At 68.4% G+C, this 46,983-nt stretch carries 34 protein-coding genes; 22 read left to right on the top strand and 12 right to left on the bottom strand.

The genetic code is table 11. The annotated features are described in order from the left end of the window. Window positions 1–53: 53 nt before the first annotated feature. The 3 genes from AB0912_RS29385 to AB0912_RS29375 form a co-directional block, all read right to left on the bottom strand. Window positions 54–929: a hypothetical protein gene (locus AB0912_RS29385; RefSeq protein WP_366705080.1), complete on the bottom strand. Its 876-nt coding sequence runs from the start codon at window positions 927–929 to the stop codon at window positions 54–56. A gap of 105 nt (window positions 930–1,034) precedes the next feature. Continuing rightward, the gene (locus AB0912_RS29380) at window positions 1,035–2,933 is read right to left on the bottom strand and encodes a hypothetical protein (RefSeq protein WP_366705078.1); all 1,899 of its coding nucleotides are present in this window, start codon (window positions 2,931–2,933) and stop codon (window positions 1,035–1,037) included. Next, window positions 2,933–6,388: a helicase-related protein gene (locus AB0912_RS29375; RefSeq protein WP_366705076.1), complete on the bottom strand. Its 3,456-nt coding sequence runs from the start codon at window positions 6,386–6,388 to the stop codon at window positions 2,933–2,935. Before AB0912_RS29375 ends, AB0912_RS29380 begins: the two co-directional genes overlap by 1 nt. A gap of 445 nt (window positions 6,389–6,833) precedes the next feature. Between AB0912_RS29375 and AB0912_RS29370 the strand changes: the two genes are divergently transcribed. After that, complete coding sequence (locus AB0912_RS29370) at window positions 6,834–7,847, top strand: HNH endonuclease (RefSeq protein ID WP_366705074.1); 1,014 nt, start codon at window positions 6,834–6,836, stop codon at window positions 7,845–7,847. Between the two features lie 48 nt (window positions 7,848–7,895). Here AB0912_RS29370 and AB0912_RS29365 read toward each other — a convergent pair whose 3' ends face one another. Continuing rightward, window positions 7,896–8,771 carry a NaeI family type II restriction endonuclease gene (locus AB0912_RS29365; RefSeq protein ID WP_366705072.1) on the bottom strand — a complete coding sequence of 292 codons (876 nt, stop codon included), beginning with the start codon at window positions 8,769–8,771 and terminating at the stop codon, window positions 7,896–7,898. 53 nt (window positions 8,772–8,824) lie between these two features. Between AB0912_RS29365 and AB0912_RS29360 the strand changes: the two genes are divergently transcribed. The 5 genes from AB0912_RS29360 to AB0912_RS29340 all read left to right on the top strand — a co-directional run bounded on the left by AB0912_RS29360 (window position 8,825) and on the right by AB0912_RS29340 (window position 12,461). Further along, window positions 8,825–8,959, top strand: a complete 135-nt coding sequence (locus tag AB0912_RS29360; protein ID WP_366705070.1) for a hypothetical protein — start codon at window positions 8,825–8,827, stop codon at window positions 8,957–8,959. A 1,562-nt stretch (window positions 8,960–10,521) separates the two neighbouring features. Further along, window positions 10,522–10,821 (top strand): hypothetical protein, encoded by a 300-nt coding sequence (locus AB0912_RS29355; protein ID WP_366705068.1) that lies wholly within the window; start codon window positions 10,522–10,524, stop codon window positions 10,819–10,821. Further along, window positions 10,815–11,756: a hypothetical protein gene (locus AB0912_RS29350; protein ID WP_366705066.1), complete on the top strand. Its 942-nt coding sequence runs from the start codon at window positions 10,815–10,817 to the stop codon at window positions 11,754–11,756. Before AB0912_RS29355 ends, AB0912_RS29350 begins: the two co-directional genes overlap by 7 nt. A gap of 11 nt (window positions 11,757–11,767) precedes the next feature. After that, window positions 11,768–12,142, top strand: coding sequence for a winged helix-turn-helix domain-containing protein (locus AB0912_RS29345; protein ID WP_366705064.1), 375 nt, complete (start codon window positions 11,768–11,770; stop codon window positions 12,140–12,142). A 139-nt stretch (window positions 12,143–12,281) separates the two neighbouring features. Further along, entirely contained in the window at window positions 12,282–12,461 is a 180-nt protein-coding gene (locus AB0912_RS29340; RefSeq protein WP_366705062.1) for a hypothetical protein, read from the top strand. Between the two features lie 58 nt (window positions 12,462–12,519). On the opposite strand, the gene AB0912_RS29335 is transcribed toward AB0912_RS29340, so the two are convergent. From AB0912_RS29335 to AB0912_RS29320, 4 genes are all read right to left on the bottom strand, one after another. After that, window positions 12,520–12,807: a hypothetical protein gene (locus AB0912_RS29335; protein ID WP_366705060.1), complete on the bottom strand. Its 288-nt coding sequence runs from the start codon at window positions 12,805–12,807 to the stop codon at window positions 12,520–12,522. A gap of 75 nt (window positions 12,808–12,882) precedes the next feature. Then, window positions 12,883–19,092 carry a DNRLRE domain-containing protein gene (locus AB0912_RS29330; RefSeq protein WP_366705082.1) on the bottom strand — a complete coding sequence of 2,070 codons (6,210 nt, stop codon included), beginning with the start codon at window positions 19,090–19,092 and terminating at the stop codon, window positions 12,883–12,885. A gap of 1,372 nt (window positions 19,093–20,464) precedes the next feature. Beyond that, the gene (locus tag AB0912_RS29325) at window positions 20,465–21,661 is read right to left on the bottom strand and encodes an MFS transporter (RefSeq protein ID WP_366705058.1); all 1,197 of its coding nucleotides are present in this window, start codon (window positions 21,659–21,661) and stop codon (window positions 20,465–20,467) included. Further along, window positions 21,658–23,622: an FAD/NAD(P)-binding protein gene (locus tag AB0912_RS29320; RefSeq protein WP_366705056.1), complete on the bottom strand. Its 1,965-nt coding sequence runs from the start codon at window positions 23,620–23,622 to the stop codon at window positions 21,658–21,660. The genes AB0912_RS29325 and AB0912_RS29320 overlap by 4 nt, the downstream gene beginning before the upstream one ends. Before the next feature lie 251 nt (window positions 23,623–23,873). Here AB0912_RS29320 and AB0912_RS29315 point away from each other — a divergent pair, with 251 nt between their 5' ends. The 8 genes from AB0912_RS29315 to AB0912_RS29280 all read left to right on the top strand — a co-directional run bounded on the left by AB0912_RS29315 (window position 23,874) and on the right by AB0912_RS29280 (window position 31,742). Continuing rightward, the gene (locus tag AB0912_RS29315) at window positions 23,874–25,223 is read left to right on the top strand and encodes a lysine 2,3-aminomutase (RefSeq protein ID WP_366705054.1); all 1,350 of its coding nucleotides are present in this window, start codon (window positions 23,874–23,876) and stop codon (window positions 25,221–25,223) included. A 5-nt stretch (window positions 25,224–25,228) separates the two neighbouring features. Next, window positions 25,229–26,089, top strand: coding sequence for an N-acyl homoserine lactonase family protein (locus tag AB0912_RS29310; RefSeq protein WP_366705052.1), 861 nt, complete (start codon window positions 25,229–25,231; stop codon window positions 26,087–26,089). Continuing rightward, on the top strand, window positions 26,086–27,954 hold the full coding sequence (locus tag AB0912_RS29305; RefSeq protein ID WP_366705050.1) for an FAD/NAD(P)-binding protein: 1,869 nt from the start codon (window positions 26,086–26,088) through the stop codon (window positions 27,952–27,954). Before AB0912_RS29310 ends, AB0912_RS29305 begins: the two co-directional genes overlap by 4 nt. Further along, a complete protein-coding gene (locus AB0912_RS29300; RefSeq protein ID WP_366705048.1) occupies window positions 27,917–28,384 on the top strand; it encodes a cupin domain-containing protein in 468 nt (155 codons plus the stop codon). The genes AB0912_RS29305 and AB0912_RS29300 overlap by 38 nt, the downstream gene beginning before the upstream one ends. Window positions 28,385–28,413: 29 nt before the next feature. Further along, the gene (locus AB0912_RS29295; protein ID WP_366705046.1) at window positions 28,414–28,815 is read left to right on the top strand and encodes a VOC family protein; all 402 of its coding nucleotides are present in this window, start codon (window positions 28,414–28,416) and stop codon (window positions 28,813–28,815) included. Window positions 28,816–28,848: 33 nt separating this feature from the next. Then, window positions 28,849–30,297: an MFS transporter gene (locus AB0912_RS29290; RefSeq protein ID WP_366705044.1), complete on the top strand. Its 1,449-nt coding sequence runs from the start codon at window positions 28,849–28,851 to the stop codon at window positions 30,295–30,297. A 17-nt stretch (window positions 30,298–30,314) separates the two neighbouring features. Then, a complete protein-coding gene (locus tag AB0912_RS29285; RefSeq protein WP_366705042.1) occupies window positions 30,315–30,689 on the top strand; it encodes a cupin domain-containing protein in 375 nt (124 codons plus the stop codon). Window positions 30,690–30,872: 183 nt separating this feature from the next. Further along, a complete protein-coding gene (locus AB0912_RS29280) occupies window positions 30,873–31,742 on the top strand; it encodes a LysR family transcriptional regulator (protein ID WP_366705040.1) in 870 nt (289 codons plus the stop codon). A 376-nt stretch (window positions 31,743–32,118) separates the two neighbouring features. Here the strand turns inward: AB0912_RS29280 and AB0912_RS29275 are convergent, their stop codons facing one another. Beyond that, window positions 32,119–33,495 (bottom strand): DHA2 family efflux MFS transporter permease subunit, encoded by a 1,377-nt coding sequence (locus AB0912_RS29275; protein WP_366705038.1) that lies wholly within the window; start codon window positions 33,493–33,495, stop codon window positions 32,119–32,121. A 272-nt stretch (window positions 33,496–33,767) separates the two neighbouring features. Between AB0912_RS29275 and AB0912_RS29270 the strand changes: the two genes are divergently transcribed. Continuing rightward, window positions 33,768–34,508, top strand: a complete 741-nt coding sequence (locus AB0912_RS29270; RefSeq protein WP_366705036.1) for a TetR/AcrR family transcriptional regulator — start codon at window positions 33,768–33,770, stop codon at window positions 34,506–34,508. Here AB0912_RS29270 and AB0912_RS29265 read toward each other — a convergent pair. The 3 genes from AB0912_RS29265 to AB0912_RS29255 all read right to left on the bottom strand — a co-directional run bounded on the left by AB0912_RS29265 (window position 34,501) and on the right by AB0912_RS29255 (window position 38,516). Then, window positions 34,501–35,499, bottom strand: coding sequence for an MBL fold metallo-hydrolase (locus AB0912_RS29265; protein ID WP_366705034.1), 999 nt, complete (start codon window positions 35,497–35,499; stop codon window positions 34,501–34,503). The genes AB0912_RS29270 and AB0912_RS29265 overlap by 8 nt on opposite strands. Window positions 35,500–35,675: 176 nt before the next feature. Continuing rightward, window positions 35,676–36,485, bottom strand: coding sequence for a BTAD domain-containing putative transcriptional regulator (locus tag AB0912_RS29260; RefSeq protein WP_366705032.1), 810 nt, complete (start codon window positions 36,483–36,485; stop codon window positions 35,676–35,678). Between the two features lie 465 nt (window positions 36,486–36,950). Continuing rightward, the gene (locus AB0912_RS29255) at window positions 36,951–38,516 is read right to left on the bottom strand and encodes a penicillin-binding transpeptidase domain-containing protein (protein ID WP_366705030.1); all 1,566 of its coding nucleotides are present in this window, start codon (window positions 38,514–38,516) and stop codon (window positions 36,951–36,953) included. Window positions 38,517–39,057: 541 nt separating this feature from the next. Here AB0912_RS29255 and AB0912_RS29250 point away from each other — a divergent pair. The 7 genes from AB0912_RS29250 to AB0912_RS29220 form a co-directional block, all read left to right on the top strand. Next, the gene (locus AB0912_RS29250) at window positions 39,058–40,779 is read left to right on the top strand and encodes a thiamine pyrophosphate-binding protein (RefSeq protein WP_366705028.1); all 1,722 of its coding nucleotides are present in this window, start codon (window positions 39,058–39,060) and stop codon (window positions 40,777–40,779) included. Window positions 40,780–40,781: 2 nt separating this feature from the next. Further along, complete coding sequence (locus AB0912_RS29245; protein ID WP_366705026.1) at window positions 40,782–42,314, top strand: asparagine synthetase B family protein; 1,533 nt, start codon at window positions 40,782–40,784, stop codon at window positions 42,312–42,314. Window positions 42,315–42,415: 101 nt separating this feature from the next. After that, on the top strand, window positions 42,416–42,655 hold the full coding sequence (locus AB0912_RS29240) for a hypothetical protein (RefSeq protein ID WP_366705024.1): 240 nt from the start codon (window positions 42,416–42,418) through the stop codon (window positions 42,653–42,655). A 3-nt stretch (window positions 42,656–42,658) separates the two neighbouring features. Further along, window positions 42,659–43,600 (top strand): agmatinase, encoded by a 942-nt coding sequence (gene speB, locus AB0912_RS29235; RefSeq protein ID WP_366705023.1) that lies wholly within the window; start codon window positions 42,659–42,661, stop codon window positions 43,598–43,600. Between the two features lie 27 nt (window positions 43,601–43,627). Beyond that, on the top strand, window positions 43,628–44,608 hold the full coding sequence (cs1, locus tag AB0912_RS29230) for a clavaminate synthase Cs1 (RefSeq protein ID WP_366705022.1): 981 nt from the start codon (window positions 43,628–43,630) through the stop codon (window positions 44,606–44,608). A 288-nt stretch (window positions 44,609–44,896) separates the two neighbouring features. Then, entirely contained in the window at window positions 44,897–46,087 is a 1,191-nt protein-coding gene (argJ, locus tag AB0912_RS29225; protein WP_366705019.1) for a bifunctional glutamate N-acetyltransferase/amino-acid acetyltransferase ArgJ, read from the top strand. A 224-nt stretch (window positions 46,088–46,311) separates the two neighbouring features. Beyond that, on the top strand, window positions 46,312–46,983 hold a 672-nt coding region (locus AB0912_RS29220), incomplete at its 3' end, for an ABC transporter substrate-binding protein (protein WP_366705017.1).

Genomic DNA, 46,983 nt, shown 5'->3' with positions numbered 1-46,983 from the left:
CCCGCTACGACAAACGAGCCCGCCACTACAAAGCCCTGGTCACCATCGCCTGCCTACGACTCTGGCTCCCCACCGACATTGCGGACACACCCTAGCGGGGACGTCCTGCACGAACGTCCGGTGCGGTAGGTGAGCCTCTCCACTGCCAGGGCCTGATGAGCCTCGGACACGGTTGGGCACATGTCCGCGAGGAGGGCCATCAGCCGTGGGATCGGCATGTGAGCGAGCGTTGACTCCAGTCTTGAGAGCCGGTGCGCTGTCTCCTCGCACAGTGAGGCGAGCCCCATGATTACCGCCAGGACGCCGGCCATGTCTCCGGCTGTCATCCCCTCGCCGAGGGGGAAGGTGTCAGGAACCTGGCCCTCGGGCACCGCCTTCCGGTAAGCCTCGATGGTCACAGTGGCGCGGTTGACCGCAGCCTCCAACACGTCCCCTGGCGGCCCCTTCCGAGAGCCGGCGCTCCTCGTGGAGATCCACCGGCGTTCTGTCTCGGACAGTTTCGGCAACTGCGTCGGAACCGAGGCTGCTTCGAGGAACGCATCGGCGACCTCGACAGCGGGGTTCCAGCTGTGACGCACACGGAAGCCCCCTCCAGTCAGGCGTACCTGGTAGGCGTCAGTTCGGACACCGGTCTCCAATCGGTCCCAGTGTTGGGCTGCGGCAGCCAGCGCCGTGATCTCGCCAGCAGCGGACTCAGTGCACGGACCCGTGCTGAGCGGGAAGTCGTGGTGCCATGCGACGAGTTGGGCGAGCACGCTTTCCCACGGCAGATCGGACTCGTCTCCTGAGGCGATCTCCATGGCTCGCAACTTGGTCGCCGTGCGGAGCAGGTCGTAGATCCTTTCCGGCCCGGACTGCCAAGCCGGGTGCGCACCTACACGGGCACGCGCGTCGGAGATGACGTCCAAGAGATCCAGCTCGGGCTTCACGGAGACTCCGAATCGTCCATGACTGACGGTTGGTTAGGGAATTCGCGCACGTTCGGAAAGTGGTGGAGGAGGGTGCCAATTCAGTTCCCCCCCACCACCGGTGATTTACAGCGTCGGATCCCAGTACCCGACCCTGGAACCGTCGGGAGATCCGAACAGATGCCAACGGGAGAGGTTCCGGTTCCAGGACTGGCAGGCGGTCTCGGGGAGTTGGAGACAGCCGTGATCCGCGCCCTCGTTGGTGATCATGCAGTTCGGGTCGTACAGACACGCGTCGTTGTCGACTGCACGGCTGACGACCGCGTCCAGGTTCTGTTCGAGTACCGTCCGCATCGCACCGAGGCTGAAGTCGCTCCCGCCGTTGGGGTAAATGGCGAATGCAAGGTCGTACGGGAAGAGGTACTCGGACAGGCTCGTCTCGCTGTAGCCGCTGTCGACCGCCAGAGCCCGGAGCAGCTGGTGGGACAGGGAGTGAAGCAGGCCGAACAGGTCGTGAACAGGGAGATCAGGGTGCCCGGGTTCCGGTCGGGTCTCGTGGGAGAGGGCCTGACCGTCACTGGGGCCCAGCTGGTGCACCAGCCACTTCGTAACGCCTCCGGCGTCGTCCAGCGTGCTGCGGCTCACGAGCCCGTTGCGGACCAGCCACCGGCTCACCCGTTCCCGGTCCACGGGGAACAGGAGAGCCTCCGCTTCTGTGGGGTGGGCGTAGAGGAGGGTCTTCTCGGGTGCGCCTCGTGCGGCACGTCCCCGATAGGGCACCAGGTCGGCCTCCTCGGGGCTGAAGCCCGTCCGGCTGTATCCGATCGCGAGGTAGGTGATCGGGAGATCACTGATCAGGCATGTCTCCTGACCGAGTCCGGCGGCCCCCAGTACGCCGGGGTACCGCTCGTACAGGGCGCGGCGCTCGGGGTTGCGGGCTTCCCGCTGCAGCCGGGGGATACCCAGGCGCTCCAGGTTCAGGACCCGACGATAGGTGTGCAGTTCCGCTGCAAGCCCGCGGGCGTCGTCGCTCTCGGTGTCCAGCCCGAGGGCTTTGCTCACGCTGTCCCGCAGGTGGTCCACCTCGACCGGCATGAAGCGTGCCCGGAGTGCGCGTGCCTGATCGTTCAGGCCGGCCTCCTCCATCGCACGGATGCTCTCGACGACCTCGTCGGGGACGTCCACCGTGTGCCCGTCCGTGAGCCGCCGGAACTCGTCCTCGGTGATCTCACCGAGCCACCAACCAAGCACGGCAGCCGTGTACAGGGGGTTGCTCTGCCGGGTGGCCTCTTCTGCAGTGGTCACGTTCACGAGCGTCAACCCCTGCCCGACGTGCGCCGTGCCCGCGGTGTGGAGCAGGGGGTGCATGAACTTGTCCGGGTAGCTGCACGAGGAGTTGCTGCAACTCCACTGCACTGACAGTGGAAAGCCACAGGTCATGCACTCCCACCGGAAGTCACGGAACCGACTCGCGCGGTCGTCCAGCCTGAACCGGGTGTGCCCCCTGGGACACTTGCTCGGCGGGTACATGGGCGACATCTCGCCACACTTATGCGCGAAGACGAACTGAAGCTGCCGATTTCCCACCGCGTTGCCACAGGTGGGGCAGGCTGGCGGCCAGTCGTCCGTTCCGGGGCGTGGGTCATTCGCCGTCCAGACGTGTCCACACCCCCCGCTCGAGCAGCGCACCACCCGAGGCCAGATGCGGCAGAAGACCTTGCCCGGGACCACGACCTCGTAGTGGCGATCGGCAAGCCGATCCTCGTCCCCGGGGAACTCCGGCGCCCGGTCAGCTCCAGCGGAGAGTGCGCGGCCCGAGGCCCGCCATCTGCGCACGAACCGCATCGCCTCCTGTACCAGGTGATCGCGATCGAGCGAGGGACCGTCGAACTCCTCGTCACGCCCGAACTGCACCACCTGGGCCGTGTAGCCGCCGCGGTGGTCGAAGGTCTGGCCGGGGCGGTAACGGTAGAGGACCTGGCCCCGGTCCCGGGCCATGTCATCGTTCCTGGGATTGAACGCCATCACGACCTCCTGCTGTCGGACACGACGTGGAACGGGATGCCCTCGGAGACGTCGCGGAGGCTCGTCATGGGCCGGTACTCGAGGCCCAGGTAGTCGCCAGTCGCGCGGTATCCCCGGTTGTTCCCGCCCGTGAGGCCGGCGGAGGCACCGGCGGAGCGGAGGCTTGCCAGGGCGTGCTCCACCATGTCCTCGAGGTCGGTGCGGAGTTCCTGACCCTCCGGGCGTTCCGACTGGAAGACGGAGTGCAGCACCTCCAGCAGCTCGGTGAGCTGGACCCCTTCCAGACCCCCGCCCGAGGGAGTACGGAGGGCGGCCTGCATCTTCGAGAGGTCGTGCAGGTGGCCAGGGGCGTTACCCGCCCGCCACCAGTCACGGTTCGCGATCTGGAGAAGTTGCCCCATCAGTATCCCCGGCAGGGTCTTGCGGACCGCGAACCTGCTCCAGCGGTTGATGGCCACCGGCTCGACCATGCGGTCGAGGTACTCGTGGAACTTGCCGTGATAGCGGTAGTGCGACCGGTCTCTCTCCCTCACAGGGTTGAAGAGCATGAAGACGAGGCCGTGGTAGGCGCGGCCCACCCTCGACGACGCTTGGATGTACTCCGCCATGGACCGGGGCATGCCGTTGAACAGCATGAGGTTCAAGCGGTCTACGTCGACTCCATGGCTGACCATGCTGGTGGCGACGACCATGCCCGTGTTGCCGTTGGTGCTTCCCAGGTCATCGAGGACGCCGCGTACCTGGTCCAGGCGCGTTTCGCCCTTGAGTTCGGCCACCCTGAGATCCGGAAAGCCCTCCCTGCGCAGGGCCTCGTTTACCTGGGTGTCCAGCGAGCGACGGATACGGCCGAAGTCGACCAGAGTGGTGGCGTACGTGAGGCTCGTCCGGTAAAGGTCGACGACTGCGCGGAGCTCGTCCTCCGGCCAACTCGCCAGGACGGGGGGCAGATCCTCGCGCCGGTCGAGTTTCCACAGTGCCCGGTGGGCGGACGTCAGGATCCTGACCAGCGTCATCTCCGCCGTGCCGCGTGTCGGCATGACTCCGACGAAGCGACGGAGCGGGAGGCTCCGGTCGAGGCGCCAGTAGAAGCTCTCGTCGAGGTTGGGCCCTGGCAGTGGAACCACTACTGACCTGAGACCGAAGAGGTGCTCGCTCTGGCGGTCCTCGCCCCGGATGGTGGCGGTGGTGGCGACCACCTTCATCCGGACACCCCGACCGTCGGCACGCTGTCGGGACGACAGAGTGCGCTGCACCTCGGCCAAGAGGCCCTCGTAGTGGCCGGAAAAAGCTCCGAGCTCTTCGTTGACCATGTGGAGCTCGTCGATGATCTCCAGTGACGGGGAGGGGTCGTAAAGAGGCTCTCCCAGGGGTCGGAGCGGGGTCTTCGGGTGACCCGGCGCATGACGTTCGTGGCACTTACCGCCCCGACCGAAGCCGTGGGGAGGGCACCAGCAGTCCACGTCGCCGAGGAGGGCGCCGAACTTGTCTGACAGCCCTACGTTGGCGAGCTTGTCCAGGGTCCCGACCACGACGGTCGGTAGGTACCGGTAGATCTCGGTGTCGACGACGAGGATCGGCAGAACCTTCCCGCACGCCTCGTTGCCGCAGACGTGTTGGAGCCTGAGTCGCTGTGGGTCGGGCGCCGGGATGCGGACTGACCGCTCACCGCAGTAAGGACAGTCATGGACAAGGCGGTACGCATGCCGTTCCTCCTCGCTTGAGCGAAGGCGGTCGATCATGCGGTCCGTGATCAGCGAGTTGGGGGTGTTGCCACCACCGGCGTAGAAGCCGATGAAGAAGGGCCAGCCGGGATCACCGCCAACCTGCCTGAGCAGGTCGGCGTGCTTGTCACGGACCGTCTCAGCGGCGGCGATCACGTCGAGCTGGCGCTGTGTCTGCTGCAAGGTCAGCAACCGCAGAGGGAAACGGCACCATGCCGAGACTCCGAGCGCCTTTCCTCGCGCACGGTCGTAGAACATGCACACCAGTACCAAGCCGAGATACGCCTCGGTCTTGCCGCCGCCGGTGGGGTACCAGACGACGGTCGCCGCCTCGGTCGGATCCACGTCGTGTTCGTCGCCCCAGAGGCCGGGTGCGAAGAGGTCCTCGGGATGCTCGCGCCAGGCCAGGGAACTGAGCTGGCTGACGATGGCGACCAGTTGGAAGAGCCGCCAGCCCCGGCTGGGTCGCTTCCGCCGCTTGTTGAGCTCCACCATGGACTCGTTGGCCAGCTGGAATGCTGTCAGGAGACGCCTGTCTCTCCGAAGCCAGGCGACACCGTCACGGAAGCGGGCAACCTCTAGGGCCGCGGCCCTTCGGTCTGCCTCTTTACGCTGGGCCAGCTCGGGCCTGCCCTGAAGATCCTCGGTGCTCCAGGCAGGCGCCCCCAGGTACGCCTCCATCTCGTCAGCGAGCTCGTCGAGAACGGGCAGCGGGTCGGTCGAAAGCGTCGCGTAACTCCAGCGCTCATCGGTTCTGGCCACGGCCCGATGGGTGTCGTGCTGAGGAACGGGCACGCTGCGTACGGCCACCAGCCTGCCTTCGTGCCACCGGGGCTCGACACCGCAGTTGTTCGCGTACGCCCCGAGCTCCCCGGAGTAGCGATAGGCGTCGGCACCGAGGTCCATCACGATGGGGAGGAGATGGTCACCCTGGATCTCCAGCTCTGCGCGGAACAGGGCGTTGTCCCTCGCCTCGTCGCGACGGGTACGGCCGGCGTTGCTGCCCCGTCCCTGGACTGTCACGACGGGGTCGGTGGCGAGGTTCTGCAGAGTGACGGTCACGCGGAGCCGTCCGGACGCGACCAGCCTCGACGTGATGACGACGTGCGCGGCGGGAGACGGTGCTACGGGGTCCCCACCCACCTCCCGGGCCAGCCACTGTTCGAAGGTCCCGTCGTCTGCCATCGCGGCAGGAGGAACCAGCCGCTCTCGGCGGTCGTTCCCGACACGACGGTCGATCCGAGGGTCTTGGAGGGCAACCTTCACGGCGTCTTGGAAGGCATGCCGGAACTCAGCTTCCAAGGTCTGACGCAGGCCGGCCTCCTGTCCCAGAACGACGTCCACGGGACCGACGGTCACGGTCAGTCGCTTGAACAGAGGGGCCAGTCTGTACGGCTCCTCGCGCTCACCGGCCCACTCCAGCTGCTGCGATCGGGTCGGAAGTGCCGCGTAGTAGAACGATGCCCGCGCCTTAACGCTGATGGAGCTGGCGTTGCTGGCCTCGAACTCGAACCCGAGACTGTCCGGGGTCGTTCGGCCGTACCGCGGGGCGGCTCCGCCAGGTTCGACGGTGTGCGGGCCGAGGCTCTCCATGAAGTACCGAGCACTTGGAGGCTCGCCCAGGCAGACGTCCCCTTGGGCCTCGCCAGTCGCATCGCTGACCACCGCGTTGACCAAGTGGTCCACGAGAGCGGTCTGCTGGGTAACGCTCGGCTCGAACGGAGGGTTGGTCACGGCGCCTCCCTGTCGGATCCGGCAGGTTCCGCCAGGACCAGGGGAAGGGGGCGTGCCCCCGTACATGAGGGGAGAGGCGAGAGCCGAGGTGGCTCACAAAGGCGTGCCAGTTGAGGCAGACATGCCGAACTGGCCCGCGGGACATGGATGTCCACGGGGTCTCCAGGCTCGCGAGTCAGAAGCCGCCATGGCACGACGCCATAGCCGGACATCTTCTGCTGCTTCGAGCCCCAGCAGCATCGAACGCATTTCAGTGAAGTCGCAAGCCGTTACGTAGAGTTGATCGAATCTGTCCGGATTCGATCTATCGGTGCCTTGATCTGACACTCACCATCCGCGGCTTCGTAGAACGGAGGAGCGAGATCGGGCAACGACGTCCAGCGTGGTCCGCTGAGAAGACGCCATCCGGGCTGTACGCCGCTGGTCCCTCGGGCATGATTGATGCATGATTCCCGAGGCCGAGATAGGCATCAGTCACGACTACGAACTGGTCGATCTGCGAGCCGACTTCAGCACCGAGAACGTGGCTGCTGCGTGGTTGATGCTGGCGCTGGGTGACAGCCGGGAGCATGCCGGAAACGACGGCTATGACGACAGCGTGTCTCTGCACTACAGCTGGGACAGCACCGTTCAGAACTATGCCCGTGTGGCGGTGGGGGACGTCATAGCCCTGTGGGACAGGAAGGAGCTCATCGGCGTTTCGGTGATAGAGGCGATCGACACTGCATCGGCCGAGAAGATGCTGTACTCCTGTCCTCGGTGTGGCAAGGCTGACATCAAACGGCGTCAACGGGAGAAGCCTGCCTACCGCTGCGGCAAGTGCGGTCACCTCTTCTCCACCCCGCGCCAGATGACCAAGCCGGTGACCACCTACCGGTCTGCGCACGGCAAGAGATGGATGAACGGGCGCGGTCTGCTCTCGGGCTCCGAGCTCCGGGCCCTCTGTGATGCTCCCAAGTCGCAGCTGAGCATGCGCCCTGCGCGATGGAAGCGGCTACGGCAGGCACTGCTCGACGCCACCGGTCAGGCCAGCACCGTCAAGGACATAGCCGCAGCCGCTCGCCTGGCCGTAGCGGGGGGTCACAGGCAGTCGCTTGTGCGAACACGTGTTGGCCAAGAGGAGTTCCGTAAACGGCTGTTGCGAGAGCACGGCGAGGTGTGTGCCTTCACAGGGCCCACGCCGGCGGACGCCCTGGAAGCGGCTCACCTCTACAGCTATGCCGAGAGCGGCGAGCACCATGAGCACGGTGGGCTGCTCCTGCGCCGTGACATCCATAGGCTCTTCGACCTTGGTCGCATCGCAGTAGACACGTCCTCTGAAACGCTCGATGTCGCCTCGAGTCTTGACGGCTACCCGTGCTACGCGCAGCTGCACGGCCAGTCTTTGACCTTGCAGCTGAGCCCGGAACAGAAGTTTTGGCTGGACGCCCACTGGCTCAGCAAGCGGCCACGAGTATGACGACAGCGCCGCGCTTCGGGGACGATGGCGCCACCCCTGTGGCACTGATCAGGACAGGTTTGGGCCGTTCTCGACAAGGTCATCTGGACCAGCGACCATCCATCTCGTCCCATCAAGCTCCACGAAACGTGCATCACCGTGGTCCGGGCGCTGACGGACGACTCTGATGCTGACCCACTGGTCCTTGAGGGGACGTGGCAGCCCGAGGGCCTTGGCGATCTGGGCGTGATTGAGCTGATGACCCAGGATGAGGATGCCTTCTCTGCGCAGGTGGCGACGGGCATCGCGTACTCGTTTGGGGGCGTCAGGCTGCATCGCCACTGTGCGTACCGCAGCGCTACCAACAAGGCGTCCCTGCACGACCCGAAAAAGGTCGTTTGTGCGAGCCTGGCCAGAGCTCGCAACGTCGTCGTCCTCAGATGAGAGCACCTGCGCCAGGGACTGTTGGTCGAGATGAAGCAGCAAGTTCTCCGGCAGGGGGGCGTCCTTGAAGACCCAATGGATGGCGCTCCTGCCGGCAGCTGACAGGGTCTGCTTGCCGTCTCGGTTACGCCCTTGGTTCAAGTGCTCGGGGACGACCTTCAGCACCCCAAGGTCCCAGCGTGATTGTGTGTCGCTGGCTCGCACCAGTAGGCACACGTGGCCGATGTGCTCGGGAGCCAGGACCCATGTGTTTGTCCAGGTGAACTTCAGTGGCACGCTCGTGATGTCGGCGTGCTTGCCTCCTTTGAGGCCCCAGGCTTCCCATAGGAAGTGTCCGACCCTGCTACCCAGATAGGTTTTCTCGCTCATTCCCAGGGTGTTCAGGTCGTAGCGGCCCGTCCGTTCTCCGTCCAGCACGCTGTCGAAGGCCGCCCGCAGTGATACGGCCGTTCGCTCTCGGAGATTCGGGACGGAGTCCAGATGCGCGACGACATCCTCCACGCTGAGGTTGAGTACCCGGGACGACGCTGTGGGAGACCCACCCTCTGTAGTAGTTGCACGCGGAGGAGGAGCGACTCGGGTCCACGGTCGAGCCTCTGCCCGAGGGGCAGTCGAGCCTGCAGCAGGGCTCGGGGGTGTTGGAGATTTCGCTGCGGCTGCGGCTGCGGCTGCGGCTGCGGCTGCGGTAGCTGCTGCTAGCAGCTTGCGTACCTTCAGGAGCTCTCTCTCGGCTCGATCGGCCTTGCCTTGTACCCGGTCCAGCTTCTTTCGGAGCTTTTCTAGATCACTTAGTGCGGCGATCAGCTGCCGATCAGTTGCCGACTTCTGCTTCTGACCTGTGCTCTTCGGCGGGGGAACAGCGCGGGCGCTGGCGAGGAGTTGGGTTACTTGCGACGCCAGTTCCTCTCTGCGGCCGTTGCCCGCGCATGCGGAGACGATGCTGTAGATCAGGTGTGGCTCGTTTTGCAGTCCTACGCCTCTAAGCCGTTTCGAGAGCGTTTCGTATCCGGGCGGCGGTAGCCCTTCGTGATGCTCGGCCTTCAGCTTCTCAGTGAGTCCGCGCAATCCCAGACCGCTTCCGTCGATCAACTCGCGGAGCAGCAGGACGACCTCGGCCATCGGCCCGCTCAGGTCTTCGACAGGCGGCTTCCACGGTCGCCCCCGTCCTTGCGTGCTCCCCACACGGCCCTCCCTCCCATTTGATCGGCTCAGTATCGCATTTGATCTGCCCGATCAAAAGATCAAACTTCCGGACCGGTGGCGCACACCAGCAGGCTGCCCACGTTGCTGAAACTCCAGTACGTGAAGGGAACCTGATGCGTCAGCGCACTGCAGACCTCTGCGCCTTCTCCACGATCGTCACAGCAGCGGTCACTTTGATCGTCGTTGGGCTTCCGTCTCATCAGATCGTCGGAGTCGCTTCCGCCGTGGCAATCCTCTACTCCGCTTGGCGCCAGAACAGCGAACAGCGCCCCGCACGGAAGACCGACGCTGATGATGAGGGTGAGGAAGGCAGGGATCGTAACTCTGCAGCGGCGTAGCTGCGTGAGCGCTGCGTGAGCGGACGGGGCAGCACACGTTGGACTGGACGTCACGTTGATTCGGGCCGCAATGCTCTGATCAGCGAAGACGGGATCCAGTGGCACTCCCCGAAACGATTCGGGATGATCTTGCAGGCCCTCGTAATGCGTAGGTCTCGGGTTCGAATCCCGAAGGCGGCTCCAGGGTGAACCCCAGGTCAGGTTTTTGACCTGGGGCTTCTGTCTTTCTTTGACCTTGAGATTCGGGCGAATCGGGCATCTGCGGTCTGTGCATCGTAATGCGTAGGTCAGAGGTTTGATTCCGTGACGAGAGCCCAACGATAAGCCTCTGAACTGGCCTTTTGTTTCTGGGATGGGTTAGCTCCACCTTGCATCAGGGGTCTCCGGTGGACAAGCGGTGGACAGCCGTGCAGCGATGGTGCAGTCCCGCTCAGATTCCGCCGAGGACGACTGCCATTTGGGGCTCATGGCGCTGGCATACATCTCCGCCCCCGATCTCGGCTCGCTCGTTACCCGCGACGGCGCGCTGGCGGAAGCGGCGGTATGCGGCCTGGGGGCCGGGCCGGCCGGCCGAGGCGGTGGACTCCGTCCACCGCGCGGGCCTCGTCCGCGGCGACATCAAACCGTCGAACGTTCTGGGCACCGGACGACGGTCCGCACGTGATCGATATCGGGATCTCCACGGTCCTGGAGTACCAGACCAGGCTTCTGTGGTTCCGATCGCTGCCGGGCTGCTGCTGTGCGTGGTCGCCACCGGGGCGATCGCTCAGGGGCTTCGCGGAATCAGGGCGGGTGAGCAGCACGCGAACCGGGCCAGACCCATCACGGCCGAGGTGGTCAGCCGACAGGAGGCGTCGCTCCGTGTCCGCACCGACGACGCACGGCGCCTCACCGTCAACGCCTACTACCCGGAGGACTACCGCATCGGCAGCACGGTGGCCGTCCTGGAAGACGGACGTGGCAGCGCCTGGCGGCCGAACCCTACGACGCATTCGAATGGCAGATGCTGACCCTGGCTGCCAGCCTGCCCGGCATCTCCCTGCTGGCAACGGGAGCCCTGGCGCGGCGCCGGGCCACAGCACTGCGCCGCGACCCGGTGCCGACTCTGCGGGTTCTGGAACGCGTCGACGCCGAGGGACAGACCTGGCTCCACGCGGCCGACGACACCTCGGGCAGAACTCCTCTGTTCACCTGCTTCTTCACATCTGCCGTGCGCGAAGCGAGCGACCCCGAGGTTCGCGACCTCGAGACTCCAGGCAGGGAAAGACGGCCCCACCTCGACACACGCCTGCACGAAGCAGTCCTGTTCGGCGCCCCGTACGACGGCAGCGAGTTGCTCCTGGTCACCACCGACGCGGACGCCCACCCCGTCGTGCTGCGCACCACCGGCCCGGCCCGCCCGCCACGCACCCGCACGAGGCAGGGATCCGACGAGCCTGTCACCGCGGCCACTGCGACCGGCGTCCCATCGGAGCAGCAGCTCCTGACGAACCGCCTCGCCACTACATTGACAGTCACGGACAGCTCCCGCAGTTGGGGCCCCGGCCTGGCGTCCCGGGCAGCTGGCGTGGCCCTGGCCGCGGTCATGGCCGTCGCCTCCGGCGCATTCGCCCGCACCTCGGCCAGGGAAGGGTTCGCCTGGGACACCCTCCTCACGCTGGCCACGCTCGTCTGGATCAGCCCCACGGCCACCGCGCTCAACTGGAGCGTCGCCGCCGATAGCACAGGACTATGGCTGACCGGGGCCTGGAAGACACGGCACGACCCCTTGGACCAACTGCAAGCAGCCCGGCGCAACCGCGAAGGAACAGCCGAAATACACACACGACGGCAGCATCTGGCAGCTGACCGGGATAGGCGAGCCCCGGATCGAACGACGGCTGCGCCTGCGGCCCTCGCACGTCCGCATGGTCGAAGAAGCCACAGCCCTACACTGCCAGCCTGACCTGCGCCCCCATGAAGCGAGCACACGGCGCGAGCACGGCCTGCCGCTCGGCCCCGTCCTGGCCGTACTCGTCGTGCTTGCCGCCGCCGTCGCCTGCCTCACGTGAGCAGAACCAGTTGTGGACGGCGGCGAGGGCGGCCACGCTGACCGGCAGAGAGTCCCGCGTCTTCTACAGCGTCTCCGGCGGCACACGGCTGTTGCACCGGTTCGGCCCCCGCACGGCGAGTCGCCGAACGCGACGAGAAGGCCGTCACCGTGCGGAGGACAAGCGACCTGACCGAGGTGACAGAGCCCGGGCGGCCCGCGGAGGGTACATCTGCTTCGAGACGAGACAGGCTTCACTCGCAGGCCGACCATGGGACGCACTTTGGGCCGACGCGGAGTGACTCCGCAGATGACCGGTAACCGGCCGCCGTACGGGACGCCTGGCGGCGGCCGGGCTGATCCGCGTAGCGGTCCGGCTCCCGCACCCGGCTCTGCCACTGCCCGCGCACCCATCCTGCGGGCAGGGCCGAGTGTCGCACCATGGGCGAGCGCGACTTCATCGAGCTGGTCGACGACGTCCACCAGCTCGTCAAAGTGCCAATCAGGCTGGTCAGGGACCGGCTGAACACCCACGTCTCCCACGCCATGCGTGAGTTGATCGCCGAGCACCTGATCATCGGCAAGGACGGCAGGTCCGCGATCGCGGCCGCCCTGTGCTGATAGGAGCGACTTTCCAGGCTTCACCACACAGGACGCGGTCCTACGCGGGATCAGCGGCTTACGCGGTGATGAATCGGGCGACGCCGGTCTCCAGGAGCGAGTCCATGGAATCCAGATGCGTCGCCGCCGTGACGAGCTGATCGTATTCCGCCCGTGAGACGGGAATACGGAAGTATTCGACGACGCGGACCAGTTCGTCCAGCGCCAGTTCCGCCTCGTCGTTGTCGATAAGTTCGAGCACCGAGGTGAGGGCCGGGACCGGCGTGTTGCGCTGGGTCAGGCGCCGGGCGAGGGCCTCCGTGGTGGAGCGCAGGAGAGCTTCGGGGGAGTCCGGTGGCTGCTGCATGTCGGGAGACCTTCCGTGAAGGAGGCCGCGGTGGCGGAGAGCACGAGCCCCTCTGCCACCGCGGCCCATGGCGTGTCAGCCGGTTCTGTTGATGTAGGCGGTGGTCACGCCGAGCGGCTTCCCGTCAGGCGCCGCCGTGGTGCGGTAGAACACGGTGACCGTGTACTTCTTCTTCTTCCGGCATCCGCAGCCGGTCCAATACGAGTACGTGACCTTCCACGAGCCGTCGTAGACGCCGCCCCATTCGTTTCGCCACTTGCCGGATATGAGCGTCTTCTTCAGGTCGCTCATCATAGTGGAGCTAGAATGCCAGGCTGACTGCTTGCCCTTTCCGACGTGCCTGTCCTTGATGTGCCGCAGGCCGAACTTGCCGTACCTCTTTCCATTGGCCCGGACGGCGGAAGTGCTGCCCTCGCGGATGGTTTTCCAGTGGCTCCCGGGAGAGCGTGACCACATAAGGATGCGCCACTTGTCGCATGCCTTGAAGGGGTTGCCCCAGGCGCCGCAGCGGCCGTCCAGGTCGGTGCCGTTGACCGGGTCTGCGCACACGAAGTCGTAGGCGTTGCAATTGCCGCCGAAGACCGGGTCGGTCTGCAGGAAGCGCGCCGAGGCAGGGTCGTACAGGCGAGCACCCATCAGGACGAGTCCGGTGAGGGTCTCGCCGGAGCGCTGGTTGCGGCCGAACCACCCGTAGCGAGGCGCGGTCTTACCCGTCCGGGAGGCACCGTTCTCGTCGGTGTCGACCACGGTCGGCGCGACACTCGCGTCGAGCGGCAGCTGCAGCGCGACGTCGCCGTGGACGTTGGACAGTTGCAGGACCGTGCCGCCCGTTTTCCCTGTGGTGGCGCTGAACGTACCACTGGCGGAGGCGACATTGCGGGTCACTGCCCCCTGGGTGTCCTCCTCGATCCAGCGCGGGCTGTCGGACGCGTCCGCGTAGTGGTTGACCTTGGCGGACGTTTGGGCCCAGGTGCCCGAGGTGTTGGTCTCCACGGCCGCCGAGCGGAAGCGCAGCGCCGCGTCCAGCTGCCAGGTCTGGCGCCGGCTGCCGGCGGTCTGCTGGCGGATCAGGTCGTTGACGTAGTACGTCAGCGTGGAGCCGGGCAGCGCGGTGTTGCGGCCGAAGGCGTCGTAGGTGTACCCCGTCTCGGCGATCCGGTCCGCAGTGTCGTAGGACCGGGTCGTGGCGGTTCCCGCGCTGGTCGGGCAGTCCGCTCCCGGAGCGGTCGCGGTCGCGGCCGTGCCGGTGCGGTTGGAGCGCTTGTCGAGCGTGTAGGCGCGCAGGGTACAGACGTTGTCGCTGGTGTCCTCGACACGGGTCAGACGCCCTGTGGCGTCGTAACCGTACTCCTGGTGCGACCACCCCGAGTGCGAGGCGGTCTGGCCGTGGATGGTCGTGGTGACCGAGTCGTCGTAGACGGTGGTTCCGTCGCTGTCCCGCGTGTAGGTGCGGGCGACTGCGGTACCCGCGGCGTCCTTGACCGCCTTGAGCGTGTAACCGCCAGGCAGCTTCTCGGTGGCCACGGCGCCGTCGGCGTCGTAGGTGGCGGAGAAGGCACCGGCGACCGAGTCCGTGACCTTGGTGGGCAGGCCGCGGGCCTCCGCGGTGGTGTCGTAGGCGTAGGTGACGGTGCTGGGCACGCTGTCACTCACCTTGACCGGGCGGTCCAGCAGGTCGTAAGAGGTGAGGGTGGTGGCTCCGTCCGCGTCGGTGTAAGAGATCTCCCGGCCGAGCTTGTCGTAGACGCGGGTGAGGGTGCCTCCGGTCGGGGATGTGGTGTTGGTTGCGCGGCCCGTGGCCGCGTCGTAGCCGGTCGTGGTGGTGGGGACGCCCGCCCCGACACCGCCGGTGAACTGCACGGTGGTGGGCCGGCCCGCGGCGTCGTAGCCGCGGGTGATGGTCCGGGTCGAGGTCCCGGACTTCTCGGTGGTCTTCGCCGTGTTGCCCCAGCGGTCGTACTCGGCGGTCATCACGGGCAGGTCGGCCGGGTTGGTGCCGCCGCCGGTGATGCTGCCGGCCGGCCCGGCGGTACACACCAGGTCGGCCCATTCGGGACGGCCGGCGCAGGCGCCGGTGCCGGTGGCCGACCAGTAGGCGGTGACCTGCGTTCCGGCGTCGGTGCCCGAGGTGCCCGGGGCGCCCTGCTTGATCACCCGGCCCTGCTCGTCGTACTGGGTGGTGGTGGTGATGGCGAGGCCGGCCGGGTCCTGGACCACTCGAGTGGGCAGGCCCTTGGCCCAGTCGTAGGCGACGGTGGTCAGCTGGGCGTCGGCCATGACGGCCGGGTGCTCGCGGACCTGCGCGCCTTCGGTGGTGCTGGTGATCTGGTTGCTGGTGAGGGCGGTGTCACCGGCAGGACGGCCCTCGTCGTAGCGCTTGCTGGTCCAGCTGCGGGCAATGACGGAGGTGCCCGCCACCACCAGGGTGGTGGCTCCCGACTTCAGGTCCTTGGCGAGTTCGACACGGCCGAGCGGCCCGAACTTCTCCCGTTCCTGCGTGCCGGTCTCGTCGTACACCGAGCGGGTGGACAGCAGTTCGGCGCGTTCTGCGGCGGGCCGGTCGGCCAGGCCAAGGTCGGCCAGTGCGGCCTTGGCGTCCGCGGTCACGCCGAGGGCCGTCTCCCGGTTGCCGGCGGACAGCTCGCGTACGGTGTTGCCGTGCCGGTCGTAGTCGACGCTGTCGATCCGGCCGCCCGGTTCGGCGAGGTTGGTCCGCTGCCCCGAGGCGTTGAGGTACTGGATGGTGGCGCGCCGGTAGTCGGATGCCGTCAGCGCCGAGCCGGAGTGTGAGGCGGGTACGGCGTCGGCGGGGAAAACGGCAGCGGCGTCGGAGGGGATGTCCTGCTGCCCCCAGGCGCGTACCGCGTCCGCGTTCATCTGGTACGGCGCGGACGCCCCGGACAGCGGGACGTCATAGACAACGCTGGTGGTCGCCTGACTCTCGACCGTGTCCGGCGTGCCCTCCTTCAGCGCGGCGCGCGTGGCCTTCAGGAGCATTCCCTCGCCGGCTGCCGGGTCGTTGCCGGCCTTGCCGTAGGTGAAGGTCCAGGGCAGTTCGCCGGGCGGGGTGAGCGCGGTGATGCGGCCCGCCGAGTCATAGCCATATCCGGTCACGAGGGACGGCGTGATCTGCGGGTTCCAGGCCTGGCGGAGCCGCCCGGCGGCGTCGTACCGGTAGGTGTGGACGGTCTTCGGCGTAGCCGCCGCCGCTCCGGGCTCGGTCGACCACAGACGGATCTCGCGCACCTGCCCGGCGATGTCACCGAGCGTCGACGAGGTAGCCGTCGTGCCGGTGGCGTAGACGTACTCCAGCAGGCGGCAGCCCTTGGTCGACGGTTCGGCCGCGCAGACCGACGCGGTGACCGCGGAGGTGGGCGCGATGATCCGGGTGGGACGGGCCACGACCTTGCCCTCCACGGTCACGTTCTCCGACATGACCGAGGTGGTCGAGTGGGAAAGGCCGTCGACCAGCGTACTGCTGACCTGCCAGACGGACGACTGCCCGCCGGTCCGCTTGAACTCCGTGACCGTGCCGGAGCTGTCCGAGAGTGTGAAGGTGTCACTGACGCTGCCCTTGAGGACCATCTCCTCGGCGCCCGGTTCCGGGACCCAACCGGTCTTTGCCGCGTTGGCCGTGAAGTGGATGGGGCTGTCGTCGGCCAGCACCACGCTGACGGCGGTGTCGGAGATCCGCTCCAGGTGGGTGTACTCCGACTCGCTCAGCTGGGCCTCGAAACCGGACACCCACTGGGGACCGAAGATCGGAGCCTGCTCGTCCCGCTCCGCGCCGGCGCCGGGGCGACGGGAAAAGGCGGTGCGGGTGACGGCGAGGTCGAAGAAGGAGGCGTCCTCCTGGGCGAGGGCGAAGTCACCGGTGAGCAGGTTCACCTCACCGGGACCGATGTCCTCGCTCGCGGCGCCGTCGGCGTTGCGGTTCACCACGACGGAGATCGGGTCGGTGCTGCCGACCGCCGACGCGGGGCCCGTGAAGTCGGCCTTGACCTCGATGGTGCCGTCGCGGGTGACGGTCCCGGACGCGTTCCAGCTCAGCGGCGCGTTCTTGCCGTTGGTCAGCGTCACGGGCCAGGCGGGGAGCGCGGTGCCGTCGCGGCTGACGTCGGCCGCGGGAATGCGCTGCCAGTCGTCGGCCGCCGAGCGGCGCCAGGAGAATGACACGGCGTCGTACTTAGTGCCGTCGGTCTCCGTCTCCAAGACCAAGCGCCGTGCGGTCTGCTCACCGGCGGCCGGGCGTAGGAATCCGCCGGCACCGGCGTTGAAGGTGTACTCGACCACGGGGGACCGGTTGTCGGCCTTGTCGACGGCGCGCACCAACAGGGCCTGGGGCCCGTTGTCGGCCGGGGTGAGGGAGATGGCCTTGTCACCGGTGGCGCCACCGGTGGCCACCTTGGTCCAGGTGACGCCGTCCAGAGACCACTCCAGCCAGTTGTGGTCGGAGGCGGGCGGGGTGACGGTGAAGGTGCCGGCCTGTCCCGCGCCCTTGACCCACTTGCCCGTCGGGTAGTCGGTCGAAGTGACCTTGGCGGGCGGGGCGGGGGCCTTGGTGTCGACCGTGAAGGTCTTCCAGGCCGACCAGCCGTTGTTGTAGTTGGTGCCGTCGTAGGGGCTGGTGCGGAACTTGTACGTCTTTGCGTCGGTCAGCACCCCGGACGGCACTGTCACGGTCGCCGTCTGCCCGGAGGGCACGTACTTCGAGACGATGACGTCGCCGACCTGCGTGTTGGTGGCGTTGTCGAAGATCTGGAAGGTGCCGTTGACCTTGTCACCGTCGGCATCGACGAAGGTGTCGCGCAGCGTCGGGGTGAGGGTGTTGACGGTGTATGCGCCGCCGTAGGAGAAGTACGGCGGGCCGGCTTCCTGCTTGGTCCCGGTACGCGGCCGGTAGTTGTATGTGACGACCAGCTTGGGCGGGTTGGTCGCGGCGTTGGCGGAGTTGACCCGCTTCCACTGACCGGTGACGTTCTCGTCGGATGCGCGCAGGCCCATGTGGGAACGGGATGCCTTCGCGGAGGCCCATTCCTGCACCATCGTCGTGACGTCGGCGTTGATCCAGCCGTCCGGCTGGGTTGAGCAGGACGAATTGCCGCGAGTCTCCGAGGACGTGGCCTTCTTCGCGGTCCACGACGGCTGGGCCGTCCACCGTGACGAGGTCGACGCGGCCCCGGTGGACCATACCTCCCACGGCTGGGTGGGGCACGAAGACCCGGTGTAGTTGCCGGAGTGGAAGTTCCACAGGCTGAGCTTCGCGTCCACCACCAGCGCGTCGGAGATCGGCGACGTGTTCCATGAGATGAACGACCGTGCCGTGCGCGGGGTGCCATCGGCGTTCTTGGTGCCCGGGTTGCCCAGGTCCAGCTCGACGTCCGTTGACCAGTCGCGGGTCTCGCCCTGCTGGACGTAGGTGTCGAAGACGTTCGACAGTGCCGACGTGGACGGGTCGACGGTAACCGGGTACTTGGTGTCCGGATCGGCAAGGAACTTCGCGTCGGGCGTGACGACCAGGTCGATGGTCGCCCCCTTCCTCACGACCTTCATCGCCACGGGCACACGGCGGGTGTGCTCACCGGAGACCTCATCGACGGTGGCGTCCCACATCACCGGCGCGGGCATCACCGCGGTCTTCTTGTTCTTCTTGTCCGTGAATACGACACTGCCGTCGGCCTGCTGTTCGGCCTTCAGGCCCTTGGCCTTCAGCGGCAGCGTGTAGGTGTAGTCGTCCGTCGCGGGCTTCTTTTTGATCTCGACGAATTGCTCGAACCCCGTGCGCGTCGCCTCGACCACCACGTCCGCGCCCGGGATGGCGTTGACGTACTCGGCGCGCGTGCCGTCCAGCTGTGGGGTGGGCAGGCCGCCCTTCCACTGCAGGGTGATCTGCTCACCGCCCTCGCCGAGGGTCACGAGATCGGTGGCTTTGGTCGCCTGCGCGGCCTTCAGGGACGTGGCCGGGGTGCCGGCCTTGCCCGCCAGTTTCAGACCGTGAGGGTGAGCCTTCGGCTCCACTCCGCCGTCAGCCGAACTGATGAGGTTGAGGTCGACGTCACGCCAGTCACCGGTGGTCTCGTCCTGGAAACGGACTGGGCCGGCGGTCAGCTCGGTGGTGAGTGAGCCGTCCTTGTTGACCCAGGTCGTGGAGGTTTCCGTGCGCTCCGACAGCGCTTCCACCCGCTTGCCCGACAGGCGGGCGGCCACGCGCGCGGACGGGATGTCTGCCGCTTGGGTGACGGCCGACTTGGCCGGTGCGGCTGGTGCATGGCGTGGTGTGGCCATCGCGACGGTGCCGTCGAGCAGCGTGACGGACAGGGCCAGGGCAAGGCTCCCCGCTACGTAGCGCAGGCTCCCCCCGGACCAAGGCCGCCCGCGCCCTTCCGGCGCAGGTATGTGAATCGTCATGATTCCTCGGTCTCTTGAGCACATGTGCATCACCTGTGTGATGCACATGTGAACGTATCGGGGGGAACAGACCGTCAACTGCGACAAGGGGGGCAATGTCGACTTCAAAGCTCCTGGAATCGAAGTGACATGCGTCTCCCTTGTGGCCGGTGTGGTCAGCGCTGCCCTGGTCGGCTGCATCCGTCACGTGACGCGCGACGGCCCTTTGCGACTTCTGGCGTTACAGGGAGGGGCGTGTAGAGGTCTAACAGTGACCGGGGCTTGTCGTTTCGATCGGGACGACCTGGGGCATCCGTTTTCACGGAGATTGAGTCGGTTGGCCTCTGGCAGCCTCCCGGTGGACAGCCGGTGGACAGACGCCTTTGGACGGTGCAGCACGGGGCCGCATGGCTCAACCGGATACACCTGTGCTGATCAGGTAGAACGTCATGATGCGGTCCCACGCGGCACCGGGCAACATGATCGCTCTCGATCTCGTAATGCGTAGGTCTCGGGTTCGAATCCCGAAGGCGGCTCGGAATCACCCCAGGACTCACCGCCGTGACCTGGGGTTTTTCATGGCCGGGGCATGCCGAGCTGCACCACGGGGTGCCGTGGAAGTGCTTGCGTGAGCGGAGCCGTCTCCTGGGTGAAAGACATGGCCGGTCGACCCAGGCCGAGTGCCAGGCGGGGGGCCCGCGTCCTGTGTTCGCGATGGCGCTTCACGACGTTGACTGTCGTCATCGAGTGCGACCACGCGGTAGCCGCTGTCCGTCTTGGGGTCGGATGCCTCGACCCCCCAGGCTTCGATGCGCCGACGGCCGGCAGGGCCAGTGACGCGGTCATCGAGGCCGACCGCGAGGCCCAGCGCGAGGGCGGTCGGATGGATGCCGAGAACGGCGTCGACCTTCTCGTAGTCGTCGGCAACACCGGTGGCGGCCAAGCCACTCACCCTGCCGCCGGAGCAGCCGGCGTCCCCGAGGTGGCCCTCGTCGCCGACAACCAGACCGCCTCGGCATACGTCGACTCCATCCTCCGTCCGGGGGACGTCGTCCTCGTGAAGGTGTCGCGCGGCGGACAGCTCTGGCAGGTCAGGCAGCGCCTCACGGGGCAGGGTGCACCAACCTCCAGTGTCCGGAGTTCGCGATGCTACGCAGCCATGCGCGGGCGGTCTCACTCTCGCGGATGTCGTAGTTGTCGCAGATCAGGCGCGCCTTCAGGAACACTCGACCCATGTTGGCGGACACCGGATCCTGGAGCCGCATCCAGATCAGTTCGGGGCGAATGTCCGAGCCGAGACTACGCAGCCCGCTGCGGCAAGGCCCGCTGCCGTGAGGGCCCACCAGGCAGCAACGGGTTGGGTGTTGAACAGCAGCCCGCACAGCAGTGGACCGATCGCGGCACCCAGGGAGACTCCCATTTGGCTATGGGCTGTTGCCTGTTGCTCCCTGCCGTCATAGGGGAGACCGATGACGTAGTGCAGCAGCCCCGCCCAGCCCCAGCCGCCTCCGTACGCGAGGAGGGCCCCCACGGCGTTCATAGCGAACGCATTGCTTGCCAGGAGCGCGGTGCCTGTCGCGCCGGCCACGAACAGTCCCGTCAGAGCCGGCCACGCGACCTGGGGCAAACGACCGACCAGCCAGCCCGCGGCCAGGCGGACGCCGATGTTCAGCGCGGCGCCCGCGGTTGCCACCGCACCGGCAGCCGCCAGCGACGCCCCCCGGGCCGTCAGCGCGACCATCAGGAAGCCGCCCAGACCGTTGCCCACCATCGCGCCGAAGAAGCCCGCGCAGCTGAGGGCCATCAAAAAGGCGTCGTTACGCAGAGGGGTACCGCGATCTCCCGCCCTCTTGGGAATGCGTTTGTACGAAGGGGCACGCCGTATCAGGAGAGCACTGCCTGTGCCGCTCAGCACGGCCGTACCGGCAAACACCGGTCGCCAGCCGGCAGGGCCGGCCAACACGGGCATCGCCATGCTGGCGAACAGAGTCGCGGCCGGCACCGCTGCCTGTTTCATCCCGAAGGCGAGCGCACGCAGCCGGGGTGCGCAGCGGCTCATGAGCAAGGCGTTGGTGTGCGGCTGGGTGTAACCGTAGGCCGCACCCCCGAGGATCGAGCTGACCCAAAGGCCCACCACAGGTACCAGCGCGGCGGAGAGCAACCCTAGACAGGTGGCGCACAGCGCCATGGCCAGAGTGTGTTCCCCGTTCAGAGGCGAGTCGGCCCGTTTGCTGGCAAACGCACCTGCGAGGGATGCCAGCCAGTACGCCGCCAGAATGGCGCCCATGCGGATGGAACTCCATCCGAACTCGGCGGAGATCAGGCCGTTGGCGGCACCAGGCAGAAATACAGGCAGCGAGGTGAGGACAGTGACCATCGCAACGCGCACAGCGGCACAAAGACCAGCCGGATCACGGGTTGCCGAACCTGGCTGTTTTCGACGGTCGGCAGGAGCGAGCGTGCTCATGAGGCGTGTGCCGTCACCTGGGCGGCGGGCTCAGCCGCTCCGCAGTCGAGCAGTGCCCGGGCCACCGCGTCCGCGTCGCCCAACGTGACGGAGTCGACGCCCGGTCGCACGCCTGCGGCCGTGGCCCAGTGCACGCCTTCCGTAGGGATGCCGAGGGCAAAACGTCGGGGGTGCGCTCGTCCTCCCATGTCCAGGAGACGACTCGGCCGCTGCGTCACCGCGAGCGCCCCTGTCTCGTAGTGGCTCCCGTCCGGATTGGGGATGCGGTACGGAACCGCCCGGCCGGAGTCGAGAAGCCCACGGAGCAACGGGTCGACGGTCAGGCGGACGTCCGCGGTCTGAACGCGTGCCTCGATGACAGTTGTGACCTCGATCGAGGGTCCCGGCACCACGGATGAAGAGATGAGGAAGCCGCCGGAAGCTGTCGGCGGGGAGACACGCATCCCGGGGCCAAGGGGCCTGAGCACACCGGCACGTATGAGTGCGGCCATCTCGGCGATGCGTCGCCTGGGCGGCCCGATGGACAGACTGGCGTTGAACGGTGAATACCAGCGGTCGAGTTCGTCGCGATAGGAGACCCCGGTGATCCCGCCGTGATCGACGACCTGCCGTATCTCATTGCGCAGGTCACGCAGCGCATCGAGAGCCGACTTGACCGGATCGCCGATGTTGCCGCCGCGGGCGAACTCGGCGTCACGCTCCAGATGATCAACGAGCCAGTGGGCGAACTCCTGGGGCCCACGCAAGGCTTGCTTGTCGTACGGAGTCTCGACGGCTTCCCAACTCCAGCGATCTCGCTCTCTGACGTCGTGGCGCCGCAGTAGCCGGTGCTCCTCGCGGCTGCCCGCGGGCACCTGCAGGAAGTCCCGCAGGAAGGCCGCGATGGTCTCTTGCGGCATACCTCGCCGGCGCAGCAGCGCCTGGTAGTAGACGGTCTCCACCTCGCGGGCGATCAGCGGCCACACGTCACGACGGAAGTGGACGTCGCCGTGTGAGCTTGCGCGTTCCCTCAGCGCGCGGATTTTCGACGCGGTGAGCAGCGCCGGTTGGTGACGTTCGCTCATGGCCTTCTGGTTGTCGCCGCGTGCCCGGTAAGGGATTCCGCGCCGGGAGCCCGCGTACAGGAGCGGCTCGCGGCCCGAGGGCCGATAGCCGAGCCGGCCGTCCCCACGCTCCGTGAACACACCGCCGCGGCCTTGCGTGAACAGGATCAGGTAGTCGAAGAAGGTAAGCCCCAGACCGCGTAGCGCCACGGGCTCTCCGGGCGTAATCGCCGCGAGATCCATGTCTGCGGGGTTGCCCGGTCCGATGCGGCGGGCACTGTTTTGGGAGGCCGCGGTCCCAGCGGAGGACGGCGCGGCGGGCAGGTGCCCCTGCGTCAGGACCACGGCGTCCAGAAGCAGGAGCTCGCCGCCGGAGAGTCGTAGGAGCTGATGCGCACCGCACTCGTCCAGTTCGACCGCGGTGTCTCGGTGGATCGTCACCGTCACACGACGGGGCGCGGTTTCGACAGTCCTGCGGAGAGCCCACTGGAGGTAGTGGCCGTACAGAGCGCGCGTGGGATAGGAGTTCGGCCCCAACTCCCGCACCTGTTCAAGGACGTCGTCCGGATATTGCTCGGCTGTGCCCATGACGCTGAGCAGGGTCGCCCACTGGTACAGGTTGGGCCCTGGGGTCACCGGGCCGGCGCACGAGACGCTCGCGTCGGTGAACACCGTGATCTGCTCCGCGACTGTGTTCATCAACAGGTGTGTGGACTGATCCGTCCGCCATATCCGGCCGGCTCCGGCCGGAGCCGGATCGATGGCATGCACGGTCACGGGTCCTGCGTCCGGGTCCGCCGATGCGTTGGCGCACAGCCGCTCCAGTGTGATGAGTCCGCGCGGTCCCATCCCCACGATGCCGACCCTGAGCTGACCATTCAACGGAAATCTCCATCCCTTCTGTTCCTGCTTGAGCAACTGCCGATCCTAGCCATGCGCTGAATTATTGATGCATCATGCACCGGATTTATTCACTCTATGCATGGAACCATTCATGCACGGGGTGAATGAGTTGGTGGGGTGGTCTATTTCTCACTGCTCCACTCGCTGAGTAGCGTGCTGATTGAGCGAGCAGAGGAGCAGAAATGCGCGGGAGCCTCTGCCTTCGCTCTTCGCCCGTGTATCGCGGCGATCGTCGATGCCCTTTTGTCCTGCGATCGAGGATGTACATGAATAGCCCCACCCCGGCCAAATACAAGCCGTACAATCGCTCGTCGATTCAGCGGACACCGTACTGGGACCGTATGCCGCAAGACCTCCGCGAGGCGGTCGATGTTGTGTCGCACGTTCTCCCCTTCAGGACAAACCAATACGTACTCGATGAACTCATCGATTGGGACCGAATACCGGATGACCCGATTTTCCGTCTCAACTTCCCGCACCAGTCGATGCTTGATCCCGAGGACTACGCCACGCTGCGCGACCTGCTGCGCTCGGGTGACAAGCAGCAACTCGCGAAGCAGATCCACGTGGTCCGCTCGCGTATGAATCCGCACCCGGCCGGCCAGCTCACGCACAACGTGCCGGAACTGGACGGAGAAGTCGTCCCTGGAATCCAGCACAAATACGCGGAAACCGTTCTCTTCTTCCCGAGCGCCGGCCAGACGTGCCACGCGTACTGCACGTTCTGTTTCCGGTGGCCGCAGTTCGTCGGCGAGGAGGACCTGCACTTCGCGGCTCGTGACGCCGAGGGGTTGGCCGCGTATCTGAAGCGCCATCCCGAGGTCACCGACGTACTGATCACCGGTGGCGACCCCATGATCATGCGGACGGCCAACCTGGAGCGGTACCTTGAGCCGCTCCTGTCGCCCGAGCTCGCTCACGTCCAGAACATCAGGATCGGTACGAAGGCCGTGGGCTACTGGCCACAGCGCTTCGTCAGCGACGTGGACGCCGATGACCTGATGCGCCTGTTCGAGCGTGTTGTCGGTGCCGGCAAGCACCTCGCGCTGATGGGCCACTACAACCACCCGGCCGAGCTCCGCCCCGCCATCGCGCAGCAGGCCCTCCGGCGTATTTCCGCGACGGGTGCCGTAGTCCGCACGCAGTCCCCCGTGCTGCGGCACATCAATGACGACCCGGGTGCCTGGCACGAGCTGTGGACTCAGGGAGTGAAGCTGGGCGCCATTCCGTACTACATGTTCGTCGAGCGCGACACCGGAGCCCGCGCGTACTTCGAGCTGCCTCTCGCGGAGGCGTACGACATCTTCCGGACCGCCTTCGGGTCTGTCTCCGGGCTCTCGCGCACGGTGCGCGGCCCGTCGATGAGCGCGTTTCCCGGCAAGGTTCTTATCGACGGCATACCGACGATCCGAGGCGAGAAGGTCTTTGCTCTGCAGTTCCTTCAGGCACGGGAGGGTGGCCTCGTCCGCCGTCCCTTCTACGCGAAGTTCGACCCTGAGGCGACGTGGTTCGACCAACTCGTGCCGGCCTTCGGAGAGACCAAGTTCTTCTTCGAGGAGAAGGCAACTGCCGCCGGCTCGGTCACTGGCCGGCCGCTCGACCTCGTGGGGGCTTGAGCGGTATGGCCGAGAAAGAACAACCGACGTACGAAGTCCTGGCCCTCCGATTCGGCACGCATGCCGACCGGCCTGCACGGGACAACTTCCTTGTCGACGAGGGCCAGTTCACCCGAGGCACCGACATGCCGATGGACTTCTACCTCTGGGTGGTCCGCAACGACCGGCACTTCTTGCTGGTCGACACCGGGTTCCCCCAGGAGATGGCGCTGCGTCGAGGACGCACCCTCTTCCGCGACCCCGTCGACGCGCTGGCCGACCTCGGCGTCACGGCGGACGACGTCTCGGATGTCGTGATCACGCACATGCACTACGACCACGCGGGAAACCTGGACCGCTTCCCGCACGCACGCGTTCATCTTCAGGAGGAGGAGCTCCGATTCTGCACCGGGCCCGCGATGCGTCACCACATCGTGCGCAAGCCCTTCGAGCCCGTCAACGTGCGGACCGCTGTCCAGGGGTTGTTCGAGGACCAGCTGGTACTGCACCGCGGGGAGGCCGAGATCCTTCCCGGCGTGACCGTGCACCCCGTACCCGGCCACACTCCGGGCACTCAGGTGGTCCGGATCCCCACCGCCCGGGGCTGGGTGGTGCTGGCGAGCGATGCCAGTCACCTGTGGGCCAACATCCGGCTGCGCAGCCCTTTCCCGATCCTGGACCACCTCACGCCGATGTTGGAGGGGTACGACGCAATCGAGGCCCTGGCGGACGGTGACGACCACATCATTCCTGGTCACGACCCTCAGGTGGCGCAGCGCTTTCCCCGGCTCGTCGGGGCTGCGGACTGGGTCTGCCTGCACGACCCCGCCCTCGACAGCCTGAACGGCCGCGAGATCGCCGAGGCGGCGAACGGTGCGGTGCGATGACGGCCCTCCAAGTGGCGGTCGTCGGTATGGGACCGCGAGGCCTGAGCATCCTCCAGCGGATCTCCGAGCTCGCCGGGCGTCTGCCCGCCGGACGCGGTTTGGACGTGCACCTTGTGGACCCCGGCGACGGCGGCCAGGGCGCGCACTCCTCACGCCAGCCGGCACACCTGCTGACCAACACCGTCGCCAGCCAGGTAACGATGTTCACCGACGGCCGGGGCCCTTCGTTCACTGAATGGGCTGCGAGCAATGGCTACCGGGAGTTCGACGCCTCCTTCCACCCGACCGGTGGCGACGGGGGACGGGCGGTGGGGGAGCACGCGTACCTGCCGCGGCACATCCTCGGTTCCTACCTCAGCTGGGTCTTCGACCAGACGATACGGAACCTGCCGCACCACATTCGCGTGGTCCACCATCGCGACCGCGCCGTGGACATTGAGGCGCGAGGCGGCGGGGCCTTCGCTGTTCATCTTGCGAAGGGCGTGGCTTTGCCCAGCGACTACGTCTTCCTGGCCACGGGACATTGCGAACGGATCGCAACTGACGAGGACCGCGGGTACGAAGAGTTCGCCGGCGAGCACGCCCACCGCAACCCGCAGCTCGTGTACTGCCCCAACCCCTATCCGGTCGACCGGCTCCAGGAGATCGCCCCAGGCTCGTCCGTGGCCGTCCAGGGGTTCGGACTGACCGCGCACGACGTCATCTCCGAACTCACCGTCGGCCGCGGCGGCCGGTTCCGCGGGACCGGAGCGGAGATGGAGTACCTGCCCTCGGGACGTGAGCCACAGATCCACCTGTTCTCCCGGAGGTGCCTGCCGTTTGCCGCGCGCGGGGTGAACCAGAAGGGTCTTACCGGCGGGCACCGGCCGCAGTTCTTCACCAAGGAAGCCGTACAGGCCCTTCGGGAGGCGGCGTCACGACATCGGAAAGACCCCAGGCTCGACTTCGAGGAAGAAGTCCTGCCGCTCCTCCTGAAGGAGATGGGATACGCCTACCGCTCGGCACAAGCGCCTGACTCCATTCCTCCGGAGGAGTACGAGTTCACCCCAGCTGACCGGCGCGTGGTCGAGGAGATCATCGATCCGTTGCACGGCCGGGAGTTCAAGGACCAGGACGCATTCACGAAGTTCTTCCTCGACTATGTCGAGAGCGACCTGACGCACGCGGGGCTCGGCAATCTGACGAGTCCGGTGAAGGCCGCCACTGATGTCATCCGCGACACCCGGGCGAGCTTGCGTGAGGCCGTGGAGTTCTCCGGGCTCACCCCCGGTTCTCACCGGACGTTCAATTCGACGTACGTCCCTGTCATGAACAGGGTTTCGTTCGGCCCGCCCCGCCACCGTAACCACCAGCTCCTCGCGCTGTTCAGAGCAGGGACAGTGGACCTGGCTGGGGGGCCGGGTTGCCGGGTGGTTCCGGACCGGGACGCGGCACGGTTCGCGATCCGGACCGAATACCCGGAAGGGACAGCGATCTGCCACGCCGATGCGCTGGTCATCGCCCGTCTCGACGCGTTCCACCCTGAACGAGACAGGTCGCCACTGACCGCGAACCTCCTGGTACGCGGCCTCGTCCGCCCCTACGCGAATGGCGGGTTCAAGCCGGGCGGTCTGGACATCGACGAGCGGGGACGTCTGATCACGGCGGCCGGCGAGCCGCTCCGTACCGCCTGGGCAGTGGGCTACCCCGCCGAGGGGCCGCGGTTCTACACCCATGCGCTGCCCCGGCATGGAATGACATCGCAATTCACAACCGATGCCGATGTCTCCGTGCGCGACATGATCGCGCACATACGACACCGCGACGAAGTCAACCCGAAGGAGACGTATGCCAGTTCAGACCGGAAGCCAGTTTCCCTACCCTGAATTCCGCAGCCGTCATGTGCGGGAGCGGCAGAGCCCCGTCGTGTGGCGGTGGGAGACCCTGGCCAAGGAGATCGAGGCTGCTGAGCACACTCCGTACGGCACCCTCACGCTGGCCGTACCCGGTGGCAGCCACGAAGTCGTCCCGGGAACTTCGATGACTTTCCAGGCTGTCCGACCCGGTGAGCGCACCGTTCCGCACTCGCATTCCTGGTGGCACCTCTATTTCGTGCGGGCCGGATCAGGGGCCGTGATATTCGACGATACAGGCGATTCGGCGAACTTGAGCGCGGACGACATCATGCTCATCCCGGCCTGGTCCGTGCACCATTTCGAGAATCGCGATGGAGCCGAGGACCTGATGCTCCTCAACATGTCGAACCTGCCCCAACTGGCCGGTCTGCAAAACAACTTCTCCAAAGAGCATGCGTGACAAGGCATTTGTCGAAGCAGGAGGAAGAGATGTTCAAGAGGATTGACCACATAGGCGTGGTGGTCGACAACATCACCGAAGCGAGAGCGTTCCTGGAAAGCCTGGGGATGCGGTTGGAGCGGGCCCAGGAGGTGCCCGAGCGGAACGTGAAGATCGCCTTCTACCACTGTGGGGACGGCCGGATCGAACTCATCGAGCCCACGACCGAGGAAGCCCGACGGAACCGGCTGGGCGAGGGCAACCAGGCCCGCCTTGAGCACATCGGTGTCGAGGTCGACGACGTGCCTCAGATCATGAAGGCGGTCCAGGGGCTCGGCGCCGCATTCACGACGAGTAAGCCCGTCCCCGTCGGTCCGAACCTCAACGCCTGGACGAAGCCGGAGACGTCCTCCGGCATCCAGTTCCAGCTGGTCCAGCGGGACGCGGTCTAGTCCTCGCCCCGTAGTCACAGTCAGGTGGATTCCTTGAATACGTCTGTTTCAACCGAGCCGACGCGGGCCAGAGCCGCGCGGGCCCTGGCCGGTCTGCGCGGGAGACGGCCAGGCTGGTTGCTTGCCTGCCTGCTCGGCGGCATGTTCCTGGGAAACGTCGACATCGCTGTCGTCAACGTTGCGATCCCGTCCATTCGTGAGCGACTGGGTGCGTCAGGCGGCGAACTGGAACTCATCGTTTCGGGATACACCCTGGCCTACGCCGTGCTGCTGATCACCGGAGCTCGGATCGGCCAGATCCGCGGACGTCGATGGACGTACCTGATCGGGCTCTCCGTCTTTACCCTGTCCTCGCTCGCCTGTGGCCTTGCGCCCGACAGCACCACTCTGGTCGGAGCTCGTGTCGTGCAGGGGGTCGGCGCGGCCCTGATGGTCGCGCAGGTCCTGACGGGCATTCAGGTTCATTTCGAGGGCACCGCACGCCGGCGGGCACTGGGCGCGTACACCGGCGTCCTCGGGGTGAGCTCAGTTGTCGGCCAGGCGCTGGGCGGTGTCCTGGTGTCCGCCGACATCCTGGGCACCGGTTGGCGGCCCATATTCCTGATCAACGTGCCGATCGGCATCGTCCTTCTTGCGGCCTCGTACGTCTTCCTGCCCGATGACGTGATCTCGGGACAGACGAAGCTGGACATGCGCGGCGTTGGCCTCCTCTCGCTCGGGCTCCTCCTCCTGGTGACTCCGCTGGTGCTCGGCCAGGACGCGGGCTGGCCCCTGTGGACATGGCTGTGTCTCGCTGCCTCGCTGCCTGTGTTCGTCCTCTTCGCCAGGGTGGAGCGGGGCATCGCACGGCGCGCGGGCGACCCGTTGATGAACGTTGCGCTGCTCGCCCGCAAGCAGGTCTCCCTGGTGCTCGTTTCCCAGGCTGTGGCCCGGGCGAGTTACTTCGCGATCCTGTTCGTCCTCGCGCTCTATCTACAGCAGGGACTTGGCAAGAGCGCGGTCTACTCGGGCCTGGTCCCGATCGCCTGGGTGGCGACTTTCGCTGTCGTCGGCCCGGTTCTCGGCCGGATGGGAGCACGCTCCCGAAGGCTTGCGGCTCCGGCCGGCGGCCTGCTGATGGCGGTCTGCTTCGCGGCGGTAGCGGCCGGCGCGCAGAGCACCGGGCCGCTCATCCTGCTCCTCGGTATCGGCGGCATCGGCTACGGCGCAGCGTTCAGCGGAACCCTGGCTCGCCTCACCGACGCCGTCGAAGCGCAGTACGCGCCGGACGTGAGTGGCCTGTTCAACACGACGCTGCAGGTCGGCGGAACGCTGGGCGTAGCCGTCTTCGGCACCGTCTACCTGAACCTCATCACGCGCGGCGGGACGCCGCATGACGCGTTCAGCACGACGAGCGCCATCCTGGCCGCCGTATCGGTCACGGCCTCCGCGTTGATCCTGCTTGCAGGAAAGCCCCGAACCATCACCCCCTCTCACTCATGACAACGAAGGAGTTCAGCATGGACGTCATCCGTCACCCCGGAGACGCGACCCAGGGCCCAGAGGACCGGTTCGCCGGTGATGTGTGGCTGTGGCCGCACATCGGCGCCACGGCCAACACCGAGGTGCGGAACGTACTGTTCACCCCCGGCTCCCACAGTGCTTGGCACCGGCACCCTGCGGGGCAGGTGCTGCACATCACCGAAGGCGTGGGATATGTGCAGGCCCGGGGCGCCGAGCGCCAGGAGGTCAGGGCCGGAGACACGGTGGTCTGCCACCCCGGCGAGGAGCACTGGCACGGAGCGACACCGGGCACGTTCATGACGCACATTGCGGTTACGGACGGGCCCACTGACTGGAAGGAGCACGTGGCAGACGAGGACTACAGGGGCTGATCATGCCCTCGGGCAGAGCCGGACGGCCTTGAAGTGAACGGCACGTCCCGGGGCCCCACGGTTCGTCCGTGGGGCCCCTCGACGCGAGGGCGAGGGGCGGACCGGGTGGACGACACGTCGTGGGAGCGAGGGCCATCCGATGGGGCCAAGGGCGCTTCCACAGCGCTGTATATGCTCCTGATCATGGGTATCGAGCTGCACCACCTCCGAGGGTTTTTGGCCTTGGCGGACGAGAAACACTTCACCCGGGCAGCGAAGCGGATGAATGTGTCCCAGCCGACGCTCAGCCGCAACATAAAGCGCTTGGAGGAACTGCTCGGCCGCCGTCTGCTGGAACGGACCACCCGCCAGGTTCACCTCACAGCAGAAGGCGAGAGTCTTTACGAACAACTTCGCTTCCTCATCCCCAGGTTGGAAGCGGTGTTGCGCCCGCAAGCCGATGACGAGACCTTCCGTGTGGGTTTCGCCTGGGGCTTTCCGACAGGATGGCCACAGGAAGTCATCGCGGGCTTCGAGGAAGCGACGGGCCTCTCGGTACGTGTGCACCGTCACGATGCCAAGCTCGCCGGAGTGGACACCGGCGACACGGATGTGGCCATTCTGCGGGGCCGAATCAGGGCTCCCGACGTGGAGGTCCTCCCCCTGCTGCACGAACGCAGAGTTGCGGCGGTCTCCACGCGATCCGAACTCGCCGGGCGCGAGGAGATCAGTTGGCAGGAAATCGCCGAATTGGGCCTTGTCATCAACGAGGTGAGCGGTACGACCGATCTGGCTGACTGGCCCGTGGGCAACCAGCCCGGTGTTTCCGTGGTCTGCCGGAATTTCGACGAATGGCTGGAGGCCGTCGCCGCGAACAAGGGGGTGGGTGTGGTCCCCGAGTTCGTTGGACGACAACACATCCATTCCTTCGTCTCGTTCCTCACCATTCCCGACGCGCCGCTGGTGCCTCTCAACCTGGTCTATTCCCGGCCCGGCGGGCACCCCCTGATCCCGCGTTTCGTCGCCATGGCCCAGGGTGCTGTCGGTGGCACCGCACAAGCCGTCGATGCGTGAGCGGACGGGGAGGCCCCATGGGGGATTGATGTCACGTCGGGCGAGGTCGGCAAGCCGCTGACCCGGTGAAAGCGGATCGAGCGTGCGGTGATTCGTCGTCGGCCATAGGCGATGGTGCCTCCGGGCGCCGGGACGTGTACTCGGTGCGGCTCTGTCCGACGCCACCGGCGAGAACCGTCTTTCCTCCGCCCGGCGTGGTCAGGGCGCGGGTCAGGCCGCTTGATGCATCAGATCCTTTCGCTGGCACGTCGTTGTGAAGGAACCGTCGCCGGAATCCCGGCCCGGGCCAACGAACTGCTGATGGCCTGCAAGATCGATCAGCCGGCCGTCGCCGGTGCTCGCGAGACACCGTGTTGCGTCGAGTGGCCGCCCCGCCTCACCCGTGCGCCTGCTGCGCATGCCTCGGCAGCAGGCCCACCAGGAGCAGCGTCAGGAAGTTGAGGGCCGCCGTCGTGGCGAAGATCAGTTCCGCTGCTGAGAGGTAGGAGGAGAGGGACGCGGGGTGGACCCGGGTGAAGAAGAGGGTGCCCAGGGCTGCCACGCCGATCGCGCCCGCGAACTGCTGGACCGCGTTCAGCAGGCCCGCGCCGGTGCCGACCTCCTCGGGGGTGGCGTCGCCGATGATGAAGTCGACCAGGGGAACGAAGACCAGGCCCGAGCCGAAGCCGGTCAGCAGGAGGGCCGGGGTCAGGTTCCAGAAGGTGATGCCGGCCGCGAAAAGGGCGACGGTCCACCACAGGGACAGCAGGCCTGCCACCGCGATGCCGAGTCCGAGGTGCAGGGTCGCCCGGCCCAGCTTCTCCGCGAGCACCGCGCCCGCGAGGAGGACGGCGACGGCCGTGCCGAGTGCCCACGGGATCAGGGTGACGCCGGTGTGCAACGGGCTCCAGTGCAGGCCCTGTTGCAGCAGCAGGTTGATGACAAGGACGAACGCGCTGAGTGAGGCGTAGAACCCGGCGACGATCAGCAGGCCGACGACGAAGCTGCGCTTGCGGAACAGCGACGGGGTGGTGACCGGGTGCCGGCTGCGCCGCTGGGAGACGACGAACAGCGCGAGCAGCACGACCGACGCCGCCATCATCACGTACGTCCAGACCGGCCAGCCCAGGTCGCGGCCCTCGATCAGCGGGACGATCAGCAGGGCCGAGGCCGCGGTGAGCAGGCCTACGCCGGTGAGGTCGACGCGGGCTGCCGGGTCCTCTCCGCCGCGGCGCGGCAGGACGCGCAGGGCGAGGGTGCCGGCGACGACGCCGAGCGGCACGTTGATCAGGAAGATCGAGCGCCACTGGCTGCCGAACAGGTCCAGGTGGAGCAGCCAGCCGGCCAGGATCGGGCCGCCGACCATGGTCAGGCCCATCAGCGGGCCCACCGGGGTGAGCGCCTTGCGCAGGTGCCGCGGCGGGAACACGACCTTCACCAGGGCCAGGCCCTGCGGGATCATCACCGATCCGCACAGCCCTTGCAGGGTGCGGGCCACGATCAGGAAGAGCGGGCCGGGCGCGAGTCCGCAGGCCAGCGACGTCAGGGTGAAGCCGGTCATGCCGAACAGGAACAGACGACGCCGGCCGAGTACGTCTCCGAGCCGGCCCGAGGTGACCAGGCCCAGCGCGAAGGCGGCGGTGTAGGCGCTGATCACCCACTGGACGGTGACCTGGCCGCCGCCCAGGTCGGCGTGGATCGACGGGCCGGCGAGGCTCGCGATGCTGGAGTCGATGAGGTCCATGACGTCGGCCATCACCACGACGGTCAGCACGAGCCATGCCGTACGGGAGGGGGCGCCGCCCTCTCCCGCGGCGGGGGCCGGGCCCGGGGCGTGAGCGGTGGGAGGTGTGGCGGTCGGGGGCGCGGTGGACGCACCGGGTTCGGGGGGACTGGGGTGCGCTTCGGATGAGCGCTGGTCAGTAGGCACGAACACCGTTCTACTCTCGATCGGTGTTCCTTGCAAGGCGAACGGTGTTCCGAAGTTGCCTGAACGGTGTTCGTTCGTGTGTAGAACGGCGTTCGTCGCCTGGGTAGACTGGCCCCATGTCACCGACCCCGGAGCAACGGCGCGCGGCCCGGCACCAGCTCGGCACCGGCGCGGACGCGCCCGTCGTGCGGCGCGGACCGTCCGGCGGGCGCAAGAAGCCGATCACGGTCGACGCCATCATCGGCACCGCGTTCGCCATCGTGGAGGCCGAGGGGTACGACGCCCTCACGATGCGGCGGGTGGCCACCGCGCTGGAGACCGGGCCGTCCTCCCTCTACGCCCACGTGGTCAACAAGGAGGACCTGGACGAGCTGCTCATCGGCCGGCTCTGCGCCGAGATCGAGCTGCCCGAGCCGGACCCCGCGCGCTGGCGGGAGCAGCTCATCGGCGTCTGCACCCAGCTCCGCGACCAGTACCTGCGCTACCCGGGCATCTCCCGCGCGGCCATCGCCGCCGCCCCCTCCAACGTGGAGACACTGCGGGTCGGCGAGGGCATGCTCGCCCTGCTGCTCGCCGGGGGCATCGACCCGCAGATCGCCGCCTGGGCCCTCGACTCGCTGTCCCTGTACGTCAACGCGTACAGCCTCGAAGTCGCCCTGGTGAACAGCCGGCTCGGCCGGGGCGACGACGAGTGGGTGGTCAGCCGCGAGGAACTGCTCCGCCGGTTCGCCGCCCTGCCCGACGACACCTTCCCGCACACCAAGCGCTACGCCGCCGAACTCACCGCCGGAACCGTCGACGACCGCTTCGGCTTCACCCTCCGCCTGATGATCGACGGGCTCCCGCGGGTCAGCTGAGGGCCGCGGTGACGTCCACCGCCCGCAGGTGCTGCGGGTTCAGCACCCGGGAGGAGGCCGCGCAGGCCGCCGTGAGCTGCTCGGCCGCCGTGGCGGGGGTGGTCGCGGCCAGCGCGGCGGGGGTCTTCGAGAGGGGGGTGACCATGTCGTCGTGGTGGTTCGGGATGAGCAGCGGCGGGTTGCCGGTCGCCGACAGCAGGCGCTCCACGTAGCGGTGCAGCGCCGAGTGCGAGGTCATGGCGATCGTCGCGATGTCCGGGCGGATGCCCGACAGCTCGCGTTCGGCGAAGTTGCTCGCGCCCATCAGCAGGATGCTCGGGCCGCCCTCCACCGTGACCTGGTACGCCAGGGTCTCGCCCTCCACGAGGTCGCCCAGCGTGGCGGGGCGGCGGGGCGGGGCGGTCCTGCTGCCGGGGGCGAAGTAGCCGTAGTCGGCCTGCTGGCTGTGCAGGCTGCGGAACACCTCCACCGTGTAGCCGTCGAACTGGAGGTACTCGCCGCCCTTGACCGGAATCACATCCTCCAGTCGGGTGTGTGGTGTACCCATCGCCGTCAGCAGATGGCCCGCCGTCTCGTCGCACACCGTCCGGATACGGTGCTTGGCCCAGGCCGGGCGGGCCAGGAGCTGCGGTACGTCCGCCAGGTGGTCGAAGTGCCCGTGGCTGACGAGGATCAGCTCCGGGGCACCGCGCAGGTGCCCGGCGGCGAGCGCCTCCACGGCCGTACGGTCGCAGCGCAGCGGGAGGCTGGGGTTCAGGGCGCCCTTGGCGTCCGCGTAGGGCATCCGGCTCAGATACGGGTCGAAGAGGATGCTGCGGTCGCCGCCGATGACGATCTCCCAGCCGGAGACGCCGAGCCAGCGCATCTGCACGGAGGTCGGGTAGGGGGCGCCGCGCCGGGTGGTCGGCGCCGCTCCGACCAGACCGGCCCCGGCCGCCGCCGTCCCCGACACCGCCAGGACACCCTTGAGGACCGCACGCCGCCCGGCCATGTTCCGCCCCGCTCTCCTCCGACGACTGATGACCGACGAGGGCCATGAGTCCGAGGAACGCTACGACAAGGGGTGGCGTATGGGGGGAATTTCGGTCATTGCGGCGGGAGTGTCGGGAGGGGGAGGCTCCCCGGGGGCCTCGGGAGGCGGAGCCCCCGCCCGCGCCGCCCCGCCCTTCACCCCACCCTGTCCCCGGACAGGGGAATCCCCGTGGCCCGCAGGAGTTGTTCGTCCTGCTGGAGGATCGCCTGCATCAGCTCACGCAGCCGGGAGCCGGGGTTGATGCCGATCTGTTCGCGCAGGATCTCCTTGGCGCGGTGGAAGACGCGGATGGCGTCGGCCTGCCGGCCCTCGCCGTAGTACGCCTTCATCAGCCCCGCGTACAGGTCCTCGCGCAGCGGGTCGTGGTCGACCAGCTCGGAGAGCTGGGAGATCGCCTCGCCGTAGTGGCCGAGCCCCACGTCGATGAGGGCGCGCAGCTCCGCCGCGGCCGTACGTTCCCGGTCCAGCGCCTCGCCCTTCATCCGCAGCCGGCTCGACGTGACGTCCGTGAGGGCCGCGCCCCGCCACATCGCGAGCGCGCTGTCGAGGGACTCGGAGGCGCTCTTGTACTGGCCGCGGACGTGCAGTTCGCGCACGTGCCGTACCGCGTCGCGGAAGACGAAGACGTCGATACGGTCGGCCGGGACCCGCAGTTCATAGCCGAGGGCGTGCGAGGCGAGGGCGTCCCGGCCGAGGCCGGCGTCGGCCAGCGCGGTGCGGATCATCCAGGCGGAGGTCTGGAGCTGGCCGGAGACGGTCAGCGGTGGTTCGCCGTCCCAGGAGTCCTCGATGATCGCTTCCTTGGTGGTGACCTGTCCGGGCTTCAGCGCCAAGGAAGCGAGGAACCGCCGCTGCCGCTGACCCCGGATCGGTATCGGTACGCCGTTTCTCACCAGGGTCACGGGGCCGAGCAGTTGGATCGTCAGGCTGGTCCTGCTGTTCATGACGGTTCCCCTTGTGTGTGTGAATCGCGCCGTCGCCCAACAGGGGCTGAGGTGGTGGCGGAACGGAGGGGAGCCGCCGGGGGGCCTGGAGGGGCCGGTCCCGTCGGTCTTGCGGAGCGTACTGGTGCGTCCCCCGTACCGTCGGCTCAAGTGCTCCGTGACGCCTGACCGCTGTGCCGGTCCCGGGGTGCCGGTCCCTGCCGCTCCGGTCCCGGGGTGCCGGTCCCGCTGTGCTGGTCACGGATGGGTGGTGCTCGTCGTGGTGGTCGGTCCACCGGAGGGGAGGTCCCGCCGGTGACCGTCGGTCGGCTGATCACTTACGTGCTGCTGCGTGCTGCGTGTCGCGTGCTCTTGGTGCCGTCGTACGAGCGTGCTGTCGTACGAGCGTGCAGTCACACGAACGTGCCGTTATGCCGTCGTACGGACGTGTCCTCGTGCCCTCGTGCCCTCCTGTCGTCGGCCCGTTCAGGTCAGGTTCTTCAGGAACTTGGCCGCGATGGGGCCCGCGTCCGAGCCGCCGGAGCCGCCGTCCTCCAGGAGGACCGACCAGGCGAGTTCGCGGTCGCCCTGGTAGCCGATCATCCAGGCGTGGGTGCGGGGCGGGCTGTCGCCGCCGAACTCGGCGGTGCCCGTCTTGGCGTGCGGCTCGCCGGGGATTCCCTTCAGGGCCCAGCCCGCTCCGTCGGTGACCGTCGCGCGCATCATCTCCCGCAGGCTGCCGACCACGGCCGGCTCCAGCCGGGCGGGGGCCTTGTGCCGCTTCTTCACCGCGTCCGGCACCAGCACGGGCTGTTTGAAGACGCCCTCCTTGACCGTGGCCGCGATCGAGGCCATGACCAGCGGTGACGCCTGGGTCCTGGCCTGGCCGATGGTGGCGGCGGCCTTGTCGTTGTCGCCGTTCGCCACCGGGACGCTCCCGTCGTACGTCACCGCGCCCGCGTCCCAGGAGCCGCCGATCCCGAAGGCCTCGGCGGTGTCGTGCAGCGCCGAGTCGGACAGCTTGCCCCGGGCGCCGACGAAGAAGGTGTTGCAGGAGTGGGCGAACGCGTCCTTGAACGTCGAGCCGGCGGGCAGCGTGAACTGGTCCTGGTTCTCGAAGCGCTGGCCGTCGACGTAGGCGAACTTGGGGCAGTCGGCGCGGTCCGAGGGCTTCATCCCCTGCTTGAGGAGGGCGGCGGAGGTGACGACCTTGAAGGTGGAGCCGGGCGGATAGCGGCCCTCCAGGGCGCGGTTCATGCCGGCCGGCATGTTGGCCGCCGCGAGGATGTCCCCGGTGCCGGGGTCGATGGCGACGAGGGCCGCGTTCTTCTTGACCCCCTCCAGCGCGGCGGCGGCGGCCTCCTGCACCTTGGGGTCGATGGTCGTCCGTACCGCCTTGCCGGTGGCTTCGCCGGAGCCGCTGAGCTGTTTGACGACCCGGCCGCTCTCCCGTTCCACCGTGACGACGGACCGGGCCGCGCCGGCGCCTCCGGTGAGCTGCTTGTCGTAGCGGGCCTGGAGGCCGGAGACGCCTTTCCCGGTCTTCGGGTCGACGGAGCCGACGAGGGAGGCCGACCGCAGTTCGTCGCCGTTGCGGTCCAGGATCTCGGCGCGTTCCCGGGACTTCAGCGCGAGGGTCTGGCCCGGGACCAGATCCGGGTGAATGAGCGGAGTGTGGAATTCGACGGTCCAGGCGCCGTTCTTCCGGACGATCTGCGCCTTCGAGTGCCACCGGTAATCGCCGGCCCCCGGCAGAGCCATCTTCACGGTGAACGGAATATTGACTTCCCCTTCCGTTTCCCGCTTTCCCTCGCCCGACGTGATCTCCGTCTTCGACGGTTCCAGGTTCGTCATGACGGACTTGATCAGCGATTCCGCGTTCTCGGGCGTGTCCGTCAGCTTGGCCGCGCCCGGGGCGTCGCCCGCCGCCCAGGCGGCCAGGAAGGCGTCGAGCCGCTCGGTGGCGGCGGCTACCTGGGGATCGTCCCCGTCGTCCCTGACCAGCGCGTTGTAGGCCCAGTAGCCGATTCCGGCGGTCACGGCAAGTGCCACAAACGTTGATACGACCGCGCGACGACGGGACCTGCGCCTGTCGTATCGCGGGCGGTCAACGTAGCCATCCGAACGAATCATGTGGCGCAGATTAATCGCCCCGCTCTCTCCGGTCTCTCCCCGGACGCACGGTTCGAGACACGGCGCCGGAGAAAGAAATCATGGACGGCCGATGGCGGGTATCCGTCCCCTCCGCTTGGTCGCCGCGAGGTGCGGCCGAATGCCCGCCGGTGCGCTGGCCGGGAACCGGTGATAATCCTTTTCTTCTGGTCTAGACCTCAGAAGAAAAGACGGCCGGCCCGATGCGCGCCGGAGACAACAGTGGCCGGAACTCATCCGGCTCGGGGTTGCCTCGCCGTCGAAATCGGACGAACTCTGTCCGATTTGAAGAGAGTCGAATCGGAACCGTCCCTTCCGTCTCCTGGTCCTCTCCGCGCTCTCCCCGATACGCCGGCCGATACGTGCGGGAGAGGCGGCGAAGAGGGGCCCTGGTCAGGGTGGCCGCGACGTGTTCACCGCTGACCGAGTCTGGAGACCATCCATGTCCCGTGTATCGACCGGCCCCAGCAGCAAGCCCACCGCAGCGCACGCGCTCCTCGCGCGGCTGCGGGACCACGGCGTGGAGAAGGTGTTCGGCGTGGTCGGCCGGGAGGCCGCGTCGATCCTCTTCGACGAGGTCGAGGGGATCGACTTCGTCCTCACCCGGCACGAGTTCACCGCCGGCGTCGCCGCCGACGTGCTCGCCCGCATCACCGGACGCCCGCAGGCCTGCTGGGCCACCCTCGGCCCCGGCCTGACCAACCTCTCCACCGGCATCGCCACGTCGGTCCTGGACCGGTCGCCGGTCATCGCGCTGGCCGCCCAGTCGGAGTCGCACGACATCTTCCCCAACGACACGCACCAGTGCCTGGACTCCGTGTCGATCATCGCGCCGATGTCCAAGTACGCGGTGGAGCTGGAGCGTCCGCACGAGATCACCGACCTCGTCGACTCCGCGGTGACCGCCGCCATGACCGAGCCGGTCGGCCCCAGCTTCATCTCGCTGCCCGTGGACCTGCTCGGCTCCTCCGAGGGCATCGACGCCGAGGCCGAGCAGCCGCCGGCCCGGACCCCGGGCAAGCCGATCGGCGCCGTGCAGGACGGCTGGGAACGGGCCGCCGACGAGGCCGCCGAGCTGTTCGCCGCCGCCCGGCACCCGGTCCTGGTCGTCGGCGCCGCCGCGATCCGCTCCGGCGCGGTGCCGGCCGTCCGCGCGCTGGCCGAGCGGCTGAACGTGCCGGTCATCACCACGTACATCGCCAAGGGCGTCCTGCCGCACGGGCACGAGCTGAACTACGGGGCCGTCACCGGCTACATGGACGGCATTCTCGACTTCCCCGCCCTGGAGACCCTGTTCGGGCCCGCCGACCTCATCCTCACCGTCGGCTACGACTACGCCGAGGACCTGCGGCCCTCCATGTGGCAGAAGGGCGGCGAGAAGAAGACCGTCCGGGTCTCGCCCACCGCCAACCCGATCCCGCGCGTCTACCGGCCCACCGTCGACGTCGTCACCGACGTCCTCGCCTTCGTCGAGCACCTCGACGCCGCCACCGCCTCCCTCAAGGCCAAGGAGCGGCACGACATCGAGCCGCTGCGCGCCCGGGTCGCCGAGTTCCTCGCGGACCCGACCGCCTACGAGGACGGCATGCGCGTCCACCAGGTCATCGACTCCATGAACACCGTCATGGCGGAGGTCGCCGAACCCGGCGAGGGCACGATCGTCTCCGACATCGGCTTCTTCCGGCACTACGGGGTGCTCTTCGCCCGCGCCGACCAGCCCTTCGGCTTCCTCACCTCGGCCGGCTGCTCCAGCTTCGGCTACGGCATCCCCGCCGCCATGGGCGCCCAGCTCGCCCGCCCCGGCCAGCCCACCTTCCTCATCGCGGGCGACGGCGGCTTCCACTCCAACAGCGCCGACCTGGAGACCATCGCCCGCCTCGACCTGCCGATCGTCACCGTCGTCGTCAACAACGACACCAACGGGCTGATCGAGCTGTACCAGAACCTCGGACACCGGCGCAGCCACGATCCGGCCGTCAAGTTCACCGGCGTCGACTTCGTCGCCCTCGCCGAGGCCAACGGTGTCGAGGCGACCAAGGCGACCGACCGGCAGGAACTGCTCGCCGCGCTGCGCAAGGGCGCGGAGCTGGGCCGCCCGTTCCTGATCGAGGTGCCGATCGAATACGACTTCCAGCCCGGTGGTTTCGGGGCGCTGAGCATCTGATCATGGCCTCCCAGGACCTTCCCGCGGCCTTCGGGTTCCTGGTCTCCGCTCGCCCGAGCGGGGGCCGGGCCCCCCGAGCCGCCTTCGCCACCCGGGGCACCCGCACCGACGTCGACCTGCGGCCGCGCTCGCGGAGCCTCGACGCGACGCTGGTGCACACCCCCGGGGTCCCGCCCGACGCCGCCCTCGCGCGGGACGCGGACACCGCCGTCGTGCTCGCCGGGGAGATCTACAACCGCGGCGACCTCTCCTCCGTCCTCGCACCCGGCGCCGGCACGGCGGGCGACGCCCGGCTGCTGCTCGATCTGCTGGACCGCTACGGGCCGCACGCCTTCCGCCTGGTCAACGGCCGCTTCGCGGCGGTCGTCCACACCGGCGGGCGGGTGCTGCTGGCCACCGACCACGCCGGGTCCGTACCGCTGTACGTGTCTGCCGGGCCCGGCGAGGTCACGGCGGCCACCGAGGCCAAGGCCCTGTCCGGGCGCGGTGGTCCGCGCGGCTTCCCGCTCGCGGACGCCCGCCGGGTGCGCGGCCTGCCGGGCGTCTACCAGGTGCCCGCGGGCACCGTGCTGGACGTCGACCTCGGCACCGGCACGGCCACCGCCCACCGCACCTGGGCACCCCCGCTGGCCCGCCGGATCATGGACGAGGGCGAGGCGGTGGACGCCGTGCACGCGGCGCTCGACCGGGCGGTGAGCGCCCGCGTCACCCCCGGCGCGACCCCGCTGGTCGTGCTGTCCGGCGGCATCGACTCCTCCGGGGTGGCCGCGCTCGCCCACCGGGCCGCGGGCGGCATCGACTCGCTGTCCATGGGCACGGACGTCTCCGACGAGTTCGCCCAGGCCCGTACGGTCGCCGAACACCTCGGCAGCCGGCACCGGGAGATCACCGTCCCGACCACCGACCTGCTCGCCCAACTCCCGTATGCCGTCTGGGCGTCGGAGTCGCAGGACCCGAGCATCATCGAGTACCTGCTGCCGCTGGTCGCGCTCTACCGCGCGCTCGACGGACCGCCGCGCCGGGTGCTCACCGGGTACGGCGCCGACATCCCGCTCGCGGGCATGCACCGCGAGGACCGGCTGCCCGACCTGGACACGGCGGTCGCCCACGACATGGCGACGTACGACGGGCTCAACGAGATGTCCCCGGTGCTGTCCGCGGTGTCCGGCCACTGGTCCACCCACCCGTACTGGGACCGTGACGTGCTCGACCTGCTCGTCTCGCTGGAGGCGGGTCTCAAGCGCCGCCACGGGCGCGACAAGTGGGTGCTGCGCGCGTCGATGGCCGGCCTGCTGCCCGAACAGACGGTCAACCGGCCCAAGCTGGGCGTCCACGAGGGCTCCGGCACCACCTCGTCCTTCTCGCTGCTGCTGCTCGCGGAGGGTGTCCCGGAGAGGTCCGTCGACGCGGCCAAACAGCAGGTGGTGCGGGCGCTGTTCGACCGCACGGTGGTGGCCGCCGAGGACCCCGGCGAGGTGAGCACCACCGAGGTGGTCCGCTCGGTGGCGAAGCGCCTGGAACGGGGGGCCGCATGAGGCCGTCCGCAGGCGGCGCGGCGCCGAAGTCCCGTGCGGCCGGCGCCGGTTCCGGCCGTGCGCCCGGCACCCGCGCCGGGTCCTGGTCACGTGGTGATTGCGTGAGCCCGTACGCCCCCGGCCACGGCAGCGTGCGCCCGAACGCCGCCGGCCACGGCAACGTGCGCCCGAACGCCCCCGGCCACAGCGTCAGCTCGTACGCCCCCGGTCACCGCGTATGGCGGGCGGCTCGCGGTCCCCGTCGGGAGCCGTACGCCCCCGCTCACCGCGTCCAGCCGTACTCCCGTCGCACGGTCCCGGCCGGGGCCGTGTCCACCGTCGACATCCCGGAGGGGAACTGAGTCGTGGAACGCATCGACTCGCACGTCTCGCCCCGCTACGCGCAGATCCCCACCTTCATGCGCCTGCCGCACGACCAGGACCCGCGCGGTTACGACGTCGTCGTGATCGGCGCCCCCTACGACGGCGGCACCAGCTACCGGCCCGGCGCCCGCTTCGGGCCGCGCGCCATCCGCAACGAGTCCGGGCTGATCCACGGCGTCGGCATCGACCGCGGCCCCGGCACCTTCGACCTCATCAGCTGTGTCGACGGCGGGGACATCGACCTGACGCCGTTCGACATGAACATCGCGATCGAGACCGCGCAACGTCATCTGGCCGAACTCCTCAAGGCCAACGCCGCGTTCATGATGCTGGGCGGCGACCACTCGCTGACCGTGGCCGCCCTGCGGGCCGTCGCCGAGCAGCACGGACCCGTCGCCGTCCTGCACCTGGACGCGCACTCCGACACCAACCCCGCCTTCTACGGCGGCCGTTACCACCACGGCACGCCCTTCCGGCACGGCATCGAGGAGAAGCTCATCGACCCGGCCGCCATGGTGCAGATCGGGATACGCGGCCACAACCCCAAGCCCGACTCGCTCGACTACGCCCGCGGCAACGGCGTCCGCGTCGTGACCGCCGACGAGTTCGGGGACCTCGGTGTGGCGGGCACCGCGGACCTCGTGCGGGAGCGGGTCGGCGGGCGGCCCGTGTACGTGTCGGTCGACATCGACGTCGTCGACCCCGCCTTCGCCCCCGGCACCGGCACCCCAGCGCCCGGCGGCCTCAGCTCCCGTGAACTGCTCGCCCTGCTGCGCTGCGTCGGCGACCTCAAACCGGTCGGCTTCGACGTCATGGAGGTCTCGCCGCTGTACGACCACGCCGGGATCACCTCCGTCCTGGCCACCGAGATCGGCGCCGAACTGCTCTACCAGTACGCCCGCGCCCACCGCGCCCCGGCGTGACCCAGACGTAAAGGAGACATCCCACCCATGGCTTCTCCGATCATCGACTGCACCGCCCACCAGGAACACCTGCGGGCCCTCGCGGCCGAACTCCCCGAGGTGCCCCGCGCCGACCTGTACGGCTTCCTGGAGCAGGCGAAGGCCCTGTCCGAGCGGCTGCCGCGCGACATAGCCGGCGCTCTCGACAGGTTCAACGCCGAGGGCACCGAGGACGGCTATCTGCTGCTGCGCGGACTGCCGTTGGAGGCGGAGGACGAGCTGCCGCCGACGCCCACCACCACTCCCGCGCCGGTGGACCGGCCCCGGCTGCTCATGGAGGCCATGCTCGCCGTGGCCGGCCGCAGGCTCGGACTGCACACCGGCTACGCCGAGTTGCGCTCCGGCACGGTCTACCACGACGTGTATCCCTCGCCGGGCGCGCACTACCTCAGCTCGGAGACCTCCGAGACGCTCCTGGAGTTCCACACGGAGATGGCGTACCACGTCCTCCAGCCGAACTACGTGATGCTCGCCTGCTCCCGCGCGGACCACGAGCGCCGGGCCGAGACGCTGGTCGGCTCGGTGCGCAAGGCGCTCGCCCTGCTCGACGAGGACACCAAGGCGCGGCTCTTCGACCGCAAGCTGCCCTGCTGCGTCGACGTCGCCTTCCGGGGCGGAGTCGAGGACCCGGGCGCGATCGCCGAGGTCAAGGCGCTGTACGGGGACGAGAAGGACCCCTACCTCGGCTACGACCGGGAACTGCTCACCCCGGAGGAGCCCGCCGACAAGGAGGCCGTCGCCGCGCTGTCGCAGGCCCTGGACGATGTGACGGAGGCCGTGAAGCTGACCCCGGGCGACCTGCTGATCATCGACAACTTCCGGACGACGCACGCCCGTACGCCGTTCAGCCCGCGCTGGGACGGCAAGGACCGCTGGCTGCACCGGGTGTACATCAGGACCGAGCGCAACGGGCAGCTCTCGGGCGGTGAACGGGCGGGCGACGTGGTGTCGTTCTCCCCACGCCGGTAACCGCGCCTCGCCGTACGGTCCCCGCCGCTGACGGGGCTTTCCCGGACGGTCGCCGCCGCTGAGCGGGCTTTGCCGTGCGGTCGCCGCCGCTGGCAGCGCCTTGCCGTACGGTCCTCGCCGGTGACGGCGTTCTGTGTCGTACGGCCGTCGGGCCCCCGTTCCGCGTCCCGGTTCCGGCCGGGGCGCGGAACGGGGGCCGCGGCTCGTTCGGGCCGTTCGCGGCGGCGCCGGCCGGGGCGCGTGCCTACGCTGGCTCACTGGAAGTTACGCAGACGGGAGACGATCGACATGTCCGACTCCACATCGACGGACCGGGCGACGCCGCGGGGCTTCGTCGTACACACCGCCCCGGTCGGTCTCGGCGACGACGGCCGGGACGACTTCACCGTGCTGGCCTCGACCGCCCCTGCCCAGGTCAGCGGGGTGTTCACGCGGTCCCGGTTCGTCGGCCCCAGCGTGCTGCTGAGCCGGGAGGCGGTCGCCGACGGACAGGCCCGGGGGGTCGTCGTGCTCGCCCGCAACGCCAACGTGGCGACCGGCCGCGAGGGCGAGGCCAACGCGCGGGAGATCCGCGCCTCGGTCGCCGCGACGCTCGGCGTGCCCGAGGGGGAGGTGCTGATCGCGTCCACCGGAGTGATCGGCCGGCAGTACCCCATGCCGCGGATCCGCGAGCACCTGAAGTCGCTGGCCCTGCCCTTCCCCGAGGGCGGCTTCGAACGGGCGGCCCGGGCGATCATGACCACCGACACCCGGCCCAAGGAGGTCCGGCTGCGCTGCGGTGACGCGACCCTGGTCGGGATCGCCAAGGGGGTCGGCATGCTGGAGCCCGACATGGCGACGCTGCTCACCTTCTTCGCCACCGACGCCCGCCTCGACGCGGCCGAGCAGGACCGGATCTTCCGGCGGGTCATGGACCGGACGTTCAACGCGGTCAGCATCGACACGGACACCTCCACCAGCGACACCGCGGTCCTGTTCGCCAACGGCCTCGCCGGTGACGTCGACCCCGGGGAGTTCGAGCGGGTCCTCCACGAGGCCGCCCTCACCCTGGTCAAGGACATCGCGAGCGACGGGGAGGGCGCGAGCAAGCTCATCGAGGTACGGGTGACCGGGGCGCGGGACGCCGCCCAGGCCAAGCGGGTCGGCAAGACGGTCGTCAACTCGCCCCTCGTGAAGACTGCCGTGCACGGCAGCGACCCCAACTGGGGGCGGGTCGTGATGGCCGTCGGCAAGTGCTCCGACGACACCGACATCGAGCAGGACGCGGTACGCATCCGGTTCGGCGAGACGGAGGTGTATCCGACGGGGGCCGCGGACGCGGAGGAAGAGGACGCGGTACGGGCCGCTGTCGCGGAGCACCTGAAGGGCACCGAGGTCGTCATCGGCATCGACCTCGGCATCGCGGAGGGCGCCTTCACCGTCTACGGCTGCGACCTCACGGAGGGCTACGTCCGCCTCAACTCGGAGTACACGACCTGACCGCCGAGCCACTCTGATCCGCCCCCTCCGCCCCCTCCGCCCCCTCCGCCCCCTCCGCCCCTACCCGTCCCGGTGCGGGGGCGCGGCACCCGGAGGGGGCGAAGAGCCTTCGGGTATGCCGAGTTGGCGGGCGCTATGCGTCGCCCCTGTCCAGGGGCCCTCCCGAGGCCGGGTGGGCTCAGGATGGGGGCGGACAGGGTATCCGGCTGGAGGGGTGCAGGGGTATGGAGAGTACGAGGACGTCCGCCGGCGAGGACGGGTACGACGCGGGGGCTCGCGGGGTGGTGCGGCCGGGGGACGGGCTGGGCGGGACGCTGCGGCTGGTGCGGACCGATGACTTCGACTCGTTGGACCCGGGCAACACCTACTACGCGTACACGTGGAACTTTCTGCGGCTCATCGGGCGCACCCTCGTCACCTTCGACACCGCGCCGGGCAAGGCGGGGCAGCGGCTTGTGCCGGATCTGGCGGAGGCGCTGGGGGAGTCCTCCGAGGGGGGCCGGGTGTGGACGTACCGGCTGCGGGAGGGGCTGCGGTTCGAGGACGGGAGCCCGGTCACCGCCGCCGACGTCAAGTACGCGATAGCGCGCAGCAATTACGGCACCGACGTGCTCGGCGCGGGGCCCACCTACTTCCGGCATCTGCTCGGCACCGGGTACGGCGGACCGTGGCGCGAGCCGGGCGTCGACGGGCCGGACACGCTGGAGACCCCGGACGAGCGCACCCTGGTGTTCCGGCTGGCGGAGCCGTTCGCGGGGATGGACCTGCTGGCGACGATGCCGAGTACCACCCCGGTGCCGCGCCGGCTCGACACCGGCGCCGAGTACCGGCTGCGGCCGGTCGCGACGGGGCCGTACCGCCTCGTCTCGTACACCCGGGGTGAACTCGCCGTGCTG

The organism is Streptomyces sp. NPDC007084, assembly GCF_040703595.1.
Taxonomy (GTDB): domain Bacteria; phylum Actinomycetota; class Actinomycetes; order Streptomycetales; family Streptomycetaceae; genus Streptomyces.
Note: the sequence above shows the minus strand (reverse complement) of the source record. Positions and strands in the feature narration are given on the sequence as shown.

Coding starts and splice junctions, on each gene's coding strand:
- AB0912_RS29260 (WP_366705032.1), bottom strand. CDS start 36,485: ATGAACAGCAGGACCAGCCTGACGATCCAACTGCTCGGCCCCGTGACC.
- AB0912_RS29345 (WP_366705064.1), top strand. CDS start 11,768: ATGAAGCGAGCACACGGCGCGAGCACGGCCTGCCGCTCGGCCCCGTCC.
- AB0912_RS29330 (WP_366705082.1), bottom strand. CDS start 19,092: ATGGCCACACCACGCCATGCACCAGCCGCACCGGCCAAGTCGGCCGTC.
- AB0912_RS29280 (WP_366705040.1), top strand. CDS start 30,873: ATGGGTATCGAGCTGCACCACCTCCGAGGGTTTTTGGCCTTGGCGGAC.
- AB0912_RS29305 (WP_366705050.1), top strand. CDS start 26,086: ATGACGGCCCTCCAAGTGGCGGTCGTCGGTATGGGACCGCGAGGCCTG.
- AB0912_RS29285 (WP_366705042.1), top strand. CDS start 30,315: ATGGACGTCATCCGTCACCCCGGAGACGCGACCCAGGGCCCAGAGGAC.
- cs1 (WP_366705022.1), top strand. CDS start 43,628: ATGGCTTCTCCGATCATCGACTGCACCGCCCACCAGGAACACCTGCGG.
- AB0912_RS29380 (WP_366705078.1), bottom strand. CDS start 2,933: ATGGCGTTCAATCCCAGGAACGATGACATGGCCCGGGACCGGGGCCAG.
- AB0912_RS29340 (WP_366705062.1), top strand. CDS start 12,282: ATGGGCGAGCGCGACTTCATCGAGCTGGTCGACGACGTCCACCAGCTC.
- argJ (WP_366705019.1), top strand. CDS start 44,897: ATGTCCGACTCCACATCGACGGACCGGGCGACGCCGCGGGGCTTCGTC.
- AB0912_RS29245 (WP_366705026.1), top strand. CDS start 40,782: ATGGCCTCCCAGGACCTTCCCGCGGCCTTCGGGTTCCTGGTCTCCGCT.
- AB0912_RS29350 (WP_366705066.1), top strand. CDS start 10,815: ATGCTGACCCTGGCTGCCAGCCTGCCCGGCATCTCCCTGCTGGCAACG.
- AB0912_RS29335 (WP_366705060.1), bottom strand. CDS start 12,807: ATGCAGCAGCCACCGGACTCCCCCGAAGCTCTCCTGCGCTCCACCACG.
- AB0912_RS29315 (WP_366705054.1), top strand. CDS start 23,874: ATGAATAGCCCCACCCCGGCCAAATACAAGCCGTACAATCGCTCGTCG.
- AB0912_RS29270 (WP_366705036.1), top strand. CDS start 33,768: ATGTCACCGACCCCGGAGCAACGGCGCGCGGCCCGGCACCAGCTCGGC.
- AB0912_RS29325 (WP_366705058.1), bottom strand. CDS start 21,661: ATGAGCACGCTCGCTCCTGCCGACCGTCGAAAACAGCCAGGTTCGGCA.
- AB0912_RS29295 (WP_366705046.1), top strand. CDS start 28,414: ATGTTCAAGAGGATTGACCACATAGGCGTGGTGGTCGACAACATCACC.
- AB0912_RS29300 (WP_366705048.1), top strand. CDS start 27,917: ATGCCAGTTCAGACCGGAAGCCAGTTTCCCTACCCTGAATTCCGCAGC.
- AB0912_RS29310 (WP_366705052.1), top strand. CDS start 25,229: ATGGCCGAGAAAGAACAACCGACGTACGAAGTCCTGGCCCTCCGATTC.
- AB0912_RS29250 (WP_366705028.1), top strand. CDS start 39,058: ATGTCCCGTGTATCGACCGGCCCCAGCAGCAAGCCCACCGCAGCGCAC.
- AB0912_RS29370 (WP_366705074.1), top strand. CDS start 6,834: ATGATTCCCGAGGCCGAGATAGGCATCAGTCACGACTACGAACTGGTC.
- AB0912_RS29265 (WP_366705034.1), bottom strand. CDS start 35,499: ATGGCCGGGCGGCGTGCGGTCCTCAAGGGTGTCCTGGCGGTGTCGGGG.